Source organism: Stieleria neptunia (genome assembly GCF_007754155.1).
In the GTDB taxonomy this organism is placed as follows: Bacteria; Planctomycetota; Planctomycetia; order Pirellulales; family Pirellulaceae; genus Stieleria; species Stieleria neptunia.
This window is the reverse complement of sequence record NZ_CP037423.1, coordinates 1-57,671: the sequence shown is the minus strand read 5'-3', so window position 1 is coordinate 57,671 and position 57,671 is coordinate 1. Positions and strand designations below refer to the sequence as shown.

At 59.4% G+C, this 57,671-nt stretch carries 52 protein-coding genes and 1 riboswitch (1 of these 53 running past the window's edge); of the genes, 22 read left to right on the top strand and 30 right to left on the bottom strand.

Features of this window, described 5'->3' with window-relative positions; translation table 11 throughout:
* From Enr13x_RS00255 to pepT, 6 genes are all read right to left on the bottom strand, one after another.
* On the bottom strand, position 1 holds a 1-nt sliver of the coding sequence (locus tag Enr13x_RS00255; RefSeq protein WP_095736653.1) for a BON domain-containing protein. 242 nt of this gene lie to the left of the window's left edge; only 1 of the gene's 243 nt is visible here; only part of the start codon is in view: it crosses the left edge, with 1 base visible at position 1; the stop codon falls past the left edge of the window.
* A 114-nt stretch (positions 2-115) separates the two neighbouring features.
* Entirely contained in the window at positions 116-1,207 is a 1,092-nt protein-coding gene (locus Enr13x_RS00250) for a flotillin-like FloA family protein (RefSeq protein WP_145384099.1), read from the bottom strand.
* Positions 1,208-1,578: 371 nt separating this feature from the next.
* Positions 1,579-3,555, bottom strand: a complete 1,977-nt coding sequence (locus tag Enr13x_RS00245; RefSeq protein ID WP_145384098.1) for an ABC transporter ATP-binding protein — start codon at positions 3,553-3,555, stop codon at positions 1,579-1,581.
* A 183-nt stretch (positions 3,556-3,738) separates the two neighbouring features.
* The gene (locus tag Enr13x_RS00240; RefSeq protein WP_145384097.1) at positions 3,739-4,290 is read right to left on the bottom strand and encodes a SpoVG family protein; all 552 of its coding nucleotides are present in this window, start codon (positions 4,288-4,290) and stop codon (positions 3,739-3,741) included.
* Between the two features lie 30 nt (positions 4,291-4,320).
* The gene (locus Enr13x_RS00235) at positions 4,321-5,298 is read right to left on the bottom strand and encodes a 4-(cytidine 5'-diphospho)-2-C-methyl-D-erythritol kinase (protein WP_145384096.1); all 978 of its coding nucleotides are present in this window, start codon (positions 5,296-5,298) and stop codon (positions 4,321-4,323) included.
* A gap of 8 nt (positions 5,299-5,306) precedes the next feature.
* Positions 5,307-6,554, bottom strand: coding sequence for a peptidase T (gene pepT / locus Enr13x_RS00230; protein WP_145384095.1), 1,248 nt, complete (start codon positions 6,552-6,554; stop codon positions 5,307-5,309).
* Positions 6,555-6,641: 87 nt separating this feature from the next.
* Here pepT and Enr13x_RS00225 point away from each other — a divergent pair, with 87 nt between their 5' ends.
* A complete protein-coding gene (locus tag Enr13x_RS00225; protein WP_145384094.1) occupies positions 6,642-7,472 on the top strand; it encodes a 3'-5' exonuclease in 831 nt (276 codons plus the stop codon).
* 136 nt (positions 7,473-7,608) lie between these two features.
* Here the strand turns inward: Enr13x_RS00225 and Enr13x_RS00220 are convergent, their stop codons facing one another.
* Positions 7,609-9,507 (bottom strand): sulfatase-like hydrolase/transferase, encoded by a 1,899-nt coding sequence (locus tag Enr13x_RS00220; protein ID WP_145384093.1) that lies wholly within the window; start codon positions 9,505-9,507, stop codon positions 7,609-7,611.
* A gap of 187 nt (positions 9,508-9,694) precedes the next feature.
* Between Enr13x_RS00220 and rpmG the strand changes: the two genes are divergently transcribed.
* Positions 9,695-9,859, top strand: coding sequence for a 50S ribosomal protein L33 (gene rpmG, locus Enr13x_RS00215; RefSeq protein WP_145384092.1), 165 nt, complete (start codon positions 9,695-9,697; stop codon positions 9,857-9,859).
* Positions 9,860-10,055: 196 nt separating this feature from the next.
* Positions 10,056-11,819 (top strand): single-stranded-DNA-specific exonuclease RecJ, encoded by a 1,764-nt coding sequence (recJ, locus tag Enr13x_RS00210; RefSeq protein ID WP_145384091.1) that lies wholly within the window; start codon positions 10,056-10,058, stop codon positions 11,817-11,819.
* 68 nt (positions 11,820-11,887) lie between these two features.
* Here recJ and Enr13x_RS00205 read toward each other — a convergent pair whose 3' ends face one another.
* The 4 genes from Enr13x_RS00205 to Enr13x_RS00190 form a co-directional block, all read right to left on the bottom strand.
* Positions 11,888-12,949, bottom strand: coding sequence for a thiamine phosphate synthase (locus tag Enr13x_RS00205; protein ID WP_231744017.1), 1,062 nt, complete (start codon positions 12,947-12,949; stop codon positions 11,888-11,890).
* Positions 12,950-13,112: 163 nt separating this feature from the next.
* On the bottom strand, positions 13,113-14,894 hold the full coding sequence (locus tag Enr13x_RS00200) for a sulfatase (protein ID WP_231744016.1): 1,782 nt from the start codon (positions 14,892-14,894) through the stop codon (positions 13,113-13,115).
* 174 nt (positions 14,895-15,068) lie between these two features.
* The gene (locus tag Enr13x_RS00195; protein WP_145384088.1) at positions 15,069-15,806 is read right to left on the bottom strand and encodes an SGNH/GDSL hydrolase family protein; all 738 of its coding nucleotides are present in this window, start codon (positions 15,804-15,806) and stop codon (positions 15,069-15,071) included.
* A 116-nt stretch (positions 15,807-15,922) separates the two neighbouring features.
* Positions 15,923-16,459 (bottom strand): hypothetical protein, encoded by a 537-nt coding sequence (locus tag Enr13x_RS00190; RefSeq protein WP_145384087.1) that lies wholly within the window; start codon positions 16,457-16,459, stop codon positions 15,923-15,925.
* Between the two features lie 451 nt (positions 16,460-16,910).
* Here Enr13x_RS00190 and Enr13x_RS00185 point away from each other — a divergent pair, with 451 nt between their 5' ends.
* The 6 genes from Enr13x_RS00185 to Enr13x_RS00160 all read left to right on the top strand — a co-directional run bounded on the left by Enr13x_RS00185 (position 16,911) and on the right by Enr13x_RS00160 (position 23,655).
* Entirely contained in the window at positions 16,911-17,090 is a 180-nt protein-coding gene (locus Enr13x_RS00185) for a Flp family type IVb pilin (protein WP_095736646.1), read from the top strand.
* Between the two features lie 717 nt (positions 17,091-17,807).
* A riboswitch (cyclic di-GMP riboswitch) is annotated at positions 17,808-17,906 on the top strand.
* 160 nt (positions 17,907-18,066) lie between these two features.
* Entirely contained in the window at positions 18,067-18,246 is a 180-nt protein-coding gene (locus tag Enr13x_RS00180; RefSeq protein ID WP_095736646.1) for a Flp family type IVb pilin, read from the top strand.
* 420 nt (positions 18,247-18,666) lie between these two features.
* Positions 18,667-19,224 carry an A24 family peptidase gene (locus Enr13x_RS00175; RefSeq protein WP_145384086.1) on the top strand — a complete coding sequence of 186 codons (558 nt, stop codon included), beginning with the start codon at positions 18,667-18,669 and terminating at the stop codon, positions 19,222-19,224.
* Positions 19,225-19,502: 278 nt separating this feature from the next.
* Positions 19,503-20,522, top strand: a complete 1,020-nt coding sequence (cpaB, locus tag Enr13x_RS00170; RefSeq protein ID WP_145384085.1) for a Flp pilus assembly protein CpaB — start codon at positions 19,503-19,505, stop codon at positions 20,520-20,522.
* 218 nt (positions 20,523-20,740) lie between these two features.
* Entirely contained in the window at positions 20,741-22,315 is a 1,575-nt protein-coding gene (locus tag Enr13x_RS00165) for a type II and III secretion system protein family protein (protein ID WP_145384084.1), read from the top strand.
* A gap of 128 nt (positions 22,316-22,443) precedes the next feature.
* Positions 22,444-23,655, top strand: a complete 1,212-nt coding sequence (locus Enr13x_RS00160) for an AAA family ATPase (RefSeq protein ID WP_145384083.1) — start codon at positions 22,444-22,446, stop codon at positions 23,653-23,655.
* A gap of 75 nt (positions 23,656-23,730) precedes the next feature.
* Here the strand turns inward: Enr13x_RS00160 and Enr13x_RS00155 are convergent, their stop codons facing one another.
* Positions 23,731-25,245: a leucyl aminopeptidase gene (locus tag Enr13x_RS00155; protein ID WP_145384082.1), complete on the bottom strand. Its 1,515-nt coding sequence runs from the start codon at positions 25,243-25,245 to the stop codon at positions 23,731-23,733.
* 116 nt (positions 25,246-25,361) lie between these two features.
* Between Enr13x_RS00155 and Enr13x_RS00150 the strand changes: the two genes are divergently transcribed.
* Positions 25,362-27,191, top strand: a complete 1,830-nt coding sequence (locus Enr13x_RS00150) for a UbiD family decarboxylase (RefSeq protein WP_145384081.1) — start codon at positions 25,362-25,364, stop codon at positions 27,189-27,191.
* 117 nt (positions 27,192-27,308) lie between these two features.
* On the top strand, positions 27,309-28,115 hold the full coding sequence (locus Enr13x_RS00145) for an SDR family oxidoreductase (RefSeq protein WP_145384080.1): 807 nt from the start codon (positions 27,309-27,311) through the stop codon (positions 28,113-28,115).
* Positions 28,116-28,209: 94 nt separating this feature from the next.
* Here the strand turns inward: Enr13x_RS00145 and Enr13x_RS00140 are convergent, their stop codons facing one another.
* Positions 28,210-28,551 (bottom strand): hypothetical protein, encoded by a 342-nt coding sequence (locus Enr13x_RS00140; RefSeq protein WP_145384079.1) that lies wholly within the window; start codon positions 28,549-28,551, stop codon positions 28,210-28,212.
* Between the two features lie 159 nt (positions 28,552-28,710).
* On the bottom strand, positions 28,711-29,181 hold the full coding sequence (locus tag Enr13x_RS00135; protein ID WP_145384078.1) for a YaiI/YqxD family protein: 471 nt from the start codon (positions 29,179-29,181) through the stop codon (positions 28,711-28,713).
* Positions 29,182-29,200: 19 nt separating this feature from the next.
* Here Enr13x_RS00135 and Enr13x_RS00130 point away from each other — a divergent pair, with 19 nt between their 5' ends.
* Positions 29,201-29,614, top strand: coding sequence for a hypothetical protein (locus Enr13x_RS00130; RefSeq protein ID WP_145384077.1), 414 nt, complete (start codon positions 29,201-29,203; stop codon positions 29,612-29,614).
* 245 nt (positions 29,615-29,859) lie between these two features.
* Positions 29,860-30,078 carry a hypothetical protein gene (locus Enr13x_RS00125; RefSeq protein WP_145384076.1) on the top strand — a complete coding sequence of 73 codons (219 nt, stop codon included), beginning with the start codon at positions 29,860-29,862 and terminating at the stop codon, positions 30,076-30,078.
* Positions 30,079-30,146: 68 nt separating this feature from the next.
* On the opposite strand, the gene ruvX is transcribed toward Enr13x_RS00125, so the two are convergent.
* The 6 genes from ruvX to Enr13x_RS00100 all read right to left on the bottom strand — a co-directional run bounded on the left by ruvX (position 30,147) and on the right by Enr13x_RS00100 (position 36,244).
* Positions 30,147-30,677, bottom strand: coding sequence for a Holliday junction resolvase RuvX (gene ruvX, locus Enr13x_RS00120; RefSeq protein WP_145384075.1), 531 nt, complete (start codon positions 30,675-30,677; stop codon positions 30,147-30,149).
* 42 nt (positions 30,678-30,719) lie between these two features.
* On the bottom strand, positions 30,720-31,256 hold the full coding sequence (locus tag Enr13x_RS00115; protein ID WP_145384074.1) for a 3-hydroxyacyl-ACP dehydratase FabZ family protein: 537 nt from the start codon (positions 31,254-31,256) through the stop codon (positions 30,720-30,722).
* A gap of 36 nt (positions 31,257-31,292) precedes the next feature.
* A complete protein-coding gene (locus Enr13x_RS39590; RefSeq protein ID WP_372894368.1) occupies positions 31,293-31,391 on the bottom strand; it encodes a 50S ribosomal protein bL37 in 99 nt (32 codons plus the stop codon).
* Positions 31,392-31,614: 223 nt separating this feature from the next.
* The gene (locus Enr13x_RS00110; protein ID WP_145384073.1) at positions 31,615-32,853 is read right to left on the bottom strand and encodes a peptidase MA family metallohydrolase; all 1,239 of its coding nucleotides are present in this window, start codon (positions 32,851-32,853) and stop codon (positions 31,615-31,617) included.
* 122 nt (positions 32,854-32,975) lie between these two features.
* Entirely contained in the window at positions 32,976-33,755 is a 780-nt protein-coding gene (locus tag Enr13x_RS00105; RefSeq protein ID WP_145384072.1) for an NRDE family protein, read from the bottom strand.
* Between the two features lie 272 nt (positions 33,756-34,027).
* A complete protein-coding gene (locus tag Enr13x_RS00100; RefSeq protein ID WP_145384071.1) occupies positions 34,028-36,244 on the bottom strand; it encodes a DEAD/DEAH box helicase in 2,217 nt (738 codons plus the stop codon).
* Positions 36,245-36,505: 261 nt separating this feature from the next.
* On the opposite strand from Enr13x_RS00100, the gene Enr13x_RS00095 reads away from it, so the two are divergent.
* The gene (locus tag Enr13x_RS00095; protein WP_145384070.1) at positions 36,506-37,843 is read left to right on the top strand and encodes a hypothetical protein; all 1,338 of its coding nucleotides are present in this window, start codon (positions 36,506-36,508) and stop codon (positions 37,841-37,843) included.
* 26 nt (positions 37,844-37,869) lie between these two features.
* Here Enr13x_RS00095 and Enr13x_RS00090 read toward each other — a convergent pair whose 3' ends face one another.
* From Enr13x_RS00090 to recA, 4 genes are all read right to left on the bottom strand, one after another.
* The gene (locus tag Enr13x_RS00090) at positions 37,870-38,205 is read right to left on the bottom strand and encodes a DUF971 domain-containing protein (protein ID WP_145384069.1); all 336 of its coding nucleotides are present in this window, start codon (positions 38,203-38,205) and stop codon (positions 37,870-37,872) included.
* Positions 38,202-39,638: a sulfatase-like hydrolase/transferase gene (locus Enr13x_RS00085; RefSeq protein ID WP_145384068.1), complete on the bottom strand. Its 1,437-nt coding sequence runs from the start codon at positions 39,636-39,638 to the stop codon at positions 38,202-38,204. Before Enr13x_RS00085 ends, Enr13x_RS00090 begins: the two co-directional genes overlap by 4 nt.
* Positions 39,638-40,213, bottom strand: a complete 576-nt coding sequence (locus Enr13x_RS00080) for a DJ-1/PfpI family protein (protein WP_145384067.1) — start codon at positions 40,211-40,213, stop codon at positions 39,638-39,640. Before Enr13x_RS00080 ends, Enr13x_RS00085 begins: the two co-directional genes overlap by 1 nt.
* Before the next feature lie 165 nt (positions 40,214-40,378).
* Positions 40,379-41,500: a recombinase RecA gene (gene recA, locus Enr13x_RS00075; RefSeq protein WP_145384066.1), complete on the bottom strand. Its 1,122-nt coding sequence runs from the start codon at positions 41,498-41,500 to the stop codon at positions 40,379-40,381.
* Between the two features lie 517 nt (positions 41,501-42,017).
* Between recA and Enr13x_RS00070 the strand changes: the two genes are divergently transcribed.
* Complete coding sequence (locus Enr13x_RS00070) at positions 42,018-43,979, top strand: ATP-dependent DNA helicase (RefSeq protein ID WP_145392026.1); 1,962 nt, start codon at positions 42,018-42,020, stop codon at positions 43,977-43,979.
* 168 nt (positions 43,980-44,147) lie between these two features.
* Here Enr13x_RS00070 and rpsT read toward each other — a convergent pair whose 3' ends face one another.
* A complete protein-coding gene (gene rpsT / locus Enr13x_RS00065; RefSeq protein ID WP_095742495.1) occupies positions 44,148-44,411 on the bottom strand; it encodes a 30S ribosomal protein S20 in 264 nt (87 codons plus the stop codon).
* Positions 44,412-44,658: 247 nt separating this feature from the next.
* Between rpsT and cobA the strand changes: the two genes are divergently transcribed.
* From cobA to Enr13x_RS38730, 5 genes are all read left to right on the top strand, one after another.
* A complete protein-coding gene (cobA, locus tag Enr13x_RS00060) occupies positions 44,659-46,152 on the top strand; it encodes a uroporphyrinogen-III C-methyltransferase (protein WP_145384065.1) in 1,494 nt (497 codons plus the stop codon).
* The gene (locus Enr13x_RS00055) at positions 46,149-46,466 is read left to right on the top strand and encodes a carboxymuconolactone decarboxylase family protein (RefSeq protein WP_197455669.1); all 318 of its coding nucleotides are present in this window, start codon (positions 46,149-46,151) and stop codon (positions 46,464-46,466) included. Before cobA ends, Enr13x_RS00055 begins: the two co-directional genes overlap by 4 nt.
* Positions 46,463-47,065 (top strand): molybdenum cofactor guanylyltransferase, encoded by a 603-nt coding sequence (gene mobA / locus Enr13x_RS00050; protein ID WP_145384064.1) that lies wholly within the window; start codon positions 46,463-46,465, stop codon positions 47,063-47,065. Before Enr13x_RS00055 ends, mobA begins: the two co-directional genes overlap by 4 nt.
* Positions 47,062-48,267, top strand: coding sequence for a molybdopterin molybdotransferase MoeA (locus tag Enr13x_RS00045; RefSeq protein ID WP_197455668.1), 1,206 nt, complete (start codon positions 47,062-47,064; stop codon positions 48,265-48,267). Before mobA ends, Enr13x_RS00045 begins: the two co-directional genes overlap by 4 nt.
* Before the next feature lie 2,118 nt (positions 48,268-50,385).
* Positions 50,386-50,787: a hypothetical protein gene (locus tag Enr13x_RS38730; RefSeq protein ID WP_145384062.1), complete on the top strand. Its 402-nt coding sequence runs from the start codon at positions 50,386-50,388 to the stop codon at positions 50,785-50,787.
* Positions 50,788-50,893: 106 nt separating this feature from the next.
* Here Enr13x_RS38730 and Enr13x_RS00035 read toward each other — a convergent pair whose 3' ends face one another.
* A complete protein-coding gene (locus Enr13x_RS00035; protein WP_145384061.1) occupies positions 50,894-51,631 on the bottom strand; it encodes a class I SAM-dependent methyltransferase in 738 nt (245 codons plus the stop codon).
* A gap of 109 nt (positions 51,632-51,740) precedes the next feature.
* Here Enr13x_RS00035 and Enr13x_RS00030 point away from each other — a divergent pair, with 109 nt between their 5' ends.
* Entirely contained in the window at positions 51,741-53,126 is a 1,386-nt protein-coding gene (locus Enr13x_RS00030; RefSeq protein ID WP_145384060.1) for a sodium:calcium antiporter, read from the top strand.
* Positions 53,127-53,258: 132 nt separating this feature from the next.
* On the opposite strand, the gene Enr13x_RS00025 is transcribed toward Enr13x_RS00030, so the two are convergent.
* The 3 genes from Enr13x_RS00025 to dnaN all read right to left on the bottom strand — a co-directional run bounded on the left by Enr13x_RS00025 (position 53,259) and on the right by dnaN (position 55,993).
* Positions 53,259-53,582, bottom strand: a complete 324-nt coding sequence (locus Enr13x_RS00025) for a DUF721 domain-containing protein (protein WP_145384059.1) — start codon at positions 53,580-53,582, stop codon at positions 53,259-53,261.
* A 9-nt stretch (positions 53,583-53,591) separates the two neighbouring features.
* A complete protein-coding gene (gene tal / locus Enr13x_RS00020; protein ID WP_145384058.1) occupies positions 53,592-54,578 on the bottom strand; it encodes a transaldolase in 987 nt (328 codons plus the stop codon).
* A 296-nt stretch (positions 54,579-54,874) separates the two neighbouring features.
* Positions 54,875-55,993, bottom strand: coding sequence for a DNA polymerase III subunit beta (dnaN, locus tag Enr13x_RS00015; RefSeq protein WP_145384057.1), 1,119 nt, complete (start codon positions 55,991-55,993; stop codon positions 54,875-54,877).
* On the opposite strand from dnaN, the gene Enr13x_RS00010 reads away from it, so the two are divergent.
* Complete coding sequence (locus Enr13x_RS00010; RefSeq protein ID WP_145384056.1) at positions 55,992-56,222, top strand: hypothetical protein; 231 nt, start codon at positions 55,992-55,994, stop codon at positions 56,220-56,222. The two genes, dnaN and Enr13x_RS00010, sit on opposite strands and share 2 nt — an antisense overlap.
* A 339-nt stretch (positions 56,223-56,561) precedes the next feature.
* Here Enr13x_RS00010 and Enr13x_RS00005 read toward each other — a convergent pair whose 3' ends face one another.
* The gene (locus Enr13x_RS00005; RefSeq protein ID WP_197455667.1) at positions 56,562-57,671 is read right to left on the bottom strand and encodes a helix-turn-helix domain-containing protein; all 1,110 of its coding nucleotides are present in this window, start codon (positions 57,669-57,671) and stop codon (positions 56,562-56,564) included.

Here is a 57,671-nt window from a genome sequence, read left to right as displayed (position 1 = left end):
TCGTTCACTCCTAGGTGAAGCGGATGAAACAAATACCAACGGTATCGGATCAACAGTTGCGCCGACTGAATGCACCGGGTATTGAATTGGGAATCCCGGAGTGGAATGGAACGTTTCATCCGTCGCGTTCCTCCCTCGGTCCGAGAAAGGGATTGGCGGGCGACGGTTTGGCATCACCCGGTTTGGTTGGGCTGTTCTTGCGATCGGAGATGCCGTTGGCTCGTGGCGGTTCTTTACGATCCACACCGGGAATCCAACGGACGGCTTTCCCGCGCAGATTTCCGCTCCGAAATGCCACCGCCATGGCTTGCGGGACCTGGGCCTCGGCATTGACCAAATGGGCTCGATTTTCGGCAACCTTGGCGAGCATCTGTTGGGTGTGGGCCACCGCTTCGGCCCGCCGTGCTTCGGCCCGGGCGCGGGCGATTCGACCATCGGCATCGGCCTGGTCACGTTGCAATCGGGCGCCGATGTTTTCACCGACGTCGATGTCCGCGATATCGATCGAGACGATGGCGAATGCGGTGTTCGAATCGAGTCCGTGGGCCATGGCGGCCTCCGAAATCTGAAGCGGCATTTCCAACACATCCATGTGGGTCGCCGACGACCCGATCGCGCTGACGATCGCTTGGCCGACCCGGGCGACGATGGTTTCTTCGGTCGCTCCGCCGATCAATTGATCCAGATTGGTGCGGACCGTCACCCGTGCACCGACCAGCAATTCGACACCGTTCTTTGCAATCGCGCTCAACAGCGGTCGGCCCTCGCGGGCTTCCGGGCAATAGATGACTTTGGGCGTGACACTCGTCTGCACCGCGTGCAGCACGTCGCGGCCGGCCAGATCGATCGCCGCGGCGCGATCAAAATCCAACTCGATCCCGGCCCGGTGCGCCACGATGATGGCCTGAACCACGTTCATCACATCTCCGCCGGCCAACGCGTGAATCTGTAAATCCGCGGTTCGGATGCCGCCCTGGCGATCGATCCGCAACCCGGCCTGTCGGCACATGATTTTTGCGGTGACCATCATCCGCAGATCCAACTTCAGCAGGTACATCACGATCAAGCTTTTCATCGTGATGTCCGCGCCGGACATGTAGGCTTGAAACCAGTACGCCCCGCATTTGCTGAGCACCCAGAACAACGCGATCGCGACCACACAGCCGATCAGCGCAGCGGCGATCAGAAGTTGCAGTTGGGAGGGCATCCCAATGCTCAAGACGGGTTCCAACAAGAACGCCAAATGTTTACCGCGCAGCTATCGTTTCGCTCATCGAGAAAACAATTGCTCTCGACACAGCTTTTTCACATTCCGGCTCACCTCATATTGAGGTTCACCCAAGGACGTTCATCCAAGTGATGCTGACGCTCTTTAGATCATTGACCGCACCAACGATCAGACGGGTGCGGGGGGCTCGCGTGGTCGGTTTGATCGACACGCGTCGCCGATCGACCGGCAATCGCAATGGATTATCGGTCGTGAATCATCATTCCATCCTACCGGCGCCACCGCCACCCGCAATGGAGAAAGTTCGCATTCGGTGAGAATAGACGGCGCGACCCTTCAAGGACGCACGCTCAGGCCGCGATCGGTTGATCGCCCCCGCACAAGCTCTGGTAGAATCGGTTGGTGCCGATCAATTCCTCGTGTTTTCCGCTGGCGGCGACCCGCCCCTGTTCGATCACGACCACGCGATGGGCCATCGCCAGGGTGCTCGGGCGGTGTGTGATCATCACCCCGGTCCGTCCGACCAGGAACCGTTCGAGCGCCTGGTGGATCAGCTGCTCGCTTTCCATGTCAATCTGACTGGTCGCTTCATCGAGAATCAGGATATCGGGGTTGCGCAGGAACGCGCGGGCCAAGGCGATGCGTTGCATCTGCCCACCGGACAGCCGCATCCCACCGGTCCCAAGGATCGTTTTGTAACCGTCGGGCGTCTTTCTGCGAATGAAGTCGTCGGCGAACGCCAGTTTGGCCGCCCGGACGACATCGTGCGAATCGGCACCCGGGCTGCCGTAGCGAATGTTGTTTTCGATCGTGTCGTCGAACAGGATCGTCCGCTGGGTCACCAACGCAAGCCGTTTGCGTAAGTCGCGGGTCCGCATTTGTTGGATCGGCACATCGTCCAACAGCAGCTGACCGCCTTGGGGGTCGTCGAAGCGACACAGCAGACTGATCATCGTGCTTTTGCCACATCCGTTGGGGCCGACGATGGCGATCGTTTCTCCGTGCGGGATCTCCAGATCGATTCCGCGGAGCACCTTGGGGCCGGAGGGATATTGATAGTCCACACCGTCGAACCGGATACTCGAGTGCGGTCGCAGGGGAGAACGCGGGGCGGTCGGTTCTTCGACCCGGACGGGCATGTCGACGATTTCCATCACCCGCACCGCCGCCGCGATGCCGCGTTGCAAACCGCTCCAAACGTCCGCCAACTTGCGGGCCGGGTCCGACGCACCGATCAAAAAGCTAAAGAACAAAAACACTTGGCCTTGTTCCAACGGTTCGGTTGTCATTTGCAAACCGAACAGATGCGTCTGCTTGTTCAGCACCAGGTAGCCGCCGGCCAGGATCGCCAGGGACACCGTGGTCATGCCCATCAATTCGGTCGTCCCACGAGCCAGCGTGTTGTAGAACGCCATCTTCATCGTTTTCTGGTAGTAGGCGAACGTGCCGCGGCGAAGTCGGGCGCGCTCGAAAGCCTGGGTGTTGGACGCTTTGACCAGGCGGATCCCGGCGAAGGAATCATTGAGCATCCCATACAACTGGCTCATCTCTTCCATCGCCCGTTTGCTGGCCCGACGGATCGCACGGCTTAATTGCTGCATCACGATGGCCAAGATCGGTGAGACGATCAGCACCAAGAACAACAGCCGGTGACAGACCACGGCGGCGCCGATCAAACACGCGATCATCTTCAGGGGTTCGCGGATCATGCGGCCGAGCAAGGTGGACACGCCCGCGGTGACCAGCGCGACATCATTGGTCAATCGCGACGTCAAGTCGGCCGAGCCGTTTTCGCCGAAGGCGTCCAGATCCAAACGGAGCGCCTTGCGAAAGAAGATCGCTCGTAAATCGATCGCCGTCCGCCCACCGACATACTGCACCCACATCATGTTGGCCGTCAGGGCGACCAATTTTAGCGCCGTGCCGACAACCAAGAACGTCAGGATCGCCAACAACGTCCCAAACGGCGTCGTCGGGGCATACGCGTCGACCCAGGGTTGGGCTTGGCGGTAATAATCCGACTTGTTGTTCTGTCGCGCCACCTGCGCGCGGAGCTCGTCGATGGAATCGCCCTGGGAGACCACGCCGGATTCGAGTTCGGCGATTCTGGCGGTGTACGTCTCCGCCGCCTGATCCGCTTTCTCAATCGACTCCTGGACGTATTCCGAAAGCGTATCGCCGGCAAAGACGACGTCGACGATCGGCAACACCGCACTGATATTGGCACTCCACAACAGTGCGATCGCCAGCGAGGAAACCGCGATTCCCGCGATGGCCCAGTGACGGCGAAATGCCAGTCTTAATACTCGAACGAAAGGCGTGTTCACGGGGCCGTCCTTGGTCACCGTAGTGGGCGATGCTATCAAAAAGGGTTCGGCCGACGTTCGACAACGTCGGTTGAGATGATTGATCCGATGGCGGACTCAAACTCGTTTTAGCGAACGACGATCCCTATGGCCAGTCCGTTCCGGAAATCGAGGCCGATGCAGGTCCCCGCGAAACATCGTCGATCAAAAAATCCCGGCGCCGAATTCCGAGTCGTTGCCGCCGACACGCTTCTCTTCCTGCTCGCTCGGTTTTCGTTGCTTGGAGGGGCTCGGCGAGGCGTGGGCCGGGTCAATCAACGCCGTGTCCACGTCTTCGCCGGCATCGGCAAAGTCGTCATCGTAGCGCGAACGATAGCCTGGTTGTTGGCAACGACTCAACTCCGCTTCAAACTCGTGAATCACCGCGTCCTGTATCAGTTCGCGGCACTCGCTGTTGATCGGATGGGCGACGTCGGCATACAGCTTTTGCGGCGAGTCGAGCGCGCCGTCGCTGTCGAAGGAAAGCTTGTGACCGCAATGGTTACAGTAACTGGCACGCAAATGATTCTTGTGGTGGCAGCGATTGCAATGACCGGTCAACTTCCGACTCGGCATCGCCACGAACGGTCCGTTGGCACCGTCGATGATCTTCAAATCGCGGACCACGAAACAGCCATCGATCGTGATCGAACAAAACGCTCGCAGCCGGTCTTCCGACGACTCCATTAACTTGATTCGAATCTCCGTTATCTCCACGATCTGAACTCCCTCGCTAATGACTGCGTTCTAGCTCGGCTCGATTTCAATGGGTGTCGCAGCAGGAACCGTTTGCGCCACACGAAGCAAAACACCAGGTTGCAACTCGGTCTCTAAACGCTTCACGATCTCCTTGGCCTGTTCGACATCCTTGGCAATCCCAAAACATGCCGAACCGCTACCAGTTAGTTGACACGGTTGGAGTCCGCATTGCCACAGTGATTCCAATAATTCGTTCAGCTGTGGCAGAATTTTCAACGCCGGACCGGTCAGCCGATTCATCATCGCCTGGCCCATCCGCTCGCGATCTCCACGCCCAAGCGCCTGCAAAAAGGACGTCGATGAAACCGCTCGCTCGGGAACCTTCAACTGTGCGTAAACGCCCGCTGTCGACAGGCTCCTCGATGGATACGCCACCACAAAGTGTATCGATGGACAGTCTCCCAGCGGTGACAACAACTCGCCGCGACCGGTCGCATGGGCCGCCATCACCGACTGGCAGTCCCGATCGGCAAGAAAGAACGGAACATCGCTGCCGATCGACGACGCGATCCCGTGGAGGACCTTTGTTTCGTTGTCAAATTGGTGAATCTGGGCAGCACAGTCAATCGCATGGGCCGCGTCACTGCTGGCACCGCCCATCCCGGCCCCGGCGGGAATCCGTTTGCCCAGTCGCACGCGGAAGCCCGTTTGGACGCCAAATTGGGTCCGAAAGGCCGCCAGCGCGCGGACGACCAGGTTGGAGTCGTCGGTGGGAATCCGCAGCAGCTCGGGCACGCGGCCCTGGCCGGCGTCCAGTCCCAACTCGCCGGCAACCGATTCGACCGAGGGCAACCAATCTGCCGTCAATTCGATTCGCGGCTGGGGAATCGATTCGATTTCCAGTTCGTCACGCCAGTCGATCGCGGCCATGACGGTGTCGATTTCGTGGTACCCGTCATCACGGCGGGCCGGAATCTCGAGAAACAGGTTCAGTTTTGCCGGTGGCGAGGTACGGGCGATCGTCATGATGGTTTTTAAGCCCGCTGGTTGGACCAAAGCGAAAGCAATTCGACCAAGTGTTCGGTCGCGGCAACCATTTCGTCCAGGCAAGCAAATTCGCGCACGCTGTGGATATTGTGTTGGCCGCTGGACAGGTTGGGCGTCGGCAGACCTTTTTCGGTCAGCACGCTGCCGTCGGTACCGCCGCGAACGATCGCTTTGGTGCACGGGCGGCCCAAGTTCTCAAACGCTTGTTCGGCCAGTGTGATCGACTCGGGCAACTTGGCCAGGCCTTCGCCCAGGTTGCGATATTGCCGCCGCGTGTTGACTTCGACTTTCAATCCCGGCCATTGCGATTCGACCGAGGCGGCGATCTGGCGGAGGGATTCCGCGTAGGTTTCCAAGTCGGCGGCATCGAAGGAACGGAGGATCAATTCGACGGTCGCTTCACCGACCCCGCCGCTGATGGAATTGGCGTGGATGAACCCTTGCCGGCCGTCGGTGGTTTCCGGCGTGTCGGTTTCGCGCGGCAGGGCGGCGATGAAATCGGCGGCGCCACGAACCGCGTTGATCATGCGGTCTTTGGCGATCGACGGATGAATGTTGTCCCCGAGAAAACGCACCGTGGCGGCATCGGCCGAAAACGTTTCCACGTCGACGATGCCGGCTCCGCCGCTGTCGAGGGTGTACGCCACATCGGCTGCTAGTTTTTGCAAATCGATCTTGTCGGTTCCATGGCCGATTTCTTCATCGCACGTCATCACGACCTTGACCGGACCGTGTTTCAGTTGCGGATTTTCGATCAACGTCTGGACCAGTTCCATGATAATCGCCACACCGGCTTTGTCGTCGCCGCCGAGCAGCGTGGTGCCGTCGGTCGTGATCAGGGTGGCACCGACCAGATCGCGGAGTGCCGGGCAGGCGTCGACACGAATCATTTCTCCATTGGCCAGTTCGATGTCGCCGCCGGGATAGTTTTCGATCACGCTGGGGCAAACGTTCTCGCCGGGTGCGTCGGGCGATGTGTCGACGTGGGCGACGAGTGCGACGACGGGCACCTCGGCATCGCCGACGGTGGACGGAACGCTCGCATAGACCAGGGCGTGTTCGTCTTGAACGACGTCCTCGGCCGCCATCGCAGCAAGCTCGGCGGCAAGCAGTTTGCCGAGTTCCCGTTGGCCTTCGCTGCTGGGATAGGTCCCGCTATTGGGATCGGCGGTGGTGGCGATGCGAACGTACCGTAGAAAACGGTCCAACAATCGGCGGCGGTTGATTTCGAACATGTGTCGTTTTGTGTTAAGCTCGTGCGGCAGGTGTCGGAAACGGATCCACACTCCAACACGATTTTTGAACCGGGATCAAGGTGATTGATGAGCGAAGACGTTTCCCATCTGGTATTTGACTGCGAAAGTATCGCCGATGGGGCGCTGATCGCGAAAGTCCGCTACCCCGGCCAGTCGCTTTCGCCGCAGGACGCCATCGCGCGTTATCAATCGGAATTGATGGAGGAGAAAGGGACCACGTTTATCCCCTACACGTTCCAGGTTCCCATTGCGGTGGTGGTCGCCAAGGTTTCCAAAGACTTTCGGCTGATCGATATTGTTTCCCTGGACGAACCGAATTTTCGCAGCCACGTGATCACGGCCCATTTTTGGAAGGGTTGGGAGATCTACAAGCGTCCCCAATGGGTCACGTTCAACGGTCGAACCTTCGATCTACCGCTGATGGAACTGGCGGCCTATCGCTTCGGCATCTCGATCGCGCCCTGGTTCAAAAACGACGGTTATCGATCGCCGCGGAATCGGTTTAGCGTCGATTCGCACCTGGACCTGCAAGATTTATTGACTAATTTCAGCGCCTCACGGTTCAACGGCGGATTGAACTTGGCGACCAAGCTGCTCGGCAAACCCGGCAAAATGTCGGTCACCGGCGACCAGGTCCAACAGCAATATGACGACGGGGACCTCAAGGGCATCAGCGACTACTGCCGCTGCGATGTGCTGGACACGTATTTCGTGTTCCTGCGGTCGATGGTGCTCAGCGGCAAGATGACGCTGGAGAAAGAAGTCGAGATCACGGCCGAAAGCAAGGCGTGGATCGAGGCCAAGGCCGCCGACTGCGAAGCCTACGCGACCTACCTGGAACACTGGGAAGACTGGTCGGATCCGTGGGAGAGTGATGCGGCCGACGCCGAAGGGTGAGAGTGACGAGGGCGGCAGTGTAGGAAAAGGTTTGGCAGAATGATCCGGGGCAGAATGATGTTCAGACCACTCCGATCGCAGACCTAAAATCATTCTGCCACTTCATCATTCTGCCATCTCTCCGTCTTCACACCGTTTAAATTTCGCCCTTCAGGTATTGCAACCTGCGGATCACTTCGCCCTTGGGATCGATCGGCAGCAAGACCGGCAGGAACTGAAACTTATCCGGGTCGACTTCGTAACCGTGGAAGTCACGCAGGAAGACGATCGTGTTGAGCATCCGCAGCAGTTCCGGTTCGTTGGTCGCACGTTCCAGCGAGCGATAAAGGAACGGTTTGGTGTCGATGTCGCTGTGCACGGCCAAATACTCCACCGCCCGGATCACAACGAGCGGTTCGACGTCGACGAGGAATTTCTCGATCGCCGGCGTCAGCGGTTTGGCGGCTTCACCCAGCGAACTGCAGGCGACCAGCGCCCAGTAACGGACCCACGGATCGGCATCCTCGAGTGCCGCTTGGATTCCCGGCAACGCCTGTTCGCTCGGCAGCAACGCCAAGTTCACCGTGTCGATGTACTTGGTGATTTGTCCGCTGTGTGATTCGCCAAATACCGTCGGATTGTTGATCGCTTCATCGACCATCACCGCTTCGATCACAAAGCTCAGATCGGGCAGCGACTTGAGTCGATCGTCCAATTGATCACGCATCATTTTCAAGCGCGTCGCGTGCTCGGGATTCGACCACAAGTTGTTGATCTCGTACGGATCGGCCGCCAGGTCATACAACGCCTCGGGCGCTTTGGCTTCGTAGAACTGCTTTGCCGCACCGGTCAGTTTTCCTTGTTGGTGCAACTCGCGCCACTGCTGGTACGCCAGGCACTTGTACCGATAGTTGTTCTGCAGCCCGTCTGGATAAAACGATTCGAAGTTGCGGATGTATTTGAAGTCGCCGATTCGCAGCGACCGAACGAGTTCGTATTTTTCGTCGAACCGATCCGCGTACCCCAATGTTTCGTCGCGGCGATCGACTTTGTCCGGGTCGGCGTCGATCCCCAGAAACGGTTTCCCGTCGACACCTTCGGGTTGCTCCAGCCCGGCCAGGCTCAACACGGTCGGCCCGAAATCGACGAACTCGACAAACCCGTTGGTGCGCGAACCGAGTTCACGGGCGGCCAACGATTGGAACCGATCCGGCACGCGAACAACCAATGGGACGTGCAGGCCTGATTCATACAGGTAGCCTTTGGATCGTGGCAGCACGCCGCCGTGATCGCCGAAGTAGAACACAAACGTGTTTTCCAGTTGATCGTCTTCGCGAAGCTGGTCGATCACGCCGCCGACGAGTTCGTCGATTTTCATCATCCGATCGTGATACCGGGCTCGGGTGTAGCGGAACAGCGGCGTATCGGGAAAGTAATCCTGGAGCTTGACGTCGGCCGGATCGGTCGCCGTCGGTTCCGTCATTTGCGCTTCGCCGAAGTGCAATCGGCTTTCGTGCGAATCGGCGAACGTTTGCACGTGAAAGAACGGCATCGACTGATCTGGGCGGTTCCGCCAACTCGCCTTCCGACTCGAGTCGCTCCAAACATCGGATCCCTTGACCGCGTTGTAGTCCTCTTTGCTGTTGTTGGTCGTGTAATAACCGGCGGCTCGCAGGTAGGCCGGAAACATCTGCAAGTCTTCGGGCATCGGCATCGCGACGTGTCGACGATGGAATTGGGTGCCGATCCGCGGGGCGTAACATCCGGTGATCAACGTCGTGCGGGCGACCGAACAGACCGGCGCATTGGAGAACGCGCGATCAAAGGTCACGCCGTGGGCCGCCAACGCTTCGATGTTGGGTGCCGGAGCCCCGGCGGGGTCAAAGTGACGGAGGTAATCCGCCGAGTTGTCCTCCGACATGATCCAAACGATGTTGGGTCGACCGGGAGGGTCGGCCGCGTCCACGGTGGCCGAAAGCTGAGCCAGCAGAACCAGGCCGACCGCGAAACTGGCAGCGACCGTGGAGAAACAAACGGGGGGGATGAAACGCGTCATCAGGAAGGAATCCAGTGCAAAATGATCAAAGAAGGAGGCCTTGGTGGTGCTAATTCTAACCCGAATCGCCCTCCGGAGCAGGTTTACTGGAAACAAGGCTTGCCGAAACAGGGGACCAGCGGGCATAATCCGCGACCCGAAAAACGGCATGCACCCCCACAATCACACCTGTCTGAATTGACTTCCGATGGCTAAGAGCAAGAAAAAGGCTGAAACAGTCTTCCTGGTTTGCGAAGAAACCGGCGACTACAACTACACCCTGAAGCGTAAGGCCGGCGGCGAAAAGCTTCGTCTGAAGAAGTACAGCCCGCGACTGCGCCGCCACACCTGGCACGGCGAAAAGAAAAAGTAGGACGTTTGAAAGAACCCTCCCGTGTGCGGGAGGAATTGAGCGCAGCGAAGGGAGGGCCGACGTCAAGTCTTGTGACTGGCGGCGATCCTCCATGCCCTGCATCGAAAGACTGCGTCCTGCGCGGTAGGCCGTAGTGTTTCGCTGCTGCTGCCGGATTTGAAACGCGTCACGCGCCTCAACGTAAGTGAGTCCAAGGATGAAACGGAAATGGCGGATCGTTCCCCATGATGCCGCCCGCGTCGACCAACTGATCCGTGGATCCGGATTGCCGCCCGTTGTCGCACAGCTTTTGGTCAGCCGCGGCGTCTATGATCGCAAGGCCGCCGACGCCTTCTTGTCGACAAAATTGACGGGACTGCGTGACCCCCAAGAATTGCCCGGTGTCCCCGAGGCGACCGAGTTGGTGGCCGAGGCGATCGCGGCGAAAACGCCGATCGCGATTTACGGCGACTACGACTGCGACGGGATGACCGGGACCGCGATCCTCTACAACGGCTTGAAACTGCTCGGCGGCAACGTCGCCTACCACGTCCCCAATCGATTGGAGGAAGGGTACGGTTTGAATGCCGACGCGATTGGAAAACTGGCCGATCGCGGAAAAAAGATGATTATCTCGGTCGACTGCGGCATCACCAGCGTCGCCTGCGCCGAACTCTGCAAAGAGCTGGGCGTGCAACTGATCATTACCGATCACCACACGATCGACGACTCTCTGCCCGACGCCGACGCGATCGTGCACCCGCGACTGCCCGGAACGCATTATCCCTTTGGCGAACTCTGCGGTGCCGGCGTGGCGTTCAAATTAGCCTGGTCACTGTGTCAAAAGATCTGCGGATCCAAGAAAGTGACCGAACCCTTGCGGCGCTACCTGATGCAGTCGCTGTCGTTGGCCGCCATCGGAACCGTCGCCGACGTCGTTCCATTGGTCGACGAAAATCGGATTCTGGTCTCGCACGGCTTGCGGATGCTCGGCAGCGAACCGCTGCCCGGTTTGGCCGAGTTGATGAAGATCACCAAGCTGGATGAAGCATCAACGTTGAACACCGAGAGCATCGCGTTCAACCTGGCGCCCCGGTTGAACGCGTCCGGTCGACTCGGACAGGCTCAGTTGGGTGTGGAGTTGTTGACGACAACCAACGAAGAACGGGCCACGGCCCTGGCCGAATACATCGACCAGCTCAACAAGAACCGCGACAGCTTGCAGCGCAGCGTCACCCTGGCCGCACAAAAGCAAATCAAAGAAAACTTCGACGCCGAAAACGACCCCGCGCTGGTGCTGGCCGGCGTCGGTTGGCACCAGGGCGTGATCGGCGTGGTCGCCGGTCGGCTGAGCGACAAGTACGCCAAGCCGGTCATCATCCTGTCGATGGATGCCTCCGGGAAAGCGGAAGCGGTCGGATCGGGTCGCGTCGGTGGAACGGCGATCGACTTGCACGCCGCGCTGGCCACTTGTGCCGACCGACTGGTCCGGTTCGGCGGACACAAAGCCGCCGCGGGACTGACGATCGACGAACGCCAAATCGACGGTTTCCGCGAAGACTTTTGCGAAGCGATTTCTGAACAATGGACGGCCGGTGAAATCGAGCCGGAGATCGTGATCGATGCCGAAGCGTCGTTCGGCCAATTGAACCTGAACACGATCAAACAAATCGAAACACTCGAGCCCTTCGGCGCGGGCAACCCACGTCCGACGCTACTCTGCCAGAACGTCACGCTGGCCGAACCGGCCCGTCGCATGGGCAGCGGTGATCGCCATCTGACGGTCCGTCTGGATCAAGGCGGCAAGACCGTCCGCGGCGTCGCCTTCGGCGCCGGCGACTGGTGCGATGAACTCAACGCCTGTGACGGACCGATTCAAATCGCTTATCGCCCGGTGATCAACGAGTTCCGTGGCTTTCGTCGCGTGGAAATCCACGTCGTCGATTGGAAACCCGTTCACGTCGGTGTCACCACCGGCTGAATCGTGCGAGGTCCTTTCCAGGTCGTCGAAACAACGACGCGACCGCCCGGAAGGTAACGCTGGGAAGCCTATCCCAATAGCTGACGCCGCAGGGCTCTGGCCGCGGCAGCCGGATCCTCGGCGTCGTTGATCGCAGCGGTGACGGCAATCCGGTGAAAGCCGCATGCGGTCACCTGATCAAGATTCTGTTGATTGATGCCGCCGATCGCAAACGCGGGCCGAGGCGTTTGTCGGGTTTCCTCATGCACCTGTTTCAAAAACGCCGTGCCCGCATGAGCATCAAACGACTTGGTGGTGCTGGGAAACGTCGGGCCACAGCCGATGTAGTCCGCGCCGCCGGCGATCGCTTGATGCACTTGGTCGATGTCGTGCGTCGACACCCCGACCAGACGTTCGCTGCCGACGACGCGTCGCGCCATTCCCGCCGGCAACTCGTCTTGCCCGACATGGACACCATCGGCGCCGGCAGACGACGCGATGTCGGCGCGGTCATTGACAATGAACAGCGCGTCGCAACCCTTGGCAATCACGGCGCCGCATTTGGCTCTTTCATAGAGCTGGCGATCAGAAGCCTGTTTATCGCGCAGCTGGAAGACATCGACGCCGGCATCTGACAAGGACCGAATCGTTTCGACAAACTCCGCTTCCGACCGACCGCAATCGATCAACAGATAGAGCACCGCATCGGCCAATCGACGTGACCGACTGCTGGCGATCGCGTGAAGTTCGATCTGGCGATGGTGCGTGTAGGCCCGGTAGCGCAGCGATTCGATCTGGCGAGCGAATTCAACGTCGATCGTCTTTCCGTACTCTTCCAGGACCCGCAGGGATTGTTGCACCCGCTCAGCCGCAGCGGTGATCACGTCGGCAATTTCCGTCCGCGAGTACTCGGCCGCCGTTTGCAGCGTGGTGCCGACATCGCCGTCGGTATCGCGGGCGGCGAGCAATTCGGCGCGGTTCAACCGCGACAGCGCGGCGGCAAGCTCGTGCCGAAGCTCCTTTGCAACGGCGGCGGCTTGCGAATCGTCCAATCCGAACCGCACAAACTCTTCGATCGTGCGAATCCCCTCGGCCGCCCGATTGGCCGACGCATCCAGAATTCGATAGCTGATCTGTCGAGAATCGTTCACGTGCATGGTCCAAACAAACGGGCAACGAAATCAATCAATCGGACATCGGCCGACGAAAGTTATCTCGCATTCCGGTCGTCCTGTCGACCGAGCCATCGAACGTCTGCCCCCCTGTCGTCGTTATCAACCACAGTGACTTGGCTCAGCCGTCTCGTTTGCTCGCTCACTGCCCGATGACGACCGTCCGCATTGGCCAGCTAGGCGAGTGGATTTCGTGAATTTTTCCATCGCTGCTTTCGACCACATAGGCCCCGCCGATGCGAGCGTTCAGGGTGATGGAAGCACCGGGCTGGAGCGTGCGTCCGCGTCCGCGGCGTCCGGTGGTTGTGATCGCGTACACTTTGACGTCCACGTCGGCGCGGTTTTCGAACGTCATGTCGACGGGCAAACGCCCGGGGCCAGAGGGACTGGTGTGTACCGCCGGCGTCATGTTCAACTTCCTCGGCGGATGTGTCGAACGCAGCAGGCTGCTGAGCCGGTTCAGGACGGATGGTTCGATCGTCTCGGCGAGGTTCTTTGTTTCACGTTTGCCGAGATTCGATGCGGAACCGGATTCGCCGTCATCGGTGCTGTGGTCGTAGAGTTCTTGAAACGTCACTTCTCCGGTCCCGAAATCACGCCACTCGATGTAGCGGTATCGGTCGGTGCGCATGGAATAGCCCATGTACTCGCGGCCTTCGTGTTTGCGGTAATACTGGCTGGTCACCGATGGATGCACCTCGGCGTCGGGATCGCGAAGGATCGGCACCAGGCTCTTGCCTTCCGCGAAGTCTGGTATCTCCAATCCCGTCAACTCACAGAGCGTCGGATACAGGTCCAGCAGTCCAGCGAGTGACTCGGTGCTCTGGCCTGAGGTCTTCATCGCGGGCGCGGCAATGATCAACGGGACGCGGGCGTCGATTTCGTAGTTTGTCATCTTGCCCCAGCCGCGGTATTCGCCCAGCTTCCATCCGTGATCGCTCCAGAGAACAACGATCGTGTTTTCGCGCAGGCCTTCCTCGTCGAGCGCCTTCAGCAAACGACCGATCTGTGCGTCAACGTAACTGACACAGGCGTGATAACCATGGACCAAACGCCGGGCTTTGTCGGCGGATAGTTCGTCGTCGTCCCACGGTTTGGGCATGCCGATCAGGTCGACATAGTGCGAGAGTTCGCTGTTGTTGTGCATCGCATACGGCGGTGCGCCTTGCGGGATTTTCTCGCCAATCAACACGGGCAGTTTGTCCGGGTCGTACAGGTCCCAGTATTTCTTTGGCGCGACGAGCGAAAGGTGGGGACGGATGTAACCCATCGCCAAGAAGAACGGCTGCTGGGATTTTCCAAGTCGCCGCAGATCCTCGATGCACAGGTCCGTGCGGGCTCCGTCCAGCACTTTGTGGTCCGGCAGATCCGGTGCCGACGTCGCAGGTCCGCGGAGGTTGTTCTTTCGCCAATCGTTCGCCGGCAGCTCGTTCATGGCCTTGCGAACCACGTCACGGGTGCCCTCGGGATAAAAAGTGGGCAACCGTGGCAGATTGCGAATCGGTTCGCTCCACGATTGCGGGTCCGGAGTCGGGTTGTGATAGATCTTGCCGTGGCTGACGGCCGTATAACCGTGCCTGCGCATCCACTGCGGCAACGTCACGGCATCGGGTTTCGCCTCGCGAAAGTGAATCGGCAACGTCCAGACACCCAACGTGTCCGGGCGCAACCCCGTCATCAAACTGGCTCGCGAAGGATTGCAAACCGCCACCTGACAGTACGCCCGGTTGAACCTGATGCCGCGGTCGGCCAAGCCATCCAGATGCGGCGTGATCGCGTTCCCATCGCCATAACAACCCATCGTCGGACGCAGATCATCGACGGCGATGAACAACACGTTCGGTTTCCGGCTCTGAGAAACGTTCGGCGATGTCGTTGCCGGTTCATCATGGGGCCCGATGGCGACCAGACTGTTCAGGGTCAAGAAAAGCAGGACGAATATTGTTCGTTGAATCGTTCTTGTGATCATCTGTTTTGTTTTCCCAAGCCAGTTTCCGCCCCAACCGATCATCCGGCCAGAAAATCTTTCGATCGCCCGAGCCGGTTACTCAGCTGATGGCTTGCGCGGCGCGGATCCCGCCACCGCGATGCTGCCGTTTTAGTCTGCCAGCACGGTCTCGATCAGTTCGGCGACATGCTCACCGAGCAACTTCGATCCTTCGGCGGTGTAGTGGACGTTGGCGGGCCGCTGGTGTTCTTTGACAGACTCTGCGAAGTCGAAAAATGGATCGATCTGAATTCCGCCGACCTTCTCGATCACTTTGGCGGCCGCCGCGTTGTACTTGGCCGAATCACCGACGACGCGTCCGGCGGCGCCCTCGGGCACCGGCGTCGTCTCGCGCCAAATGACAGTCTTTGCCTGTTGCTTGATGCGGCGGGCCAGTTTTTCGATGTTGGTTTGGTACTCGTCGATCGGCACCTGCTGGTGCGAGCCGTCGGCCTGCGGATCGGCCAGATTCTGGCCTTTGGGCCCCAGGTACTTGAGGTCATGAAGTCCGAAGTTCCAATGAACGACATCCCACATGCGATCACCGAGCCATTGATCGATCTGATCTAAACCACGTGTCGTCGGACCGCAATTGGTCGGCGGCCGAAACACGTTGGCCTTGCCTTGCATCGCGGCGCGTGCGGCGACCATGTAGCCGATGGAGATCGAATCACCGATCAGCAGAACATTGGGAAGCTTGGGATTGACGTCCGGGGGTTGAAAGGCAGGGTTGACCTTTTTCGCCGCCGGTTTTTTGGCGGCGTCCTTTTTGGCGGCGTCTTGGGCGGGGGCGGAAACGACGTGGGCGAGCGCAAGGGTCAGGCAGAGTCCGAATCGGATCATGGTCATCGGGTTCCATGGCAGGGGAAATGGATTTCAATTCCCCTCATGATATTTACCCCCGGCAAGCCGTGCCTCTGTCTCGGGCCCTCCGACCGCACTGATTGCCGTATTTCTCGAGGGTGTTACTTGTCGCCCTTCTGGGAGACGTTGCGAACGGCGAAGGGATTTTGTTGCGGACGCCCGACCCGTTGTTCACCTTCCAACGTCTCTTTGCTGATGACGACCGACGCGATCGGCAATCCGTACCTATCTTCGAGGATATATTGAATCGCGAAATCATCCTGCTCCAGAATCTCGATGATCTGCTCCGGCACATCGCAGTCATCCAAATCAAGCTTTTCGATGTTCTCCCGCATCTTTTCTTCGATTTTGACATTCCCAATTTTTCGAAGCTGTGCGGTCAATTCGTCGCTGACGGTGTACCAACCGTTGAGCGTTCCACCGTAGTCCATCGTGATCTTCGTCAGCGTGAAATTTTCGTCCAAGCGGTGAGGAAGATCTTTCTCGCTCTCCTTGATCATTCGTTTGATCTCCGCTTTGCTCAATTTTTGGTCGTCCGGTTTCTTGTTCATCAACGAATTGAGGTAGTTGCACCCTGACGAAGCAACGAGGGTGAGGGACAGCACGGCGGTGATCAGTCGAGTATTGAATTGCATCATGAAATCTTCCGGGTGAGTTCATCCTTATGTCGTTTGGTGATTCAGTTCCATCGATTGAGACTACGGCGCAGTTCGTTTTCCGAACCCCGTGTGACTTCCTTGGGTAGTGAAATGGGGTGTCCCAGCGGGGATTTGCTCACACTGACCGCTACGACCGTGACAGATAAACCCGGATCGGCCGGCGCGAACATTTAAGCACTTCACATTTTTGCATCCTCAGCTTTCTGACATACGGTCCAGGTAGAGAACGTGTCCGTGACGACGCGTTTCCGAAAACCCGATCGTCGCTGCGAAAGCAGGGTTGATCGACACGGTTTCGGACGGTGGTCGACTCCGCTTTTTTGGAGTTGTCGCTGCTTCTTTTCCGGGTTCCTTTTCACGTTGGAATGGCCCACTAAGTCATCGATGGATGTCTTCGATTTCGAAGGCTCCTTACATATGAGATTGAAAAATGAAAAAGTTCGCTAATAGCATCGTTGAGTTCTTGAAGGAAGAAGATGGCCCGACCGCAGTCGAGTACGCTGTGATGTTGGCCCTGATCGTCGTCGTTTGTTTGGCCGCAGTCGGCACGATCGGCACCGAGTCGAACAAGAAGTTCGAAGAAGTCGGAGCCGCAATCGCCGCTAACTAAGCGGACGATTCCTGCCCGGAGCGCGAGCGCTTCTGTGGCACAGCCCAAACACGTCCCGGCGCCAACGATCATTGGCGCCGGGGCGTTTTTTTTTGCCGACCTGGCACCTCGGTGCAAACCGCTCGATCAACAGGCCGTGACGCGTCCGCCGGGGATGACGCGATCACCAACCACACGGCGGACACGACTCATTCCCCTCAGATCGACATCAACGGTGAGGCCCGGACGCTGGCGCGAGCCGGCTGTCGGTTTAAGCCCCGCAAGCCCAATGCCACTTTCTTCGGCTCTGAAGGTGTTAGCAGAACGGCGCGAGCCGTCCGGTCGCGCTTCAAAAACACCGTGACAGACCGGAGGGCTCGCGCCCTACCGCTCACAACAAACACCCCGCTTGGCGTCAAAGTATGTGGCATTGGGCGCAAGCCTTCGGGTTCCGGTCCCGGCCAGACCGCGCCGATGCCATGGTGTTGGGTGTTGGGCGTTGGGCGTTGGGTGTTGGCTTTCCAACCCAGACGGATCCCGCCGCGGAGGGTCATGCTCGGCGCAGGTGTTACATCCCGACCAACGTCACCCTTTGCCGATGCAGAATGCTTTGTCTAACTGGAGTTTTTTGACTCACCCGATTCCTGACATAGGGTTCCGTTGAGAGCAGGTCACGACGACCTGCTGCCGAGGATTCGACCACACGACGGTCACCAGAATACTCGGACGGCCTGGCTCCCCAGAGAAAGGCAAACCGCACCGAAAGGGCGGGGCGCAAAGCTGCGGGTCCGTGGGCAAGGCAAACCGCTTTGTTCGAAGGATAGCCGAGCTGCCAAGGGAACAGTCGAGATCGTATTTCCGATGCGATCGCGATTGCCGAGGCAAGTCTTTTGGAGACGTGGCTGCTTCATTTCCGGGATCCTATTCACGTTGAATCGGACCAGTAAGTCATCGTCGGGCGTCATCGCAAGTGACATCCCACCGAGGAGTTTGAATAATGAAAAAGTTCGCTAATAGCATCGTTGAGTTCTTGAAGGAAGAAGATGGCCCGACCGCAGTGGAATACGCTGTGATGTTGGCCCTGATCGTCGTCGTTTGCTTGGCTGCAGTCGGCACGATTGGTACCGAGTCGAACAAGAAGTTCGAAGAAGTCGGCGCCGCAATCGCTGCTAACTGATAGGGCCGTTGGCGGAGTCCTCCCACGGAAGCTTCGCCGACGACCACCGCGAGAGATTCTCGACGATTGGCCGGTGTTTGGCTTAGTCGCATACACACCGGTCACGTCGAGTCTCTTTTTTTTGCGCCCACCCGTCTCGGGCGACCACGGAATCCACCATGAACTATCCACTCCTTCCCACTGATGCGGCAGAGCACGTTTGGCAGCTTTCGTGCTGTTTCATCACGTTGCTCTTTGCGATGTTCAGTTGGATGTTGGGACCGCGCTGATTCCATCGCGTGATCCACTCGCCGCATGCCGCCGACCGGCATGCACACACCTCCTGCCTTTCGGACGCGCCGGCCTTCCTTGCGATTCCGCCGCGGCCTGACTTCGACCATCAAACTACCTTTCTAGAGAATCGTCACGGGGAACTACGCCATGGAAACCATCATCCAGGGTCTGACTGAAAATTGGGCCGTCTGGTTTGTCACGGTCGTCTTGATCGTCGCCGCGGTCATCGATGGAGCCATCCTGAAGGTTCCGAATTGGCTGACCTTTCCATTCATCATCTGCGGTTGGGTTCACTGCACCATCCAGGGCGGGATGGCCGGACTGGGTTGGAGCCTGTTGGGCACCTTCGTCGGAATGATGCTGTTGCTGGTGTTGCGAAACGTCGGCGGAATGGGCGGCGGCGACGTGAAACTGCTCGCCGGGGTCGGTGCCTGGTTGGGCACCGTGGTGACGCTTTACGCGTTCGCCGCGACCGCAATCGTGGGCGGCATCATGGCCGTGTTCATGATCTGGAAGAGCGGGAACTGGACCAAACACTACGCCATGGCGCTGCAAATTTTGGAAGAATGGAAGACGGTGAAGAAACCTTCGGAGCTTTCCAAGATCGCCCGCGAGCGAAAACCGACCATGTATTTGCTGCCATACGGAATACCGATGGCAATCGGATCCATTCTCTATTTTGCCTACGCCGGAATGTTGGTCTGAACGGAAGCACAGACGTCTGTTTTTGGACACCAGGAAATCCACCTGAATTAGGGTGGCATTAACCCTCAAGGCGTGCTGATTTTGAGAATTTATCCTAGTTAGCCCCTCCTTGGCGTCTAGAGAAAGCAAACCTATTACACCAGCCCTACGCCTGCAGCATGCAGGGTTGCAGGCCGGCGCTGGTTGTAACCGAGTGAAGAGAGTGGGTTGACAGCCTCCTCCCAGCTCAGTCCTCCACACCCGACACGTTATCACCTGGTCTGGTACCAGCACACGCCATGCGAAACAAATCACTTTTCTTGCTACTTGCCGGCATCTGCGGCACCGTTGCGGCCGTCGGAGTCGGACAGTGGATGCAGGCACAAAACGGCACCCCCACGGAAATGGCGGAGATCTTGGTCACCACGGTTTCCATCAATCCCGAAGAACAAATCACCGCCGAGAAACTTCGGCTGGAACAGTGGCCGGCCGACCGCGTCCCGCAGGGCGCCTCGGCGGAGCTGAGCCAGTTTGAGGGACGATTCGCCAAGGTCCCGCTGTATGCCGGCGAGCCGATGTTGGACCTGAAATTAATGAATGAAGTCGAAGACAAGGTGGTGCCGAAAGGCTACGCCGTCGTCTCGTTGCCGGCCGGCCGTGACGGAACGGTCAACCTGGTCAGTCCCGGCGACCGCGTCGACATCCGCGGCTTTTTCACCAAGGGTGAGATGTTTGCCCGCGACATGGCACTCGATGTGTTGACCGGCATCAAGGTCTACGGCATCGATGGGATCACCAAGTTCGATCCCGACCAACCACGCACACGATCCGCTCGCGACATCCAGTTGCTGATCCGCAAGGCCGATGTCGAAGCCTTTGACTTTGCCAAGAAACTCGGCGAGATCTCATTGTCGCTGGGCAGTCCGACGGCCGATGACGAAAGTATCCCGGAAGGCGAAACCAGCGAAGCGGCCCGCAAGTTCCTGCGAGATCTGCAGGACCGTCGCGACGAACAAGAGCGGCTGAGAAAGCTTGCCGCGGAAGAAAAACCCGTAGAAGTCGCACAGGCGGAAGCCGGACCGAAGAAAGCGACCTTCCGCACCACAAAAATCATCAACGGAAGAATGATTGTTTACGAATGGGTGGAAGGGGAACCGTTGCCGCGTGTCGTCGGAGACACCGGAGCGCTTGACCTGGCGACCACGGATGATTCGGCCGAGCAATCAGCCGACCAAAACAAACCCACTTCCGATGATTATCTACGAGGCGCCGACAGCCCCTTCTTTCAGCCCGAAGGCGGAGAAGGATCTGACGAGTGAGTCCTCGATAGATCAGCAAAGTAAATCAAGACTCGCCGTTGTAGGAACGACCTTGCTTCGAATTCTGAAGCCAGACGGACCGAAGCGGCGAGCGTGACCCGTCCCCTTTTTTTATCCCGACGTTACTCGCAACGAACTGATGTATGTCGATGGTGAAAGTCATCGGCATCGTGTTTCGGAAGGATCCGAGACGAAGGTTCTGCAAGGATGCACCTGCGATGCAAATGTTCCGAAATGCGGTCCGCCCAGCCGCGCTCAAATTGATCGCCCTTTTCTCGGTGGCGTGTCTCGCGACTCATGCCGGCGCACAAGACGTCGACGACGCTCAACTGACTTCTGCCGCTGCGACAGCCGGCGCCGCCAACCACACGATCACACGTGCGGTTGAACGGATGCAAATGCTGGTCAAGTCGAGCAGCATTCTGACCTTGGAGGCGAAGATCCCGCGATTCCAAGTTCACAACGAAGAAGTGCTCGGTGCCACACCGATTTCGCAGAATCAGCTGCAGGTGTTCGCCAAGACACCCGGGACCACGCAAATCAATTTGTGGGACACCGAGGACAAGCAATACACGGTCGACATCACGGTGATCGCCGACGCCCGCGAGATCGAAGGCATCTTGTCGTCCCAGCTGCCGCTGGCGACGCTCAAGGTGATGCCGGTCAATGCCTCAGCGATCGTCTCCGGTTACGTCACCAGCGTCGACGATGTCGATCGGGCGATCGCCATCGTGGAACAATACTATCCGACGGTCGTCAACAACATTCGCGTGGTGGGTGTCCAACAGGTGTTGTTGCACACCCGCATCATGGAAGTCTCTCGGACCAAGCTTCGCGAGCTTGGTGTTGACTGGGACTGGATTGGTGACACGCGATCCTTCACCAGTTACCCGGGCGCGATCACCGACCCGACCAATGTCTTCCAGGGGGAGGAGTTCAACGCCTTCATCTCCGCTCTGCGCCAGCAGGATCTGGTGAAGTACTTGGCCGAGCCCACGGTGATCGCCACTCACGGCCGGCCGGCACGGTTCACCGTCGGTGGTCAAATTCCCTACATCGTTCCCTCGGGCAACGGAAACATTTCGGTCCGATACGAGGAGTACGGGACGTCGGTCGACTTCCTGCCGTTCGTCGTCGGACCCGGTCGCGTGCGATTGGAAGTCCGCCCGGAAGTCAAAGAACCCGACGAATCGCGTTCGCTGATCGTCGCCGGGGCAAACGTCATCGCGTTCAGCCAGCGATACGTCGAAACGGCTGTGGAACTGCAAGCCGGACAGACCTTTGCGATCGCCGGATTGCTGCAAAGCCGCACCGAATCGACCACTCGGGCGACGCCCTTGCTGGGAGAATTACCGGTCCTCGGCACGTTCTTCCGCACCGTCCGCGAACAGCGCAACGACATCGAACTGTTGATCACCGTGACGCCGGAACTGGTCGACGCGATGGATCCCCACCAAGTGCCGCGAGGCGGTCCGGGACTCAACAGCATGTCGCCCAACGATCGAGATCTGTACATGAACGGCCACATCGAAGTCCCCAACTTGCTGGGCGGCGACGGTTGCTCGATGAACAGCGGACCGGCCGTTTCCGGCAACGCATCGATGATCCACAGCAACGTGATGCAGAACGGAGCCATGATGGCCCATGGAAGTCTGCTGTCGCCGGGCATGGGATTGCCACCCGGAGCGACTCTGGATCAAGGATCCGCGTTGCCACCGGGAGCCATCCTGCCGGGAGCCGAACCGACGGTCGTGGGTGAGGGAGTCATCATCAGCACGCCTGACGAGTATTGATGCTCGGGATGCGGGCCAGGGGCATATGGTTGTCGGCCACCCCACCGACGAGACCTGCGATCGACGGCAACGTGGCCGTCGAGGGGTGGGATGAACGGAATTGAAATGAGCGACCGGATACATCTGCAATGACAAACGTGCTACGAATCGCATTGGTTGACCCCAATGATGACACGCGTGATTCACTCAAGTCCATGCTCTTGGGCATGGACACCGTGTGGCTGGAAGCCGATTGCTCGCGGTATGAATTCTTTCCGGACGTGATCGAGCAAACCGCGCCCGACGTGGGCGTGATCTCGCTGGACAGTGACAACGAAAAATCGATTCGGCTGGTCGAACGGCTCGCCAGCGATGCGCCGGACACGGTGATCCTGGCCGCCAGCGAAAGCACCGATGGCCACCTGATCTTGCAAACGATTCGCGCCGGGGCGCGCGAATTTCTCACCCTGCCGATGTCCCACGAGGACCTCGCCGCGGCGCTGACGCGGGTCAGTCAACACAAGTTCGGCACCACCGAGGGCGGTGCGCGGGGATGCGAAGTCATCGCCATCGCCGGAGCGACCGGCGGCGTCGGAACGACCAGCGCCGCGGTCAATCTGGGCTGCATCTTTGCCGCCGACAATCGAAACAGTGTCGCCCTGTTGGACCTGGACCTGGCACTCGGTGACGCCGACGTCTTTTTGGATGCGATTCCCGACTACACCCTCGCCGATGTCGTCCAAAACGTCTCGCGGTTGGACATCCAACTGCTCAAACAATCGTTGACCAAACACAGCAGCGGGCTGTACCTGTTGCCCCGCCCGGTCGAATTGCATGACACGATCGGAATCACTGATGAAAGTCTGCGAAAAGTGATCGGGCTGTTGAAAGCGTCGTTCACCCACCTGGTCATCGATCTTTCCAAGACCTATAGCGCGGTCGACATGGCGGCGATCGAGGCGGCGTCCAAGGTGTTGTTGATCACCCAATTGGACCTTCCCTGTTTGCGAAACGTCGTGCGTTTGATGATGAGCTTTGAAGAGGTCGACGGTCTGCAAAGCAAGATTGAGATCGTGGTCAATCGCGCGGGGTTGGAATCGGGTCAGATCAGCTTGAAAAAAGCCAAAGAAACACTCGGACGCGATATCTATGCGCTGTTGCCCAACGATTATCGCACGATGGTGGAAGTCCGTAACAACGGCGTGCCCCTGATCAACCAGGCGCCCAAGGCTCCTATCACCCAAGCGCTCCGCGACCTGGCCGCCAAACTCCAAGGCAAAGAAGCCTCGGCCGAGCCCAGCGAAAGCGGCAAGTCGAACGAGAGCAAATGGAAAATGTTCTGGCCCGGCGCCAAGTCATGACGTCATCGGCCAGACCTGGTCGTCGGGTCCGTCCCCAAGGCGTCGTGGATTTTATTTAAGATCCCAAGTCCTTCTCTACCCTGCCTGGTTCTCGATCCAGCGGACGAGCGTGCGGACCATCACGCCGGTCGCACCGGCGTCTCGATGCGGCTTGGGACTGTCCGCAAACGCCGGTCCGGCGATATCGATGTGAACCCACGGCACGTCGCCGACAAAGTTCTCCAAAAACTTCGCGGCGGTGATCGCGCCACCCCAGCGGCCTTCGCCGATGTTCTTGATGTCGGCGACCTTGCTTTTGACTTTGTCGTTGTAGAGCTCGAACATCGGCAGCTGCCAGACGGGTTCGCCTTCGCCGCGGGCCGCGTCGATGACGGCATCGCAGGCCGATTGATTGTTGGTCATCAGACCGGCGACTTCATTTCCCAGGGCAACCATGCAGGCACCGGTCAACGTCGCCAGATCAACCATCGCCGCCGGCTGGTGCTCGACCGCCACGTCGAGTGTGTCGGACAAGACGACGCGGCCTTCGGCATCGGTGTTTAAGATCTCGATCGTCTTTCCGCTGCGTGTGACGATGACGTCACCGAGTTTGTAGCTCGACCCGCTGACCATGTTTTCGGCGAGCCCGCAGAATCCGATGACGTTTTTCTTGACGCCCAACTTCGCCAACGCCCGCATCACTCCGACCACGGTCGCGGCGCCGCCCATGTCGCATTTCATGTCGACCATCCCGTCGCTGGGCTTGATCGACAAACCGCCGCTGTCAAACGTGACGCCTTTCCCGACGATCGCGATCGGCGGTTCGCCCTGCGGTCCGCCGTCGTGTCGAAGGATGACCAGGCGGGGCGGTTTGTCGCTGCCCGCGCCGACGGCAAGGATCGCCCGACAGTTCTCGTCGGCCAATCGTTGTTCATCCCACACTTCACACCCCAGACCGACTTCTGTCGCCAAGGCCGTCGCCCGCTCGGCGAACGAAGCCGGGTAGATGACCGACGCGGGTTCGTTGACCAACCGCCGCGCCAAATTGATCGAATCGCCCAAGATCACGCCCCGATCGATCGCGGTTGTGTCGGCCGATGCGATGGCGATCGTCGCCGGCACATGGATCGGCGATTTGGTGCGGTAGATCGACTGGCCTTCCAAACCGTACAAGGCGCCGGCGACGATCGCATCATGATCGACCGCGTCAAAGCACTCCGGCAACGCGACGACCCATTTTTCGTGCGGCTTGGAAACCAACGATCGGACCGCCGTGCTGGTCAGCGTGAACGCGGCTTCGCGATCGAGTTTTGATTTTTCACCCAATCCGATCAGCAACACCAACTGCGAACCTTCATCACCGACCCCCGCAATCAGCATCGATTCGCCGGAGTCGGAGGAAAGTTTTTCTTGACCGATCAAGCGGCTGATCACGCCGCCCAGGGCTTGATCCAGACCGGCCGCGGTCGCCGACAGCGGTGCATCGTCGCAGAGGCCCACGATCAAGACGTCGCATTTTTCACCGATCGGGTTGTCGGTCGCGACAAAACTCGGGCATGGCAGTTGTGGGGCGACGGGATTCGGTTGAGACTGGGACGGGCTTTCCGACATAAGATGATGACACCAATTGAGACGTTGTTGACAGACGCTTGAACAATCACGCTCGAACGATCACGCTCGAGCAGCGCCCGAATTCACTTTGCACTAGTTGTAGTTTATCGACGACCATGAAACACCGCAGCACCCGAGATGTAGTGGAGGACCTTCGCGCCGGCGGGTTGTTGATCGAAGTGACCGATGCGGTCGATCCGAACCTGGAAATCGCCGAAATTCAACGCCGCGTCTATGCCAACGGCGGTCCCGCGATCCTGTTCACCAACCCCACGGGCTGCCGGTTTCCGATGGCCTCCAACCTGTTTGCCTCACTCGATCAAGCCCGCTACCTGTTCCGCGAGACGCTCGAGTCGGTGCGCCGATTGATCGAAGTCAAACTCGATCCGTCGGCGGTCCCCAAACGGCCCTTTCGCTACGCCGGTGTCCCCCTGACTGCGGTTCGGATGCTTCCCAAATTCGTCCGCAGTGCCCCGGTCGCGGCCGGGCGCTGCTCGCTCGCGGACCTGCCACAGCTGAAATGCTGGCCCCGCGACGGTGGAGCGTTTGTGACGCTCCCCCAAGTCTTGAGCGAAGACCCGACCGAACCGGGAAACTTGATGAAAATCAACCTGGGGATGTACCGCGTCCAACTCTCCGGGAATGACTACAGCGACCAGGAAGTCGGTTTGCATTACCAGATTCATCGGGGGATCGGCGTTCACCATCAACAGGCGATCAAGCTGCAAAAACCGTTGCGTGTCGCCGTGACCGTCGGCGGCTGCCCGGCGATGACGCTGGCCGCCGTGATGCCGCTGCCCGAGGGGCTGACCGAATTGACCTTCGCCGGCGCCTTGGCGGGCCGACGGATCGGGTTGCTCCGCGGAAACCACGCGCCGGTGTATCGCGACGCCGACTTTGCCATCGTCGGATCGATCGATCCCGACGTGACCAAGCGCGAGGGTCCGTTCGGTGATCACCTGGGGTACTACAGCCTGGAACACCCGTTTCCGGTGATGAAGGTCGATCACGTTTGGCATCGCAAGGGGGCGATCTGGCCCTTGACGGTCGTCGGTCGCCCGCCGCAAGAAGACACGACGTTCGGCCAGTTGATCCACGAGTTGACCGACCCGATCATTCCCACCGTGATTCCCGGTGTCAAAGCGGTGCATGCGGTCGATGCCGCCGGCGTGCACCCCTTGCTGCTGGCGATCGGCAGCGAACGCTACATGCCGTACCTGAAGGAATCGGCGCCGCAAGAGTTGCTCACCCAGGCCAATGCGATCCTGGGCAACGGCCAGCTTTCACTCGCCAAGTATCTGATGATTGCCGACGACCGATCCGATTCGCTGGACATTCATGACATCGAAGCGTTCCTCGGATTCGTTCTGCAGCGCGTGGATTGGAAACGAGATCTTCATTTTCATACCCAGACGACCATCGACACCCTGGACTACACCGGAACGGGATTCAACAAGGGATCCAAAGTGGTGATTGCCGCGGCGGGTCCACCCCGCCGCACGCTGCCCCATGAGTTGCCCGCCGAATTGCGGTTGCCCGAGGGATTCCAGGATCCCCGCGTCGTGATGCCGGGCGTGTTGGCGATCGAGAGCAAGTCCTTTGACGGCACGACGGGACGCGCCGACATGCTGCGATTTTGCCAGCACTATCAACCCGATGATCCCATCAACGCGTTTCCGCTGATCACCATCGTCGACGACAGCGACTTCGCGGCGCGATCGCTGAGCAATTGGTTGTGGACCACGTTCACGCGCAGCAATCCGGCGACGGATCTGTCCGGCATCGGAGCCGAGACGATCGCCAAACATTTTGGATGCCGCGGCAGTGTCGTCATCGACGCCCGTTTCAAACCCTGGCAGGCGCCGCCGGTGATCGAAGACCCCGAAACCGTCGCCAAGGTCGATGCTCGCGCCGCCCGCGGCGGTGCCCTGGCAAAGTACCTTTAGCAACCGACGGAAATGACAGGCTAGAAGCCTATCCCACTTTCGAGATCCGAAACCCATTTGTCGTCCGATCGCTCGACGTTTCGAATTCCCCGCTCGCACCACCGAAAGACCGCGCCGATGAGCTTATTGAAAACCGTGTTCGATTGTGATGCCCCGGTCGCGTTGATCACCGGCAGCGGCGCCCCGCGTGTGGGGCGTGAAATCGCGATCGAACTGGCCCGCAACGGTTGCCGGATCGCCTTGCATGCCAATACCAGCGCCGACGCGGCGCGGCAGGCCGCCGACGAACTGACCCAGCGCTACCGCTGCGACGCGATCGTGACCCAAGGGGCGTTGGAGGACGACGGGGTGCCGCCGCGGCTGGTCGACGAAACCGTCACGGCGTTCGGCCGCTTGGACATCCTGGTCAACAGCGCCGCGATCTGGTCACCGACACCGATCGGGCAAGTCACGGCGGCGGAGATGCGTCGTTATTTTGAGATCAATACCGTCGCTGCGTTCCTCTGCGGCCGCGCCGCGGCGGACGTGATGACCGATCAGACGACGGGTGGCTCGATCGTCAATCTGGGTGACTGGGCGACCGTGCGGCCCTATCTCGATCACGCCGCCTATTTCCCCAGCAAGGGTGCGATCGATGTGATGACCCGCTCCCTGGCCGTCGAATTTGCCAGCCGCAATGCCGCGATTCGGGTCAATTGTGTCAAACCCGGGCCGGTGTTGTTGGCCGATGAAGTGCCCGATCAACAACGGCTGAAACTTTGTGCGAGCACGTTGACCGGTGGGATCGGAACCGCGGGACACGTCGCCCACGCCGTGCGTTTCTTGTGTGAAAACACCTTCATCAACGGCGTCTGCTTGCCCGTCGATGGCGGCCGATCGATCTACTCACCGGACGGATTGCAGATCGGTGAGAACACAGGATAAAAAAACACCCGCCCGGAGGTGGTTCCGGACAGGTGTATCGCTGGCAAGACAATTCGGTTTCGCCGCCGTGCGTTTCTTGGAGAGAATCCTTCGTTTATTTCCCCAAGAAAGTGCGTTTGAACCAGGCATTTTTTTTGCGGTCCAACGCTTTGAGTTTATCGATCACACCGGGTTTGGTTTCCTCCTGATCGTGGTTCCGGGGTGGCTTTTTGATCGGCTCCGTCCTCGCAGGTTCCGTTTTCAACAACCCCTCGGCGTTGCGAAAGGTTGCCGACCGGATCGGTGCAACGAGCGTGACCGGCGGCTGAGTCGGATCCAAGGTCGGTGCCGGGACGGGGCCGCTGACAAGGATCGAGTGTCCGACGTCAATCGGTGCGGCAGTCGCGACACCGAACACGCCGAGCAGCACGATCGCAGCGATGGCTATTGGTTTCATGGAGATAGGAACTCCTTTCGTCATGAGAAGGTTTCCGAGACACTGAAACATTCCCGCCAGTTAGCCGAACGCAATCTGAAAGCGTCCTCGATGTTCGGCAATCCGCCCGGATCGCCGGCTGCGATGACGCGTTATGGTGAATCGAGGCGACTTTACAGATTATTTAAACTGATCCGCCTGTTTGATCAGCTTGGTCAACAATCGGTCAAACGAGGCCGCGAAGGCTTTCTTGTCTTTGGCGTTGTACGGCGCCGCGCCACCGGTCGCCGCGCCCGTTCCACGCAGCTCATCGAGAAAATCTCGCATCGAGAGGCGCGCGGCGATGTTGGAATCGTTGTACTCGTCGCCCCGCGGATCGATCACCGCGACTTTCTTGTCGACCAATTGAGCCGCCAACGGAATGTCGGCGGTGATCGCCAGATCGCCCGGTTGGCTGTGGACAACGATGTACTGGTCGGCGACGTTAGCGCCCTGCCGCACGATCACCGACCGAACTGTGACGGCCGACTTGGGGATCGGCTGGGCCGAGTTGGCGACCAACACCGTTTCGATGTCCAAGCGATCGGCGGCACGAAAAATCACCTCTTTGACGTCCCGTGGTGCCGCATCCGCATCAATCCAAATCTTCATCCCACACGCTCCGATTGTGATGCCCACTGAACCCTTTCACATCCACCTGTACGGTCCGCATCCACACGATGGTCGATTACCGTCACCCGAAACGACGCCGATTCCCACCAGTTTCGAAGCGGCGGGTGAACGTTTGAATCGGTCGCTGCCGTCGGTCTTGTTCGAACCCGACGGATCGTTCGCCTGGGCCGGCAAGGATCATCAGGTCGTCGGCATGGTCTATGACGCCGCAATGCTGATTCAATATGTGGAAATACGCGGCCATTGCGATGCCACCCAGTTGCGAAAACTGGTCGAAACCCTGGCCGGAACCACCCAAATCGACCCGTTCGCGGTGATGGTGCTGCCAGAGAGACAGTGGAAAAATTTTCAAACCTTTGCAATCTCGCTCCCCGCTCGCGGCCAGAACCGTCCCGCCGATTGCAACGACTGACCGCCCCCTACGCTTTTCCGAGTCGATAATTGCGGCAGTTGGGAACTTTTTAGCGAACTTCCCGTCGAAATTATGACTCCAGACGTTTGATTGGCACACTTAATGCATTTCCTCTTTTTCGTCAGATCGCGTTGATCCGGCAAAATCGGTCTCAAGCAATCAAATCCATCAGATTGCCCAGACCAAGGAATCGAACCGCTGATGCGAGTAAACGTGTCAGCCCTGTTTTTCGCGAGGGATTGAACATGATGACTGCTGTTTGCAATAAAGAAGTCTTGAAATCGGCATCGAGCGCTCAAAATGAGACAGCTAGCCAAGAAACCAATCTGTCCGACGCTGAAATCCTGCGTCGTGTGCGCGACATTCGTGCGTCATGGTCGCTTTCTGAGCGCGCCGCCCGTCGCGAAGAAGCAGATCGTCGGTTCGAGAATTTGATCGAAACGATTTTCGCCGAGGCGGCTTGATTGGGATGATGAATCGATCCTCCGAACCCATCCGGTCGGGTCGGGTTCGGAATGATGGTCCGTCACTCCTACTCCAACGTGTCGCCGCCATCGGCTTGATCGTCGATGGATTGTCCGACTAGCACGCCGTGATAACGGCAGGCTTCCAAGAAGGACTCCAGTAACACGAGTGCGGCGACGGCATCCAGTTGTTTCTTCTTCTTTTGACGACTTAGCCGTCCACCGGAAAGTCGTTCTTTTGCCGCCGCGGTGCTGAATCGTTCGTCGAACAGACGCACCGGCAATCCGGTTTGCTCGCTCAACCAACGCGCGAATTCGCGGCACTCTTTGCTTTTCTGACTCTCCCCGCCGTCGCAGTGAATGGGAAGTCCGACGACAAATCCGGCCAAACGCTCTTGATCGGCCAGACGACGAAAGTAGTCGGCGTCCCGGGTCTCTCCCCGCACCTGGTAAACTTCGACCGGGCTGGCCAAAATCCGATCCGGATCGCAGACGGCAATCCCGATTCGGACCGTCCCATAGTCCACGCCGGCCAGTCGGCCGGTCGGTGGGAACGGTGGTTCAGTCGCAGCGGGATCTGGGCCGTGATCAGCAGACATCGGGAACGCGGGCTGGCGCGCTGCGGGTGACAGGGGGCGAATTCAAACCACGTTTTGGGCGGCCCGCGTGGCCAGATGATTCTTGACCGCTTGGACGGGCAGCGGGATCCCTCGAATCACTCCATCGATGACCAATTTTTCACCGACGACGCCTTGGAAATCCGCCACGATCATCCGACCGCGACGGGCTTTGCTCAATCGGATCATCAAGATCAACCGATCGCCGGGCACGACGACGTCTCGGAACCTGGCGTTATCGACTCCGCCGAAGCCCAACATTTCCGCGCCCAACAGATCATGTTTCTGGGCGAAAAAACTCGACAGCTGTGCGACCGCTTCCAATTGGATCACGCCGGGCATCACGGGCATTCCGGGCATGTGCCCTCGGACCCAAAATTCGTCGTGCCTGACGTCTTTGTAACCGGCGCACGTGAGCGTCTCGACATCCTCGTACAGGATCCCGGTCAGATGCTCCATTTCATGCCGCTGCGGATTGTAACTGCGGATCGCGTCGAGATCGGCGACCAGCTCGCTTCCGCGGAGCAGGGAGAGATCAACAATAAAATCGTTTTTTGGCACAGCAACCGCCTCTGAGTTTCAGAGCCCCGAGCAATCTCAGGTCTTGATCTTCTTGCGTTTCGCTTTGCGAGCCTTGGCGCTTGCAGGACGTCGGCCGTGATTGGCCTTTTTCAGTTTGTGGTGCGGCTTTGCCATCGTGTTTATGGTTTGGAGAAAAAGGAAACGGGCGGATGCAGTCCTTGAATCCCGGAAAATAGCAGAATACTCGCTTTCGCGGTAGTCTCACCGTCGATCTGGGCCGGAGCTGCAAATTTAACACTTCAACCGGCATCCGGCAGGGTCTGCTGGGTGCCTCGGCGTGCAAACAGGCAAGATTTCATCAGCGAATGATGCGATCTTGAGCGTGAAAAGTCCAGTCTCAGCGGTACATCCGACTGGATCGGGCCGAGGTACCCGTCGGCACCGCCGAGCCGTAGCTCAACTCGTCCTGGGGCTGGGACACGGAATAACGCCCGCTGTTGAGTACCGACGGGGGGCCCAACGGACGGGGTGTCGGTTCAGCCGCAACCGGGTTTGAAGCCTGGGAAGCCGGCTGCCGAGCCCCGGCACTTGCAATCTGGCCGAGCGCCGTTTGTTCGATACGCCGCTGGTACCAGCTGGTCGACGCATCCGAGGGCCCTGACACGGATGACCCGAGGACGGATGTCCCCGCCGGTCCCGTCAACGCCAAACGACCCCCGCCGGCCAAATGGTCGGGCGGAGCAGTGCCGGTTGATCCGGTGCGGAGCGCTGGGCGGGTGGGAGCTGGGCTGGTGGAGACCTGTGGGCGGGTGAGCGACCGTGGGGTCCTGGACGAAGCGGTCGAAGCCGATGCCTGGCCACGGGCGGACACGAAGGATTCGACCGGTCCACTGCCCTGGGCCACCCAAGCCAGCCAGCGGTCTTGCAGCTGCTTCAGCGAATCGTATCCGTAATGAGCCTGCACGTTGGCGGTCCAGGACGAACTGTCCATGTAGCCTTCTAAAAACGCGATGAACTGACGCGGACCGGATTGTTCGATCAGGAACCGGCAAACCGAATAGCCTTGCGCGTACATCGGCAACATGTCGCTGGGATACTCGGTCAAACGAAACAAATCGTTCATCGGAATGCCGCGACGGTTGCTCAAGTACTCTCGCAACTTCACTTCATGTTTGTTGCGTTCTGCCGAATGTTCCACCGTCGTGCAGATGCCTTCGTCGGCCCAGCGCGGCAAGGGACGGCCGAAGTGCGTCGCCATGACCGTGTGTGTGACTTCGTGCGGCAAGACACTATCAAGAATGCGTTCACGTGAACCGATCACCCGCATCTGAAAATCGCCGACCGGTGAGCGAGTATAGGTGGTGGCCCCTTGGGCGGCCAAATGCGGTCCGGAAACCACTTCGATCGGACAGGGTGTCGTCCAAGGCCGTAGCGGTTTGCCGAGCCAATACATCGCCAACTCGTGACGAAATTTCTCCGCGTGGTGCGCGACCGCGTCAGCCAGCTCTTGGGTGTCCGCGTGGACCAGAAAATTCTGCGTCCGCTTGTTCTGGGCGACTGCCTGCTGGCTCGCGAGAATCACGACCGCCGCGACCATGATCGACCGCAACACACTCCATCGTCGAACGGCTTCCATGCCGTGGCACTCCGCTTGCGAGATTCCGAGACCTCATGCTTTCAAAACCGCATCCGTTGCGGTTTCTGCATGGGACGTCAGGGCAGTCTAGGGATCACCGCCGAGCGCTGATAGAGAAGTTTTTACGCCCCGACCTTGGCCTTGGTCCGCGCTTCGCGAAGTCCCCGGCTGAGGATATCACGGAGCATCGGCGAGCAGTCTTCGTACTTGGTTTGATCCGGAGCACCGTTGCTGAACTGATAGATCGCATCGCGTGGTTTGACCCCGAGTGCGATCAAGGAACTGCTGACGGTTCCGTAATCCTGGTTCCGAATCACCATGCTCGGTCGGCCCGGTCCGACCGGTGCGCGGGCGAACACGCGACTGGCGACGGCCAAAAACTTGACCGGCGAATCCAACGTCTGGAGCGTCAACAGCCGTCGCGCCATCCGAACCCGCTCGTCATCGGGGTCGTTCAGATTGTGGGCACCGATGATGTTCAGCCCGGGTTCCATCTCGACGACCTGCTGATGCTGGTCCGAATGAATCGCGTAGCCAGCTTTTGCATCGGCGATGATCAGGTTACAACCTTCGTATTGCGTTTCACCGAGTTCGGCGAGCGCTTTGTCGAGTGCCCGAGCCGAGCTCGTGCATCGAAGCAGGTCCATCGCAAGTGATCCGCGGGAGCGTTGCCCGAACAGCGGCATCGCCGTCGCCCGGTTACAAATTCCGACGAACAACCCATTTTGATTGACACCAAGCCAGGTCCCACCGGCTTTCTGATCCACACCGCATAAAACGCGAGGCTTTCCCGACTGTATTGACGGCGTCAAACTCGGCCGGTCAAAGTACTCTTCGCGATTCGCTGCGACCAGGATAGGACTCTCTGGGACCAATTGATACTGAACGGCCAATAAGCACATCTCGAAGCTTTCTTTTCAAAGATCAGTTGGATTTGGATCACGGGTGCGAGGCCGACGGCTACCTCTGGGCTCACGTCGAAATCCACGTCAGCCAATCTATCCACGTCGTCAACGAATCTGCACCCCCTGATGGGGTATTAAAGGCGAAAAACTACCGTAAATTCCGCTCGCGGGCCGCAGAGTCACCCCGCCGGACGAGGTTTTTGCGTCGTGGCCTGTTCAAAATGCCCAGTTTCGGCTAGCTAGCAACCCAATGGACCGCTTCGGAAGCACTAATCCTTGCGGTGCTTCTTTTTCTTTTTCTTCTTCCCCGCGGCCGACTTTCCGCCAAACGAGCCGGTTTTTCCGCCGAAGAACCCGTCCGGTTTGCTGCGATTCTTGCCGCCCGGCTTGCCGCCGGGTTTTCCGCCTTTTCGAAATCCGCCCGAGCGACTCGGTGAATCGCCTTGGCCCGGTCCCCGGTCGGGGCGAATCCGCAGCTGCTTGCCTGACACCCAGGCCCGTTGCAGCGTCTGGAAGACGTCTTTGGGCATTCCTTCGGGCAGATCAATGGTACTGAAGTGCGGATAGATCTTGATCGGTCCGATCATCCGGCTTTCGATGCCGGCTTCATTGGCGACCGCACCGACGATGTTTCTCGGTGCCACACCGTCGTTGCGTCCGACTTCGATTCGATACCGCATCATGCCCGGTTCCGGTGGCCCGAGGACGCGACCCCGTTTGCCGAATTCACCGCCCCCGGCACGCTCGTCACCGCCACGTCGGGCATCCCCGCGGTCCTGGTACTCATCCCGAGCACGCTTGGGACGGTCCTTCAACAGGAACGGCCGGCCGTGTTGTGCAATTTCCGCCAGCGCCGCGGCAATCGCTTCCATCGACTTGCCGGACTCCTCGGCGTATTGACCGATCAGATCCTTGAACAACGTCAGGTCCTTGTCCGCAATCACCTGCGTGATCGAGGCTTTGAAGCGTTCCACCCGCGTGGCGTTGATCGCATCCGCCGACGGCACATCGACCAGTTCGATGGACTTTTTGGTGGCCCGCTCGATCAACTTCAGCTTGCGTCGCTGGGCGGGCGTCAGAAAGATGATCGCCTCGCCGCTGCGGCCGGCTCGCCCGGTGCGTCCGATGCGGTGAATGTAGGATTCCGCATCGTGGGGCAGATCAAAATTAAACACGTGGCTGATGCGGGTGACATCCAGCCCCCGGGCCGCCACATCGGTCGCGACCAACACATCCAAACGCCCACCCTTCAATTGCTCGATCGTTCGTTCCCGCACCGTTTGTGGCATGTCGCCATTGAGTGCGGTGGCGGCGAAACCGTTGCGGATCAGCTGTTCGGCCAATCGCACGGTCGTGTCCTTGGTCTTGGTGAACACGATCACCCCGTCGGTCGCTTCGGCTTCCAAGAACCGCGTCAGCGCGTTGACTTTTTCTTTGGGGGGAACAATCACCGCTCGCTGTCGAATCGATTCGGCCGTGACCTGTTTCTTTTCGATCGTCACCAGCGCGGGATCGACCAGGTATTTGTCCGCGATCGATCGAATCGGTCCGGGCATCGTCGCGGAAAACAACGTGACCTGACGTTTCTCGGGCGTCTGGTCGAGCACGAACTGGACATCCTCCAAGAAACCCATGTTCAACATCTCATCGGCCTCGTCCAACACCAGACAGCGCAGCTCGCTCAGGTCCAGCGTTCCGCGTTTGATGTGGTCGATCACGCGTCCAGGCGTCCCGACGACGACGTCCACACCACGACGCAGCGCGCGAAACTGGTGCTCATAGTCCTGGCCGCCGTAAATCGCCAGCACGCTGAATCCCTTCAAATTCTCGGCGTACTTCTCGAACGACTCGGCGACTTGAATCGCCAATTCTCGCGTCGGCGCCAACACCAACGTCTGCACCGTCCGCTGCTTGGAATCGATCGTGGAGAGAATCGGCAACGCGAACGCCGCGGTTTTTCCCGATCCGGTCTGCGACTGGGCCAGCACGTCTCGGCCGGCCAACATGTGCGGAATCACCTGCTGCTGCACCGACGTCGGCTCGGAATAACCCGACTCGACGACCGCTTCAAACACCTGGCGGCGCAGTTCCAAGGCGGCGAATCCGGTCGGCGCTTCGACTTCACTCTCGTCTTGAGGCGGGCTCTCAAGCTCGTCCGCTTCGGCTTCGGAGACGGATTCCTCGACCGCTGCCTTCACCGTCGGCGGAACCACATCGACGGCGGCTTCTGCATTGGGCTCGGCTTCTGCACTGGGCTCGGCTTCTGCTGCATTGGGCTGCTCAGCTTCTGCATTGGGCTCGGCGGCGACTTCTTCGCTGGGCTCGTGGGGCGATGCTGCAGACGATTGGGCGGGCGCTTCTGCTGAGGTGTCATCCTCGGCGTCATCGGCGGCTGCGGGCAGGGCTTCTTCAATCAGTTCAGGCTCATTTTCGACCGTTACCTGGAGGTCTTCTATCGACAAATTCAATTCGTTCTCGGATCCCATGATCTCTTCTAGGCGGCAAACATTCGTGCTATTTCGTTCCCAGGAGACTATCCCAAGCCCCTGACAAACGGCAGAGCGTAAATCGCGAATTGGCGACAATCACCGCTGACCGCCCTTTACGTGATAGATCGCACCACTAATCGCGGTTATCGATCGACACCCTCCGGTTTAGCTTCTGTTAAATTCGGTCCTCATTCTCACCAATGGGGGATTCGCTTGCTGTTCCAACGTCTCACCCGAAGCCAAACGGAAGCGAATCGCATGACCAACGAGGCGGATGTAAGTGAACCGATCGATGTCGGACCGATGCGTCTGATCGACGTGGCCGGGTTCCTGATCGGGCGACGTTGTTCGATCGAACGCGTGATTGCATCCAAAGCATCGCTCGCCCTCGGCGCCGCGTTGGTTGCCACCGCGGCGCTGGCCCGCGAGTATGACGCGGTCAGCTTCATCCACCAGCCGCTGGATTTGTTGGCCCCACTGGCCGCGTCGATCTTTGTCTCAGCCATCGTTTTTGCGGTCGTGCGGTGTTTTCACGCGATCACGGCAATCCCCCACCCCGGCAGCACCGCGGATGACTACCGCGTCTTTTTGTCGGGGTATTGGATGACGGCTCCGCTGGCCTGGTTGTACGCGATTCCGATCGAGACGATGACCGACGAAATTTCGGCGTTGCGTTTCAATCTGACGCTGCTGTCCATCGTTTCGATCTGGCGCGTGTTGTTGTTCGCACGATTCGTCTCGGTCCGATACCGGGTCTCGTTGAACGCCGCGTTGTGTTGGGTGCTGGCTCCCTGCATGGCCATCGCGGTGGTCGCGCTGTTTCAACAGATCCTGTCGATGGTCTCCATCATGGGCGGGTTACGCCTGACCGAGACCCAGCAGATTTTGTTGGATTTCCGCTCCAACGTGTTCGGCGTTGCGTTCTACGGTTTCATCCCGACGCTGCTGCTGGGCATCGGGCTGGCGGTCGCAATCCGAAAGCATGCCGAGTCGATCGCCGTGCCTCGTTTCCGGCCAAGCGTTCTACAACGCTGGACTTGGGCGATCCCGGTGTTGGCGTTTGTCGGCTTCACCATCGCTGCGGTGTTCTTCCAACCGCCGCGCTACCGTGCCGCCCAAGTCGATCAACTGTTGACCGACGGGCGAATCGATGAAGCGATCACGTTGATGCAGCGACAGGGCGAGGATCGCTTTCCCAGCGTCTGGGATCCGCCTCCGCATTTTCCCACCCGTCGCAAGCCGACTCCGCCGATCTCCGACCTGCTCGCGGCGATCGGGCGAAACCAACCCGAGCGTTGGATCAGCGATCAGCTGTTGGTGCAAGCCGACGAACTGTTGATGTGGCAATTCGGATGGACCCAGGGCGTCGGCGACGAAAGCTATCTCGAATCCACACTCTTCATCACCGACCGGTCGGCACTCGTCGAACTGCACGAACACTTTCAAAAACTCGTCGACGTTCCGGCGAGTGACAAGGAACAACAGCGCCGCACCAGGCTGTTGAAGATCATCCATGATTCGATCCCCAAAGCGGAAGCGTTCGAGAACGACCTACCGGTGTCGGAGGTCGCCGAAACGGAGACGGAAACGGATTAGCCGGGAGGACTTCCTGGGACACCGACTCACGCCCCGAGTTCGTGAAGCATCGTCAACGGGAACAGGCCCGAGGAATGCCCGTCGCTGAAGGCGATATTGTAGGCGTACGAACCGACCGGTCGCATCGACGTGATCGTCAAGGGGCGGGCTTCTTCGGCTTTCAAGACCGGCAACGTCAGTGACTTCGATGGCGTTTCATCGGCCGACTCATCGGCCCGCTTTTTCTCTCGGCACGTCGCGCACGGACAAGCTTGGCGGAGCTGCCTGGCGGTCAACCGTGTGACTTTGCCGTCGGTCCACGTGATCACGATCGCGGACTCGCCATCGCGTGCAATTGATTCGGGAAGAATATCCAAAGTCACTGTTTCCCAGTCGGGGTTGCCGACGCGGTGCTCCGCTCCGGACGCCACCACGCATCGAGTTTGGTTTGCAAGTTGCCGAGCGTTTCTTGAACTGCCGGATCGGCTGCCAAGTTGTGCTGCTCGTTCGGATCGTCGGCAAGATCGTACAGCTGGAGCGCGTCTCCGTAACCTCCCCAAACTTTCCCGTTGTTTGCGTGCGGAACGATCAGTTTGTCGTCACCGTCACGAATCCAACGATACGCGATGTCTACCGACGGGTCGCCCAACACGCTGGCATCGCCGGGATAGATCTCGCCAAACACCGGCTCCGGATTCATCGATGACGCGTTTCCCATGACCAACGGCCAAAGGCTGCGACCGCTGATCGGCGCCGGGATCTCGATCGAACAGGCCTGCAAAACCGTCGGCACGATGTCGACGCTGCTGCACAGCAACTCGTGGGTCGCCGCTCGGGTTTGTCCCGACAGATGAAACAGAATCGGAGTGCGCAATCCGTCTTCAAACGGCGAGCGTTTGCTGCGATGCGTGTAGTTGTAACCCAACCCGTCCCGCATCGGTTGCTTCGGATCCGGTCGAAAACCGTTGTCGACGACAAACACATACAAAGTCTTCCGAGCGGACGATTGTTTCTCGACCCTCTCGATCAACTCACCCACGGTCTGATCGAATTGGCTGCAGGCGGCGTAGTAGGCCCGTTCATGATCGGGGATCGATTCATCGTAGAGATCGAAGAACCGTTTCGGACTGTCGTGCGGTAGGTGCGGCAAGAACGGCGCGTACCAGATGAAGAATGGATCGGAACCGACGTCGCCTAGAAAGTCTTCGATGGGCTGTATCGTTTCGCGGCCGATCGCCAATCCGGCATCACCGTTGCCGTGCGCCACCCATTGCCCGTCGGCCAGCTGTTTGTTGCCGTGCCGCGCTCCGGGAACGGGTTTCGAAGTCGTCATCCCTGCGGTAAAGCCGGCGTTCTTCCAATGACCTTCCCAGTATTTGCCGGTCTGCAAACAACGGTACCCGGTTGATGCCAACAGTCGGGGCAACGTGTCGACGTTTCGGATCAGCACCGCCGCGGCTTCTCTGGCCGCTTCATACCGATCGCGATCGTATGTTTTGGTCAGCTTTGAAAAACCCGGCGGCGGATGGTTGAAATGAACACCGTGCTCGTGCGGGTACAAACCGGTCAGCAGCGTGACCAACGAAGGGCGACAGACACTCGAGGGGACATAGCCGTTGGGGAACCGGGCCGATCGGGCCGCCAACGCATCCAAATGCGGCGTTTGGACGACTGCATTTCCCATGAATCCGAAATCGGAAAACGTCTGATCATCCGAGATGATCATCACCACGTTCGGGCGATCATCACCGTGGGCGACCAAGCTGAACTGCGCCAGCAGTATCAGCATCCAGGGGACGCGGCGGTTGGAGAACATCAAACGTCGACCGGTTGTCGAGCCTTTTGGAGCAATTCGATCCAGGGACCGATGTAGTGACCGTTGTCGTGAAAGGTTCGCCCGCTGACCAGGTTGCCGTCGACCACACAGGGCTCGTCGACAAACGTCCCGCCACAGACTTCCAGATCGAACTTGCATTTGCCCACCGTGGCCATTCGGCGACCGCGGACGCAATCGGCATAGGCGGGAATCTCCACGCCATGACAAACACTGGCGATCGGTTTGTCGTGCGCAAAGAAATGCTTGGTCACCCGCACCAGATCTTCGTCATAACGAATGTACTCCGGTGCGCGTCCGCCGCTGAACAGGATCCCCAAGTAATCGTCGGGATCGATTTCCGAGAACGCCACGTCGGCTTGCAACGTGTAGCCTTCCCATTCCTTGGTGATCGTCCAGCCCGGTTTCACCTCGTGCATCACCATCTGATACAGACGTTTTTCCGGCGCGGCGACGACCGGCTGGAACCCGGCTTCGATCAGTCGGTAGTACGGATACATCGTGTCGAGCGTTTCGGTCGCGTCGCCGATGATGATCAAGACTTTGGGTTGGCTCATGGTGGGATCGGTGGGGAGGGGGAGGAAGGTGAGGGCGGGCGGCGAAATCAACCGTGTAGGGCATGCCGAGCATGCCAATGAGCCGTCAGGCACAGCCTAACCTACGAATTGGCGACTGCGCTCGACCCTCCCTGCCAGGGAGGGTTATTTCAGCCACGTAGGGCGTTACGAATTGGCGACTTCTTCGCCGGCTTCGACGTCCAGTTCGGAGGCGTCGTCGATCATCGGTGCTTCGTCCGCCGGTGGACCGAACCCGCCGGCTGCCATCACCTTCTGTCTGATCTCTTCGGCCACGTCGGTGTTCTCGATCAAGAAGTTCCGCGCCTTCTCCTTGCCCTGGCCGAGGTAGGTTTCACCGTACTTGAACCAAGCACCGCTGCGGTTGACGACTTTGTGGGTCGTTCCCAGGTCCAACAAGTCGCCTTCGTAGCTGATGCCGTTGTTGTGCATCATGTCGAATTCGGCGATGCGGAACGGCGGTGCCACCTTGTTCTTGACGATCTTGGCTTTGACCCGCTGCCCGACTTGCTCCTCGCCGTCTTTGAGCGCACCGATCCGACGGACATCGATCCGGCAGGAACTGTAGAACTTCAGCGCCCGTCCGCCGGGCGTCGTTTCGGGGCTGCCGAACATCACGCCGACCTTTTCCCGAATCTGGTTGATGAAGATCACCGCGCACTTGCTCTTGGCGATCGCACCGGTCAGCTTTCGCATCGCTTGACTCATCAGTCGCGCTTGCAAACCGACGTGACTGTCGCCGATCTCGCCCTCCAGTTCTTTCTTGGGAACCAGTGCCGCGACCGAGTCGATCACGATGGTGTCGACCGCGTTGCTTTTGACCAGCATCTCGCAGATCTGCATCGCTTCTTCGCCGCTGCCCGGCTGGCTGACCAACAGCGTGTCCAATTCGACCCCCAGCTTCTTCGCCCAACTGGGGTCAAACGCGTGTTCGGCATCAATGATCGCGGCGATCCCGCCTTTCTTTTGAGCCTCGGCACAGACATGCAGCGCCAACGTCGTCTTACCACTGGATTCGGGGCCAAAAATCTCGATGATCCGGCCGCGTGGAATCCCCTGTCCGCCGAGTGCCATGTCCAGCGACAAACTGCCCGTCGGAATGCCTTCGATGTCCAAATGCGTCGACGCGCCGAGCGGCATGATCGATCCTTCGCCGAACGATTTTTCGATCTGCTGAAGAGTCGTCGCCAAGCCCGGCTCGCGCTCCAAAACGGCTTTCAAATTCGGATCCACCTTGGGACCCTTTGCAGCTGCTTTCTTCTTTGCCATGTTTTGATTCCTTCTGATTCCAGAGTGGAAAAGTCCGACGAGTGGAAAAGCCCACACGCCACTCCGCTCGACCGGACCCCCCGGAGCGGTTCGCGACGCCACCAGAAACTTAACCGCGGGCGCCGCCTGTCACAACCAAACCGACGTGGAAAACCCGTCGGCGACATCCGATTTATCGCCGCCGACGAGACACCTCTGGTCATTCGCCTTGATCCGCCGAGATCGTCCGCGGATCGATTCACTGTACGCCTTCACTGTACGCCTTCACTGTACGCCCCCGCACAGAACCCCCTGTCCGACCAGTTTGCTAGCAAACGGGGGTCCCAGTGGCAGAGCGGTGGGATCGACTCGGTGATTCGATCTCGATGCGGACGAGTTCCGCTTGATGATCTCCGCCCGTATGTTAGTTGGGTAGACAACACCCGACCGCTTGCCCCACTCACGTGCCCCTAGATTGAGCGAAGACGAACTGACTGTCGATTCCATTCTCGGCGCCCAGGGGCGTATCGCGGCACGGATGCAGAATTACGAGCCCCGCGAGCAGCAGTTGCAGATGGCCAACGCCGTCGCCAAGGCCCTGCAATCGGGTCAGCATTTGGTCGCCGAGGCGGGAACGGGCACCGGGAAAAGTTTTGCCTACCTGGTCCCGGCCGTGCTGCACGCGACCGGCGAACCGATCATTAAGACCTCCGACGAAAAAACGCGACGCCCCCGCGTGTTGATTTCGACGCACACGATCAGTCTGCAAGAGCAGTTGATTGCCAAAGACGTTCCGCTGCTCAATAGCGTCATCCCCCGCGAGTTTTCTAGCGTGCTGGTCAAGGGCCGGAGCAACTATCTGTCCAAGCGACGGCTGGAGCGAACGGTGGGCAAGATGACTTCGCTGCTGGGGTCGGACATCCAGTACCAACAACTTCGCCACACCCAGAAATGGGCGGCCGAATCGGGCGACGGCAGCCTGGCCTCGATGCCGTTCAAACCCGACCGTGAAGTGTGGGACGAAATCGTCAGCGACACCGGCAATTGTCTGCGTAAAAAGTGCAACCACTTCAAAGACTGTTTCTACTTTCGGGCCCGTCGACGAGCCACCAACGCGCAGTTGTTGATTGTCAACCACGCGTTATTCTTCAGTGACCTCGCCCTCCGCAACGAAGGCGTGGCGTTGTTGCCCGACTACGACGCGGTGATTTTGGACGAATGCCATACCGCCGAAGCCGTCGCAGGCGAACACCTCGGGCTGCGGATGACCAGCGGGCAATTCACGTTCTTGTTCGATCGGCTGTACAACGACCGCAAACAGAAAGGATTGTTGGTCGAGAAGGACCTGCGCGGGCTGCAACAAGAAGTCGACCGGCTGCGATTTGCCCACAGCACGTTCTTTGCCGACATCCTGGATTGGCGGCGCGATCACGCACCCGGCAACGGTCGCGTCGCCGCGCCCGACGTGGTCCGCAATTCGCTGTCCAAGCCGATGAAGGAGTTGGCGTTGAAGCTGTTGACCCAGGCTCAGGGACAGAAAGAAGAGTCGGATCGAATGGATTTCGAATCCTCGCACGACCGCCTGATGTTGCTGAGCTCGTCGCTGGATCGCTGGCTGAAACAGGAGGATGAGGACACCGTTTTCTGGGTCGAAGCCACACCCACGCGGAGCGGCATGGACCGGGTGCAACTCTCCTCGTCCCCGATCGACGTGGGATCGGCATTGCGCGAGTGTCTGTTCCAAAGCAAGATGATCCGCAGCGTGGTGATGACCAGCGCGACGATCGCATCGGGCAACGACGACAAGTTCAAATTCTTTCGCTCCCGCGTGGGACTGACCGGTGGATTGTCGGTCCGCGTCGGCAGCCCCTTTGATTACCCCAAGCAATCACAAATCGTCGTCGTCCGCGATCTACCGGATCCGTCCAAAGAGCGTGACGCGTTCGAACGCGCGTTGCCCGACCAGATCAAACGGTTCGTCGAACATTCCGGCGGCCACGCGTTCGTGTTGTTCACCAGCTACGGGCTGCTCAAGCAATGTGCCAGCCGATTGAGCAGTTGGCTGGCGTCGAAGAATCTGTCGCTGTACACCCAAGGCGGCGATCAAAGTCGCTCGCAAATGGTCGACGCGTTCAAGAAAAGCCCCGGCGTGTTGTTCGGCACGGACAGTTTTTGGCAGGGCGTCGATGTCCCCGGTGATGCGTTGACCAACGTGATCATCACCAAGCTGCCGTTTGCCGTTCCAGACCACCCGCTGCTGGAAGCGCGACTCGATGCGATTCGGAAAAGCGGCGGCAATCCCTTCACCGACTATCAGTTGCCCGAAGCCGCGATCAAATTTCGCCAAGGCGTCGGCCGCTTGATCCGCACGCGTTCCGATCGCGGCATGGTGGTCGTGCTCGACCCCCGCGTCTGTACCAAACGCTACGGCAAACTGTTCCTGGAATCGCTACCGGACCAACCGGTGCACTTCGTCTCCAAAGTGCCACGAAAGCGCTAGTGGCGTAAGCTTCCAGCTTGCGCTCGCTGCGACGCCATTAACCTTGTTCCCCGGCTCCGGCCTGGGAACACACGGTTCTGGAGGCTCCCGCCTCCCGCGTTGCCAGTCAGCCGGCGGGAGCCGGCAATCCATCGCGTTCCCAGGCGGAGCCCGGGAACGAGAGAAAAACTACGCGACCGACTTGACCAACTTGCTCAGTCGGCTCTTGCTGCGCGCCGCTGCGTTCTTGTGAATCAAGTTCTTCGCAGCAGCTTGATCGAGTCGCTTGCTGGCGACGCGAAATTCCGACTGGGCCGTTTCGCTGTCGCCCGCCGCGACGGCTTCACGGACACGGCGCAGTTGCGTTCGCATCCGGCTGCGGAGGGTACGATTGTGTTGGCGTCGCTTGTCGTTTTGACGGAGCCGTTTCTTGGCACTCGCTGTGTTTGGCATTTCGTTACGTAATGGTTGCCGGAAAATGTTCGTTTCAGGGGACGATCGGCCGAGAGTCCAGTTCGTACTTCTTGGCTGACAGTTGGCGCACTCGCCGCCCACGGGCTTGATTTCGCCCAATTTGAGGGCCGCGTAGTATGGCGATGCCTGGTCTCCCTGTCCAGAGTCAACTTGGAACTCTGTTTTGTCGCCCGTTCCCGGCGCTCCGGGACTACGAAAAACCCGCCCATTACGCTCAATTATCGGCATGAAACCACTTGTTTATCTGATCGGTGCCGGTCCGGGCGACCCGGAATTACTGACCCTGCGGGGGGCTCGATGCCTGCGGGGGGCCGACGTCGTGCTCTACGACGGCTTGAGCAACGCCGAAATTCTGGCCCTGGCACCCGCCGCCGAGCACGTTTGCGTCGGAAAACACGGGCAATCGCGGATCTGGCGGCAAGACGAAATCATCCAGGAAATGCTCCGCCACGCGGCCTTGGGAAAGACCGTCGCTCGGCTCAAAGGCGGCGATCCGGCCGTGTTTGCCCGCACCTCCGAAGAGGTCGACGCCTTGAATCAGGCCGGGATCCCCTTCGAAATCGTCCCCGGCATCACCGCCGCACTGGCCGCCGGATCCTACGCCGGAATCCCCGTCACCGACCGAAAATTGGCCTCCGCCGTCGCCCTGGTCACCGGTCACGAAGAACCCGGAAAGAGCGAATCGGCGCTGGATTGGGACGCCTTGGCCCGATTTCCCGGCACGCTGGTGATCTACATGGGCGTGACCACCGCGAAAGTTTGGACCGACGCGTTGATCAGCGCCGGCAAAGCCCCCTCGACCCCGACCGCCCTGATCCGACGCTGCAGTCTGCCCGACCAAACCACGCTCCACTGCCGACTGGATGAAGTCGCCCAGCGGCTCACCCCGGCGAGCAACTTTCGCCCGCCGGTGATCGCGATCGTCGGTGAAGTCACCACGCTGGCCGATTCGATGCGCTGGGTCCAGCATCGGCCGCTGCACGGTCAAACCATCCTGGTCACCCGTCCGGCGGATCAGGCCGACGCGCTGGCCGACGCGATCCGTGACCTGGGCGGCTATCCCCTGATCGCACCGGCGATCGCCGTCAAACCGATCGACGACTTCACCGCGCTCGACCATTCGATCGAAAACCTCGATGAGACCGACACGCTGATTTTTTGCAGCACCAACGGCGTGGAACACTACTTCCGTCGCCTGCACGCGTTGCAGTACGACTCCCGCAGGCTGGCCGGAACGTCCGTCGCCGCGATCGGAAAAAAGACGCAGCTGAAATTATTGGAACAGGGCATTCGCACCGACATCCTACCGGACGACTATCGGGCCACGTCCTTGGCAGACCAGTTGCAATCCACGGCGGCCGGTCGGTCGATCTCGATCGTCCGCGCCAGCCGTGGAAGCGACGAATTGCCCAGCAAGCTGAAGGCAGCCGGAGCCGAGGTGCACGAAGTCATCGCCTATCAAAATGTCGACGTCGACTCTGCCGATCCGTCGATCATCGAGGCGATGGACGATGGTAAGATCGACTGGGTCACCGTCACCAGCAGCGCGACGGCGAACAACTTGCATCGTTTGTATGGCGACCGGTTGAAACAGGTGCGACTCGCCGCGATCTCACCCGTCACCGCCAACGCCTTGGAAGACCTGGGGCTGAACGTTCACGCCGTTGCGAATCCCTTTACCATCGAAGCCCTCCTCAACGAGATCGTTCAACAATCATGATTCCCAAACGCTACAAGAAAATGCATGCGGATTATCCCGACCTGATGCAAACCTATGAGGCATTCGGGAAAGCCGCCAAAGAAGCCGGTCCGCTATCGGCCCGCGAGGTCGCCCTGGTCAAGCTGGCGATCTCACTGGGCGCCGGCCTGGAAGGCGCCGCCCACTCGCACTGCCGCAAGGCACTCGAAGCCGGCTGCACGCCCGATGACCTGCGTCATGTCGCAGTCGTCTCCGCCCCGACAATCGGGTTCCCAACAATGATGCGAGCCAAGTCCTGGGTCGAAGACGTGATCGACAAGCAAGACGCGTCGTGAACACCCCCGTACCGCTCCACGCTCCCAAATTACTCGGCGTCGTCCTTTGCGGCGGCGCGTCCAAACGCATGGGACGCGACAAAGCGGCGTTGACGACGCGACAAGGGCAAACGTTTCTCGACCACGCCTGCCGCCGACTGCAAACACACTGCCAAACCGTTTGCGTTTCCTCGTCTCCGGAACGTGACATTGACGTTCAACGCATCCCCGACCCGCCCGATTCCCACGGTCCGATCTCCGGCATTCATGCGTCGTTATCCTTCGCGATGGAACACGGCTTCGATGCCTGCGTCTTCACTCCGGTCGACACGCCCTCTCTCACCTCCACGGATCTACAAACGCTGATCGATGCGTTCGCCAACCATCGCGACCAAGTCGTGTGTGCCGTTTCGCAACAAACGCCCGATCACCCCGAACCGTTGATCGCGATTTATCCTGTCACGCTCTTCGACGTCATCGACCGGTCGATCGATGAGGAACAATACAGTCCTCGACGGCTGTTGCGATCGCTATCGATCATCACCATTCCGCTCTCGGCGGAATCATGCCGCAACATCAATACGCCTTCCGATCTGGATTCCCACTCACCCCAGCCATGAAACAGCCTTTTCCATTCACCGACCCCGACACCGCCATCGCGGCGCTGGCCGAGCGACTGTCGGTCGTGCGTGATACCGAGCATGCCACCGATCATGTCGGACGGATTCTCGCCGAACCCCTCGTGGCCGATCGTGACAGTCCGGCCGCGGACGTGTCGGCGATGGATGGCTACGCGATCCGAATGTCCGATTTGCAGTCCGACGCTGATGTTCCGGTCAGCGGCATCAGCCAAGCCGGTGCGGCGCCGCCGGCGATGGTGGATGGGCAAGTCGTACGGATCTTCACCGGCGCGATCATCCCCGACGGGTGTGAAGCCGTCGTCAAACGCGAAGACACCGAGGAACTGGATGCATCGATCCGATTCTTGCCGGCGCCGATTGATGCGACGGTTCCCGGCAGCCACATTCGACGCCGCGGTGAAAACGCTCCGATCGGTTCCAGCGTCTTGGACGTTGGAACGGAAATCACACCGGCCGTTGTCGCCGCACTGGCCAACTTTGGCTGCACCGCACCGGAGTGTTACCGCCGCGTCAAAGTCGCCGTGTTGACGACCGGTGACGAAGTTGTCGATCCGGCGACAAGACAACTGGAACCTTGGCAGTTGCGAAACAGCAATCGATCCGCTGTTCAAGCCATGCTCCACCAGCATGCGTTGGCGACGGTCGACACCGCCGAACATGTCAAGGACGATCGGGATTCGTTGCAAGCTTCGCTCGCCGCCGCGATCGCCGTTTGCGATGTGGTCGTGATGACAGGCGGTGTTTCGATGGGCGACTATGATTATGTCCCCGAAACGATCGAACAGTTGGGCGCCGAGATCGTGTTTCATGGGCTACCGATTCGTCCCGGCAAACCGATTTTGGGTGCCGCGACCCAAGACGGAAAACTGATCGTCGGGCTACCCGGCAATCCGGTCAGCGCGACGATCAACTGCCATCGCTTTGTGTTGCCACTGCTGCGCCGGATCGCCGGCAAGCAAACTTGGGCGGACAAGCCAGCGCTGGTGACGCTCGACCAGCCGCCGCAAAAAGCGATTCCCTTGCACGCGATGTTGCTCGCCCGGACGACAGCGACCGGGGCTGCCGAACTAGTGCCCGCCAAGGGATCCGGCGACCTCGTCGCGCTCGGCCGCAGCGATGGATACGTCGCCGTCCCGCCGATGACCACCACGACCGGTCCTTGGCCGATGTTTGGTTGGTGAGTCCATCGTGTGATCCAGCGGCGCAGGACTCCCCCGTCACTCGCGTTGTGTTTGCCGGGTGTGTCGTTTTTCGGGCATCCGTTTTTCTACCCGAAATTTTCCTACCTTCCTGCTGCGTTCTGTGGATCGGAAAAACGGCTTGCCGACAGTGATCGCTACCGATTTTCCCGTCGGTCTTTGGGGTTTCCATTTCGCCGGAGGCTGCGTTCGGCGGGGTGTCGGGATTTGCTGCGACCCCGTCCCGGGTCGAGGGGAGGCTCGAGGGTGTTGCCCGGAGGTGGCGCTACGCTGACCTCCGGCTAATCGCTGTGATCCCTCCGGGATAGCGTGGACTGCTGTGCTGACGTTTTTGCTGGAGGGGCTGATGCAAAGTCGCCGAGCCGCAACGTGTCTCAAGCCCGGACGGCCGGTACAGTGTCTGCCGGTGGTGTCAGCCACCGGGGGTCGGATTCCAAGGTATGCCCAAGGCCCAGCGGGCCGACACAATCTTCCGGTGTCCATCGCTCCAGGGCGCCAACAGACCGATTGTGCCGGCCCGTCGGGCTTCGTCGCGGCTGTCCCGCGAAAACGGCAGCGTTAGGGGCGCGAGATGCCCACGGCGATTGCGATCGAGTACATTGGCACAGAGCGACGATGGCACGGGCCGTCGTCGTGGCCGGACGCGCGAACCATGCATTCGTCTGACAGGTCTGCATTACTGACCACGGTGAAATGCTGAGATGAACCGATTGATTCGATTCACACTTGCCGTACTTGTGGTCGCCGCCTGCGTCCTCCTGCTTGACTACTTGAACGTCTCACGGAAAGAGCGACAGCTTTCACACGCGGTCAACACCATTGGTGGACGCTACGGCTCGCTCCCCTGTTGGCCATTGGGTACCGAATATCGCATCACCTTAACCTCCGTTCCGGACCCCGGCCAACTACGCGGACTCACAGTTGCAAACAGCATGCGGGGATGGGTTGGAATTGCGTTTGAGGATTGCGAACTTTCCCACGCTGACATTGATCGTATCTTGACCGAACTCCCCCAATGCCACCTATTCGTCGTTCACGACGGTCACCATAAAAAACTCTCGCAATCGCGAGACAAAGCGGACGAACCATGACATACATGGGAGTCGTGTTTAATGGTCTGCTTGCAAGATCTTCGCCCGTCCCCCCCGTGATTTCTGTCGTTGAAGTTCACCCAATGGCTTTCCGCTTCGACGGTTAATGTGCGATCAAGGTGCCACGGCGGCTTTTGGTGCGTCCTTGCGGGAGATTGCGTTGGCTGACTTGCCAACTTTCTCAACGCGAAGAGCATCGGGTGTACTGCTGATGACCCGCGGGCGATGCACCGGCTGGAGATGAAGGTAGGAACATTTTGGGTAGGAAAAGAGAGTTGGGTGTTTGCCGGGAGTGTCGTTTTGCGGGCATCCGTTTTTCTACCCGAAATTTTCCTACCTTCCTGCTGGGTTCTGTGGGTCGGAAAAACGGCTTGCCGACGGTGATCGCTATCGATTTTCCCGTCAGTCTTTGGGGGTTCCATTGAGCGGGAAGCTGATCACGGCGGGGTGTCGGGATTTGCTGCGACCCCGCCCCGGGTCGAGGGGAGGCTCGAGGGTGTTGCCCGGAGGTGGCGCTACGCTGACCTCCGGCTAATCGCTGTGATCCCTCCGGGATAGCGTGGACTGCTGTGCTGACGTTTTTGCTGGAGGGGCTGATGCAAAGTCGCCGAGCCGCAACGTGTCTCAAGCCCGGACGGCCGGTACAGTGTCTGCCGGTGGTGTCAGCCACCGGGGGTCGGGCTTCGTCGCTGCTGTCCAGCGAAAACGGCAGCGCCATGAGTGCGAGATGCCCACGGCGATTGCGATCGAGTACATTGGCACAGAGCGACGACGTTGAGCGGATTCGTAATGGACAGACTTTCGTCACCGCCCCGTGATCGGAACCTTACGCCATCAAGGAAATCGAATGATGAGTCGGGCGTTTTTCGCAGTCGTGATTCTTTTGTCGCTGGCGTTGCCAAGCCTCGCGAACATGCCCACACAAAAGGGGTCAGGTCTCTTTGATGCAACTTAGTCAACAAAGAGGCTTACCCCTATGCCCCCACACTTCCGACAGTCCTTACTTGCCATGCCGATCCAACTGTCGATCCGATCACTGCTGATTGCTTGCACCCTATCGGCATTGTGGATTCTGTTATTCCGGGTTGCTTCGGGACTGGCGTTAACAATTGTTTTCCTGACTCCTCTACCGTTCGCACTTGTTTACCGCCGATCTGTCGTCAATACGCCGGGACTTCGAGTTGCACTCGTGCGTGTTCCGCTGCTCCTTATTCTGTTCGTCATGTTCGTCGTTGGATTGTCTGGGCCTGCGCTCGCTTTTGAACGACCGAATATGGACAGCAATCTTTTGCACCTCGCGTTGTACTTACCCCCAGCTTATTTGTACTCGTACGCGATCGAGCACAAGCATCGAACTTTGAAAGAGACGCTCGATGTCTATTTTGGATGGTGGGATCGACTAAGCGATTAACGATCACACAACCACAATACTTCGAGCGATGACTTCGATGAGGGATTATCGGGCTGTCGGTGGTGGACGCCGCCACCTGACGGTGTCGCGATCGCAAGCTGGAAGCTTACGCCACTTGGTGGGGATCAATCGCGTGCAATTCCATCACCCGGATCGGGTGTTCGGGGTCGTCCTTCATTTCCAGCTTGTGTTCGGTGTATTTCCAGGGCCGCTTGCCGATCCACTCGCGGAACTCGTTGGCGATGATGCGGTACGGGTCACTCAACAAGACCACGCCGCCGGGAGCCAAATGATCCTGTAAACATTGCTCCAGCTCCGGCCACAATTGCCGCAGGTAGGTGACGTCGCTGCCCAGGATGATCGGGAACGTTCGGTCCAGCCGATCGATCCCGAATCTCAACCGCCGGATCTCACAACGATCCGCGATCGGGTGGCTGCTCAACCGGACCAGGTGCAGGGGGTCTTCCACTCCATCGGTCAGCGTCACGTGGGCACCGCGGAGTGCGGCGGAAATGCCCGCGTGCCCGGTTCCGCAGCCCAATTCCAAGACCGATTGACCGTCGAGTTGTTGAGTCTCTAAAAAACGGTCCAAGCCGGAAGCCGCCCGCCAGGTCGCCGCCCAAAACGGATCGATGACCCCCTGTTCACCGTTATCCTGCCGTTTGCAAGCATCGATCAGCATCGCATCGGGATCCGCCGCGACCGCCAGCGGCCAGGATTGGCCCGCGATCGGGGTGTCTTCCCAGCGCCAATCGAGCAATCGGTCGGCGGTGGCGATCAATTCGGTGGGGAGGTCGGCGGGCGGGTCCGCGGGGTGGATTTCGGCTGAGTCGGCGTGTGTCATGTCGGCAATGTAACATGCGACCGTTTTCCTGCGCCCCATCCGCAAACTTTTCCCTCCCTACTACACTTCGTTTCGTCCGGCACCGTCCACCATTCATCCCGAGCGTCGATTGTCTGATTCCGCCCCGTCTGATTCTCCCCCCTCCCACTCTCGCCTCGGCCTCGCCGTCTGGGCCACCATCGGCTGCTTCATCGGCCTGTGCGCCAGCTACGGTTGGGCGAGTCTGGCTCCCACGTCGGTCGGGGCCAACTTGACGCTCGCGGTGTTTCAAATCGCGATGATCTCGATCGTGATTTGGCAAGCTTGTGATCCGTTCGCCGACGCGGCGCAGTTTCTGGGCGAACAGTGGCGGATCCCCAGCAGTGTTCGGGGCGCGACGCTGGACGCGGTTGCCAGTTCGCTACCGGAGCTGTTCACCGGGTTTTTCTTCGTCCTGTACGCCATGAACGCTTCGGTTTTGGCGCCGCCGGGGGAACCCGGTCTGCACGCCGGCGAAGGGTTTGGGGCGACGATCGCGACCTGTGCCGGATCGGCTGTCTATAACATGATCTTGATCCCGGCGTTCTGCGGCATCGCCATCGCGTTGACTCGGCACCGGAAACCGATCATCGAGATCCATCGCACCGTGATCACCCGCGACGGATTGTGGTTTCTGGTCTGTGAAATCGTGTTGGTCGCGTTTCTGTTCAGCAAGCAACTTTCCTGGCACCTGGCGGCCATCCTGCTCGGCCTGTACGTGGTCTATTTGGTCTGGCTGTGGATGGATGCCCGTAAGTACCGAATTGCCCGCTCGGTGGCGATGGAAACGCTTCAATCGATCGACAAGCCCGACGAACAACAGATTCAATCCGCTTTGACCGATCATGGTATCAACGCAACACCGAGTCTGATCGACTATGTCGGCCGCGAGCTTCGTGGCGATACCCCTGAGGATGAGGAAGAAGGTGACGAGGAAGTCGACTCGGCCGGCATGTTGTTCGGACGGATTCAAATCCCGCTTCGACCGTCGATCTCCTATAGCCTGTTGGTGGGCTCCACCGCGATCACCGCGATCGCCTGCTATTGGCTCGTGGAAGTCACCGTTTCGATCGCCACCACGCTGGACATTCCCGTGTTCTTTGTCGCCGTGATTGTGGCCGCCGCGGCCAGCAGTGTTCCCGATACGTTGCTGTCGATCGGAGCGGCCAAGCGTGGCGATGACGATGGTGCGGTCAGCAACGCGTTTGGATCCAACATCTTTGACATCTGCATTTGCTTGTCGCTGCCGCTGATCGCCGGCATCTTTCTCAACAACGGCCAACCGATCGATCTGTTGATCGACGGCAAGCCGATGCCTGGTTTATTCGGTCTGCAAGTCCTGTTGCTGACCTTGACCATGATCACGCTGGGAATCCTGTCACACCGATTGCAACTGACGCTGCGAAAGTCGTTGGTCTTGGTGGGCTTGTACCTGGTGTTTATCGGCTACGCGGTGTTGGGTTCGCTGGGGTTTTAGCAACAGCGCTGGACTCGCGGGTTGTTGATGTACGATGGCCCTTCCGGGCCGTCGTCCGCTGGACTCCCGACGACGACCTGGAAAGGACGTCGTACAACATCCGCTGACCACGTCTGGCGTCCCGCTGGCTTTTTACGATCGGGTCAGCACGGCGAAGCGGATGTCGCTGATCTTGGCGTCGGGCACCTGCTTGCCGATCTGCTTGATGATCGATCGTTTTTGGAACGTCAATTCCTGAATCGTCACCGAGTCTTTGGCAAACACTTTCAACACGCCGCGATTGAGTTTGCCGACGGTGACTTCGGCCGCCAGATCCTTGCCGACGGCCGCCGCGATCGCCTCGTGGAACCTGTCGGTCGCGGCGATTTGTGCGTACCCGCGTCGCGAGATCAATTGACCGACCAACGAGCCGATCGATTGGACGCGGGGTTTCGGCGGATCCGACGGTCTGTTCATCGGTGGTGTCTAAACAGCCGCCTCGGCTTTTTCGCTGATCATCGTTTCCAGCTTGCGGATGTCGGCGGCAAAGCGACGAATCCCTTCGGCCGTTTTTTCGGTCGCCATGGCGTCTTCGTTCAGTTCAAACCGAAACGTGTTTTCATCCATGGAAACCTTTTCGATGTCGCTCTGCTTGGCCGTCGCTTCATCGAGTTTCTTTTCGATCGGGTCGGTCGACGCTTGCAGCTCGGCCAGCAGATTGGGGCTGATCGTCAGCAAGTCTGATCCCGCCAACTCGATGATCTGGCCGACGTTGCGGAAGCTGGCGCCCATGACTTCCGTTTTGTAATCAAATTTCTTGTAGTACTCATAGATCTGGCCGACCGACTGGACACCCGGGTCATCGGCACCGCTGTATTCCTGTCCGGTCGATTTCTTGTACCAATCGTAGATGCGACCGACAAACGGCGAGATCAACTGCACCTTGGCTTCGGCACAGGCGATCGCTTGGGGCAGCGAAAACAGCAACGTCAAGTTGCAATGAATGCCTTCTTTCTCCAGCACCTCGGCCGCCCGAATGCCTTCCCACGTCGAGGCGATCTTGATCAGCACGCGGTCGCGCTCGATGCCTTCGGCGGCATACAGGTCGATCAGCCGCTTGGCCAGTTCGATGGTGCCCTTGGTATCGAACGACAAACGCGCATCGACTTCGGTGGACACCCGGCCCGGGACGATTTGCAAGATTTCCTTGCCAAACAGGATCAGGACGCGATTGAGGATGCTGTCGATCCGCTGTTGGCCGCTGAGCGTCCCACCGGCGTGTTCGTCGATGGCCTGTTCGATCAGGTGGGCATACTGCGGCTGGCTCGAAGCGGCCAGGATGAGCGAGGGGTTGGTGGTGGCGTCCTGCGGCGCGAACTCCCGCATCGATTCGAAATCACCGGTGTCGGCGACCACTTTGGTGAACCGTTTGAGTTGATCGAGCTGGCTGGCCGGATTTGAAACGTCGTTCACGAGCGCGGTTCCCTTGAGTGGAATGGTCTTGGTCCGTTCGAAGATGATTCTGTCATCGGTAGCCTAGCATGGTCGGCTTCGGAGGACCAAACGGTATCGGCCGCCGATCCCCGCCGGTTGGGGGCAACGGCCGATCTCGCCCCCCAATCGGCAACGCTGCGAAGCTTTTTTCCCATGTGTTTGTTGAGGTTTTAGCGGCAGGGCGCGAGCCCTCCGGTTCTTCCTCTCTGCCACAACACCGGAGGGCTCGCGCCCTACCGCTAAAAAATGCTTCACAGCGTGGCCCCAAAGGCTGCTTATCGGTCGCGTGACATCGGCATGATCACGTACGAATAGCCATCGTCGGTGGTCATCAAGGCCGGCGAAGCCCCCGATTCGATCTCGATCTGAAAACTTTGCTCGCGGTCGAGCACTTTGCAGAAATCAGCCAGATAGCGATGGTCCATCGTCAGCGTGATCGGATCTCCGTCATAAGCGATCGGTAATTCGATTTGCGACTGACCGACATCCTTGGTACTCGCTTCCAGCTTCAACGTTCCGTCGCCGAACGTGAAATCGATGCCTCGGCTATCTTGATCGGTCACGATCGCCGCCTGCCGCAGGGCCGCGAACACCGGTCCGACGGTCAAGTCCAATTGGACCGCGTCGTCACGTTTGGGGATCACTTGTCGCCACGTCGGATAACGCCCTTCCACGAGCCGTGAATAGATCACCGCGGTTTTGGTTCGCAGCAACAAATCGCTTTGTCGCGCCGCGACATCCACCGTGTCTTCGTTCTCGTCGACGGCCCGTTCCATCAATTGAATCGCCCGCGTCGGCACGATCGTGCTGGTGCCGCTGGTCTCGTGCCCGCCGATCGATTCGCCTTCGCCCTGCATGCTCGCCAGCCGGCGACCATCGGTGCCCACCGCCGTGACTGAATTGCCGGTCATTTCCAACAGCACCCCGCCGAGGGCGAAGCGGCTGTTGTCGGTGTCGGTCGCGAAAACCGTGCGACGCACCATCGACCGGAAGAACCGCGTCGAGATCACGTGGTATTTGTCTTCCTCGAACGAGACCACCGGCGGGAACTCGTCCGGGTTGCTGCCGGGCAACCGGAACGTGCTGCGTGCCCCGCTGACCTGAATCCCCGAATCATCGGTCATCAACGTCAACGTTTCATCGTTGCTTTCCCGCAAGATCGCCATCATGCGTTGGACCGGCAGCAGCGCCGTGCCTTCGGTTTCGATCTCCACCCCTTCCTCGACTTCCAATCGAATCCCGACTTCCATATCGGTCGCGGTCAGCGTCAGCTTGCCGCCCGACGCGGTGATTTTCACATTCTGCAAGATCTCCTTGGGAGACCGAGCGGGGGCGACACTGGCCGCCAGTGAAAAGGCATTCGTGAGGGGTTCACGCGAGCAGGAGATTTTCATGGATGCAAAGCAATCGGCTGGAGGAGCGATTCACGGGGTCCATGTTTTAACGCAATCCAGCGGTTTGGGCAGCATGGCTGAGGCAGAGCGATCGGTTTCATCCGATGGGTTTCTATTCTGGTTAGATTTAATTATTTATCGTCGTTATCGTAATCTTTCCGAAGATGCCGTCAGCGGACGCCATTTGGCAGCGATAAGTAGCATCCCTAAAACCACTTACGCGAATTAGACCGAAGTGGAAAAGCCGTCGGTCTGGTGTCGAGGAACGGTCGGAAACCAGCCCGGTTGCTGACAGTGGCCGACGGCATGGTGGGACGGGACCGGTTCGACTGACGATTCAGTCGTCTGGACACCGACGACGTGCTGACGCGTTTTCCACACCCAAACGGCTGGAAAAAAAGCAAGAATCAAGAATCAGGGGCGTCGGACGTTTGCATTGACGTCGAGCGTGCGATCCGATGTTCCTGGGTTACAGTGAAACGGATCACAGGCTGCTTTCCATCGGTGGGTTCGCGCTGCCATCGGTGGGCTCATTCCTATCCGGCTATCGGCCGCGATCCAACCAGCCCTAGGCGGCCAGCTTCTCGGTGGCTTCGACCATCATCCGACTCAGGTCGGCGTCCTGCTGGAGCAACGTTTCGGTCTTGCGGATCGCATGCAGAACCGTCGAGTGGTCGCGTCCGCCGAAGTACTCGCCGATTTTGTCCAAGCTGGACGAGGTGAATTGGCGGGCCAGCAACATCGCCAACGATCGGGCCCGGACGACGGATTGTTTTCGCGAACCGCTGCGCAAGTCTTTGGTGCGATGCCCCCAGATTCGGGCCACGATCCGGGTGATCTTTCCCAGATCGATGTCGCTGCGTTGGCCCGCAGCGTTGATCGCCGATTGAACCGCCACGACGTCGGCCGCGGATTGATTCATCCGACAATACAAATCGACTTGCTTGATCGCCGAGTCGAGGGCCAGCACCGAAATGTCGGTCCGCAGGCCGGCGTCGAGCAATCCGATCAAGTCGTCCGACAATTCCAATCCGCGAAGCAAGGCGAGTTCGCGAAGGATCGTCAAACGCGATTCGCCCGTCGGGTAAGCGATCGGGATCGTCAATCCGATCACGCATCGGCTGGCCAATTGGGGACGGATAGCGCGAGTTTCCGATGGCAGCCGTTTGCTGGTGAAAATCGTCGGCTTTCCCGCAGCGATCCGCCGTTCGATGCGAATCGACAATTCATCTTGGGCGGCCAGCTTTCCGGCGATCGAATCCAGATCATCAATCACCAAAATGGCCGCGTCGTCGAGCGATTCACGAAGCGGCGGCAAATCGTCCGCCGCCACCGCTTCGGCATACTCGCGGGCAAAGTCGGACGCCGAAAAATACTTGACCGCCGTGGCGTCACCACCGAGTGAAAGGGTTGCGGCGATGCGGGCGGCCAAATGCAACGCCAACGTCGTCTTGCCGCAACCCGCTGGGCCGATCAACAGGACCGGTTGCGACATCGCGATCGTCGGTTCCGACTGAGCCACATACGTCGCCAATCGGTTCTCGTCGCCACTGATGAAGAACGACAGGGACGCCGCCGCACGGCTCCGCGCCAGTTTCGCATCACGCGAGCGTTGGCGCAACAACGGTCGCTCCAACGGAAACGTTTCGATCTTCGGGGTGGCGGGAGACAGGTTCAC

Coding starts and splice junctions, on each gene's coding strand:
- cobA (WP_145384065.1), top strand. CDS start 44,659: ATGAAACCACTTGTTTATCTGATCGGTGCCGGTCCGGGCGACCCGGAA.
- Enr13x_RS00195 (WP_145384088.1), bottom strand. CDS start 15,806: ATGACCATGATCCGATTCGGACTCTGCCTGACCCTTGCGCTCGCCCAC.
- Enr13x_RS00160 (WP_145384083.1), top strand. CDS start 22,444: ATGACAAACGTGCTACGAATCGCATTGGTTGACCCCAATGATGACACG.
- cpaB (WP_145384085.1), top strand. CDS start 19,503: ATGCGAAACAAATCACTTTTCTTGCTACTTGCCGGCATCTGCGGCACC.
- Enr13x_RS00095 (WP_145384070.1), top strand. CDS start 36,506: ATGACCAACGAGGCGGATGTAAGTGAACCGATCGATGTCGGACCGATG.
- Enr13x_RS00220 (WP_145384093.1), bottom strand. CDS start 9,507: ATGACGCGTTTCATCCCCCCCGTTTGTTTCTCCACGGTCGCTGCCAGT.
- ruvX (WP_145384075.1), bottom strand. CDS start 30,677: ATGTCTGCTGATCACGGCCCAGATCCCGCTGCGACTGAACCACCGTTC.
- Enr13x_RS00045 (WP_197455668.1), top strand. CDS start 47,062: ATGAAACAGCCTTTTCCATTCACCGACCCCGACACCGCCATCGCGGCG.
- Enr13x_RS00080 (WP_145384067.1), bottom strand. CDS start 40,213: ATGAGCCAACCCAAAGTCTTGATCATCATCGGCGACGCGACCGAAACG.
- Enr13x_RS00105 (WP_145384072.1), bottom strand. CDS start 33,755: ATGTGCTTATTGGCCGTTCAGTATCAATTGGTCCCAGAGAGTCCTATC.
- Enr13x_RS00235 (WP_145384096.1), bottom strand. CDS start 5,298: ATGACGATCGCCCGTACCTCGCCACCGGCAAAACTGAACCTGTTTCTC.
- Enr13x_RS00055 (WP_197455669.1), top strand. CDS start 46,149: ATGATTCCCAAACGCTACAAGAAAATGCATGCGGATTATCCCGACCTG.
- Enr13x_RS38730 (WP_145384062.1), top strand. CDS start 50,386: ATGCCGATCCAACTGTCGATCCGATCACTGCTGATTGCTTGCACCCTA.
- Enr13x_RS00110 (WP_145384073.1), bottom strand. CDS start 32,853: ATGGAAGCCGTTCGACGATGGAGTGTGTTGCGGTCGATCATGGTCGCG.
- Enr13x_RS00025 (WP_145384059.1), bottom strand. CDS start 53,582: ATGAACAGACCGTCGGATCCGCCGAAACCCCGCGTCCAATCGATCGGC.
- Enr13x_RS00180 (WP_095736646.1), top strand. CDS start 18,067: ATGAAAAAGTTCGCTAATAGCATCGTTGAGTTCTTGAAGGAAGAAGAT.
- Enr13x_RS00130 (WP_145384077.1), top strand. CDS start 29,201: ATGCCCACTGAACCCTTTCACATCCACCTGTACGGTCCGCATCCACAC.
- Enr13x_RS00190 (WP_145384087.1), bottom strand. CDS start 16,459: ATGATGCAATTCAATACTCGACTGATCACCGCCGTGCTGTCCCTCACC.
- Enr13x_RS00100 (WP_145384071.1), bottom strand. CDS start 36,244: ATGGGATCCGAGAACGAATTGAATTTGTCGATAGAAGACCTCCAGGTA.
- Enr13x_RS00070 (WP_145392026.1), top strand. CDS start 42,018: ATGCAGAATTACGAGCCCCGCGAGCAGCAGTTGCAGATGGCCAACGCC.
- Enr13x_RS00185 (WP_095736646.1), top strand. CDS start 16,911: ATGAAAAAGTTCGCTAATAGCATCGTTGAGTTCTTGAAGGAAGAAGAT.
- Enr13x_RS00125 (WP_145384076.1), top strand. CDS start 29,860: ATGATGACTGCTGTTTGCAATAAAGAAGTCTTGAAATCGGCATCGAGC.
- pepT (WP_145384095.1), bottom strand. CDS start 6,554: ATGTTCGAAATCAACCGCCGCCGATTGTTGGACCGTTTTCTACGGTAC.
- Enr13x_RS00145 (WP_145384080.1), top strand. CDS start 27,309: ATGAGCTTATTGAAAACCGTGTTCGATTGTGATGCCCCGGTCGCGTTG.
- rpsT (WP_095742495.1), bottom strand. CDS start 44,411: ATGCCAAACACAGCGAGTGCCAAGAAACGGCTCCGTCAAAACGACAAG.
- Enr13x_RS00155 (WP_145384082.1), bottom strand. CDS start 25,245: ATGTCGGAAAGCCCGTCCCAGTCTCAACCGAATCCCGTCGCCCCACAA.
- recA (WP_145384066.1), bottom strand. CDS start 41,500: ATGGCAAAGAAGAAAGCAGCTGCAAAGGGTCCCAAGGTGGATCCGAAT.
- Enr13x_RS00140 (WP_145384079.1), bottom strand. CDS start 28,551: ATGAAACCAATAGCCATCGCTGCGATCGTGCTGCTCGGCGTGTTCGGT.
- Enr13x_RS00035 (WP_145384061.1), bottom strand. CDS start 51,631: ATGACACACGCCGACTCAGCCGAAATCCACCCCGCGGACCCGCCCGCC.
- Enr13x_RS00225 (WP_145384094.1), top strand. CDS start 6,642: ATGAGCGAAGACGTTTCCCATCTGGTATTTGACTGCGAAAGTATCGCC.
- Enr13x_RS00010 (WP_145384056.1), top strand. CDS start 55,992: ATGGATGCAAAGCAATCGGCTGGAGGAGCGATTCACGGGGTCCATGTT.
- dnaN (WP_145384057.1), bottom strand. CDS start 55,993: ATGAAAATCTCCTGCTCGCGTGAACCCCTCACGAATGCCTTTTCACTG.
- Enr13x_RS00135 (WP_145384078.1), bottom strand. CDS start 29,181: ATGAAGATTTGGATTGATGCGGATGCGGCACCACGGGACGTCAAAGAG.
- Enr13x_RS00175 (WP_145384086.1), top strand. CDS start 18,667: ATGGAAACCATCATCCAGGGTCTGACTGAAAATTGGGCCGTCTGGTTT.
- Enr13x_RS00165 (WP_145384084.1), top strand. CDS start 20,741: ATGCAAATGTTCCGAAATGCGGTCCGCCCAGCCGCGCTCAAATTGATC.
- recJ (WP_145384091.1), top strand. CDS start 10,056: ATGAAACGGAAATGGCGGATCGTTCCCCATGATGCCGCCCGCGTCGAC.
- Enr13x_RS00085 (WP_145384068.1), bottom strand. CDS start 39,638: ATGTTCTCCAACCGCCGCGTCCCCTGGATGCTGATACTGCTGGCGCAG.
- Enr13x_RS00250 (WP_145384099.1), bottom strand. CDS start 1,207: ATGCCCTCCCAACTGCAACTTCTGATCGCCGCTGCGCTGATCGGCTGT.
- Enr13x_RS39590 (WP_372894368.1), bottom strand. CDS start 31,391: ATGGCAAAGCCGCACCACAAACTGAAAAAGGCCAATCACGGCCGACGT.
- rpmG (WP_145384092.1), top strand. CDS start 9,695: ATGGCTAAGAGCAAGAAAAAGGCTGAAACAGTCTTCCTGGTTTGCGAA.
- Enr13x_RS00150 (WP_145384081.1), top strand. CDS start 25,362: ATGAAACACCGCAGCACCCGAGATGTAGTGGAGGACCTTCGCGCCGGC.